Below are 57,671 nucleotides of genomic sequence, written 5' to 3'. Positions count from 1 at the left end.
GCCTCGCTGCCGACATGGAGCGGCGAGAAGACGAAGAAGTCGGCATTGCGACCGCGCCGGTTGGCGAAGTCCGAGCCCTGGATGTTCAGCGCGGTGTTGATGAGGTGATAGGGCGCCCCCAGTTTCGGCGCGGCCGGTTGATCGCCCGGCACGGCGCCGTCATTAGCAACCGCGTAGAGCTCACTCAACTTCATGCGGTCGAGCGGCTTGAAATCACGCCCCTGGTCGAGGCTCGCCTCGGTACGCGCGATATTGCCGTCCGCCGATCGGTCTGGGTCGAACAGAAAGGCCTTGCTCAGCCGATCCCGGTACAGCCGGTGCAGCGAATTCGCGTTGGGCGTCAAGGACCAGGAGATCGCAAACAGCAGCAGGCCGACGAGCGCATACAGGATCACCACGGGCAGGCTGTGCGAATACCCCGAGCCTCCATCCGTCCAATGGAATTGTCTTGCGACATTGAGCGCGGCAAATCTGAGCCAGGCCGGCACGTGAGATACCGGCGTCAGCCATTCCATCGTCGCCGCCGGTGCGGCGGGCTGTGGCCTGATCTCGGCAGAGAACGTGCCCGCACCCGCGTCGAATGCGATCTTGCCGGCCAGATTGCCCGATGCGGGCACGGTCGATTTGTTGGCGGCAAGGCAGCTCCTCTGCCCGATGTTGGCGAGAGGCGCCTGGCATTTCTCGATCGGGTCATTGGCGATGCCCCAATAGGACAAATAGAGATAGGCGACCCAGATGATCAGCGGCAGCGCGAGGCCCGCGATCCACAGCACGACCTTGGCGGCGATCGCGAGCACCAGCGAGCCCCATTGCGAGGATACGCTGTTGCCCTTGAGGAATTCGGCGAATTGCTGCCTGAAGGCCATGACGAACACGCCGATCGGCGCGGCGATTGCAGCGAGGGACTTGATCCAGGTGACCGCGACGCCACCGACCGGGCTGCCGATCGCATCGCCGTCGACGACATCGAACATCTGCGAGAGCATGAACGGCTGGAACTCGAAGAACGCGATCACGGCAAGCAGCACCAGGAAGGTCGCGCCGGCGGTCGGCCAATGCGAACGAAACTCCTGACGCTTTTCGGGGCTCGCAAGTGATTGCTTGAGCGCCCAGACGAAGAACAAGCCGACGCCGATGATCGCGGTCGCAAGCGTCAGCGCGAAATGCTTGATTTGCAGGACGCGCGCGAAGTCGCAGGCGATGCCGAGCAGGAACGCGATGCTCGCGGCATAGGTGAGGAAGACGGTCGGGCCGATGCCGCGCTCGGCGCGCGCGAGCAGATAGGCAATTCCACCGCAGGCGAGCAGCACCAGCGCGACGATCGTGCCGATCGCCGCGAAGCCGAAGCGGTCCGCGATCCAGCCGAAATGGTGCAGCTCACACTGCGGCAGAGCGCCGTCGGCGAGATCGACACCGAAGAAATTCGCAACCGTCAGGCAACTTCGCAGCGGCGTCGACCAGATCGTGACGGCGGCGAGCAGCAGCACGACGGGTAATGTCAGCCCGATATTGGCGATCAGGCCGCGCGCCACGATCGCGATCCCGGTCAGGAGGTCGCGGAAGCCGGCCGGGATCAGATAGTTGGAGTAATTCCTGATATGGCCGACCGACGGCGTATCGCTGATCTCACTGGCGGTCGCCGTGCCGCCAGCCGGCCGCTGGCCGAACACGAAACGCCCCGTCACCGTCATGGTCGTGCTGAGCGAGGTGCCGATATAACCGCCGCCCGACACGGTGGAGAGATAGTCGATCCGCCCGATCAGATCGTGGTGGTTCAACGCCTGGAGCACGCCGAGACACATGGCCGAGGAGCGGATGCCGCCGCCCGACAGAGCGAGCCCGACGACGTCGAGCATCTGGCAGGCTTCGACACCGCCTGGATCGATCTGCCGCGTCTTCCCGCGGCGCGTGTTGATCGCCTCGATCTCGTCGCGAACGATCTGCTGATGCTTCTCGCACCAGGGCGTTTCTTCCTCGAAGGCTGCGGCGTTCCGCGCTGCTTCAGGTCGCGGGACCTGTCCCTGATCGGGCATGTGCGCCTCCCCAGCGGCAAATCACGATCAACAATCAAGAGTTGAAAAACATAACAAAGTATCTACGAGGTTAGTCTCGCCGCGAGCCCGAACGTTCAATACCGGCGAGCAGGATCTCGAGGCCGGTCTCGAATGTCGCGCGGAAATGCGCCGGCTGGAAATAGGGCGCAGCCGCTGCGAGATGCTTGAATTGCGCGGCGATGGTCTCGCCCGGAACCGGTTCCGCGGATGAAGGACCGCGTGCGTAGCCCGCCGTCTCATCCAGCGCCGCGCCCGTGAGGTAATAGCCGAGTTCACGAAAATAGATCGCCGCCTCGCGATCGGAAAAGCCGGCCTCGCGCAGGATGCCGATGATGCCGTCGATATAGGCGACGCCGGCGGGCGTGTTGAGCCGATGCACCGCGAAGAACGGAAAGAACGCCGGGTGCCTGAGCGCCATGGCTCGGAAGCCGTGAGCGGCCCGGCGCAGGCGCTCGCGCCAGTCCCATTGCGGCTCCATCACCACGCGCGCGTCCGCGAGCATCATGTCGATGAGCGCATCCATCAGATGCGCCTTGCTGGGAAAGTGATGATAGATGCTCATCGCCTCGCAGCCGAGCTCCTCGCCGAGCCGGCGCGTCGAGAACTTGGCCAGCCCCTCGCGGTCGACCAGCGTCATCGCGGCGGCCGCAATCCGCTCGCGCGACAGCCCCCTTCCCCCTTCACCTGGAACCCGACGCTTCCGCGGGGCGGGCGAGGTTTTCCGGCCCGCTTTGGCTTTTCTGCTCATGACATCCGAATCGAAAACACTTGCAACCTTACACCGCAAGGCGGTATCGTGGAACTAACTTACACCGTAAGGTTGGAGCGAAAGCGATGACCGCGATTGATCTGTTTGGCCTGCTGGTGCCGGCGACCTATATCGCGATGCTCGCCATCGAGCGCCTGATCCCGGCGCGACAGTTTCCGGACATTCCCTACTGGCGGCTCAGGGGTTTCTGCTTCCTGACGGTGCAGGGCCTGCTGGCCACCCTGACCCCGTTGCTGATCCCGGAGGCCTGGCTGGACCGGCACAGGCTGATGGACCTCACCGGCCTCGGCGTCGTCGGCGGTGCAGTGCTCGGCTATTTTGTGCTGTCACTCGTCAATTACGGCTGGCACCGTAGCGCGCATACGTTTCCCGTGATGTGGCGGCTGTTCCACCAGATCCATCACAGCCCGCAACGCATGGACATGTCCGGCGCGGCGCTGTTCCATCCGCTGGAGACGATCGCATTCTTTGCGATCGCGTCGGTGGTGACGACGCTGGTCCTCGGGCTCGATCCGATCGCAGCGGCTGCGACCGGCTACATTGCCGCCTTCTACGGCTACTTCCAGCACATGAACGTGCGGACGCCGCAATGGCTCGGCTTCATCATCCAACGGCCGGAAGCGCATTGCGTCCATCATCAGCGCGACGTGCATGCCTTCAATTACGGCGACTTGCCGATCTGGGATCTCTTGTTCGGCACCTTTCGCAATCCGGCGAGTTTCGCGGGCGCGGTCGGCTTCGACGCGCCGGCAACCAACCGGCTTGGTGCGATGCTGGGCTTCGTCGACGTGAACGAACCCGCGGCCGGGCAGAACAACCTCGGCCGCGGCCCCAACGCAAGCAGCTGACGCGAATGGTCGGCGCGCTCAGCCCATCGCCTCGAGCTCGTCGATCATGCCGGCGATGACCGCAAGACCTCCATCCCAGAACTTTGGGTCCTTGGCATCGAGCCCGAACGGCCGCAGCAGCTCGGAATAATGCTTGGTGCCGCCGGCGGCGAGCATGTCGAGATAGCGTTCGGCAAAGCCCTCGGCCGCGTTCTCGTACACGGCATAGAGCGAGTTCACGAGGCAATCGCCGAAGGCATAGGCATAGACGTAGAACGGCGAATGGATGAAGTGCGGGATATACATCCAGTAGTTCTCGTAGCCCGCCTTGATTTCGATCGCCGGACCGAGGCTTTCGCCCTGCACCGAAAGCCAGATCTCGCCGAGCCGTGTCGCGGTGAGCTCGCCGTTCTTGCGCTCGGTGTGGACCGCGCGCTCGAAGGAGTAGAACGCGATCTGCCGCACCACGGTGTTGATCATGTCCTCGACCTTGCCGGCCAGCAGCGCCTGGCGCTGCTTGGCGCTCTTGGTCTGCGCCAACAGCCGCCGGAAGGTCAGCATCTCGCCGAACACGCTTGCGGTCTCCGCCAGCGTCAGCGGCGTCGGCGCCATCAGCGCGCCGTTCCTCGCTGCCAGCACCTGATGCACGCCATGGCCGAGCTCGTGGGCGAGCGTCATCACGTCGCGCGGCTTGCCCTGGTAGTTCATGAGCACGTAAGGGTGCGCGGACGGCGTCGTCGGATGCGAGAACGCACCCGGCGCCTTGCCCGGCCGCACCGGCGCGTCGATCCAGCGATCGGTGAAGAAGCGCTCGGCGATATCAGCCATTTTGGGCGAGAAGCCACGATAGGCCGTCAGCACCATGCTGCGCGCGTCCGGCCAGCCGATGGTATCGGTCGCCGCAAAAGGCAGCGGCGCGTTGCGATCCCAATAAGCGAGCCGCTTCTTGCCGAACCACTTCGCCTTCAGCGCGTAATAGCGATGCGACAGCTTTGGATAGGCCGCGCGGACCGAGGCGACCAGCGCATCCACCACCTCGCGCTCGACGCGGTTGTTGAGATGCCGGGAATCCGCGACGTCCTTGAAGCCGCGCCAGCGGTCGGAGATGTCCTTGTCCTTGGCAAGCGTGTTGGTGATCAGCGCAAAGGTACGCTCATTGGCCTTGAAGGTTTTTGCCAGCGCTTCCGCCGCGCTCTTGCGCTTTGAGCCGTCGCGGTCCTGCAACAGATTGAGCGTCGGCTCGATCGCGAGCTCCTTGGATCCGACCTTGAAACGCAATCCGGAGATGGTCTGGTCGAACAGCCGGTTGAAGGCGGAATAGCCGGTCTGCGCCTTTTCCAGGAACAGCTGCTCGAGCTTGTCGTCGAGCTGATACGGCTTCTCCTTGCGCAGGTCCTCGATCCACGGGCGGTAGTGCGCGAGCTCGGGGGCTTGCATCGCGCGGTTCAAAATATCGTCATCGACGCGATTGAGCTCGAGCGCAAAGAACAGAAGATGCGTGGACGCTGCCGTCAACCGCTCGGAGACATCGCCGTAAAACTTTGAAATCGCAGGGTCCACGCTGTCACCGGCATGGACGAGGCCGGCATAGGAGCCGAGGCGGCCGGCGAGATCGTCGATCGCCTCATAGCGTCGCACGGCTTCCGCGAGCAATTTTCCGCCATCTTCGTTTGCTGTCCCTGTCGCGAGCTTGCCCTTGTAGTCGGTCTCGAAGGCGACGCAGTCGGCATCCATCCTTTCGAGATCGCGTGCCACTTCCGGCGCATCGATCCCGGAATAGAGATCGGCGAGGTTCCACTCGGGAAGCTTGCCGGTCTTGCTCGCGGGCTTCGCGAGTGACGTTTTGGAGGACTTTGCCTTGGGTACGGATTTGGCTGCAGATTTCTTGGCGGCGGATTTCTTGACGGCAGATGTTTTGGCGGCAGGCTTGCGGAGAGCGTTCTTGGAGCGCGAAGTCATTGTGTGGGAAACCTGTGTTCAACAATCGCGACGGCGGGCGGGGGCATCAAGGTTTAAGAGTGCGTTAATCGGCTTCGGCCAGAGTGACCCGATTCGAGACAGATAGTAGTAGCGTGCGGGGAGCACCATGGCTGCCAGTATTTTGATCGCCGACGACGACGCCGTAGCCCGCCGGCTGGTCGAGAACATGGTGCAGAAATGCGGCTATGAGACGGTCGTCGTGGACTCCGGCGACGCCGCGATCGCCGCGCTCACGGCCCCGGACGCGCCGGCCATCGACGCCGTGATCCTCGATCTCGTGATGCCCGGCCTCGACGGTATGGGCGTGCTGGCAAAAATCCGCGAAGCGGGCCTCAGCGTGCCCGTCATCGTGCAGACCGCCCATGGCGGCATCGACAATGTGATCTCGGCGATGCGCGCAGGCGCGGCCGATTTCGTGGTCAAGCCGGTCGGTGTGGAGCGGCTCCAGGTCTCGCTTCGCAATGCTCTCAACGCCTCCGCGCTCAAGGGCGAATTGCAGCGCATCCGGCACAGCCGCGAGGGGCGGCTGACCTTCTCCGACATCATCACCCGCGCCGAGGCCATGGCGCCGGTCATGCGCGCCGCGCAGAAGGCCGCGAACTCCGCCATTCCCGTGCTGATCGAAGGCGATTCAGGCGTCGGCAAAGAGATGTTCGCGCGCGCCATCCATGGCAGCGGCGAGCGCAAGACAAAGCCCTTCGTCGCGGTCAATTGCGGCGCGATCCCCGACAACCTCGTCGAGTCCATTCTGTTCGGCCATGAAAAGGGTGCCTTCACCGGCGCCACCGAGCGGCACATGGGCAAGTTCGTCGAGGCCCATGGCGGCACGCTGTTTCTGGACGAGGTCAGCGAGCTGCCGCTGACCGCGCAGGTCAAGCTGCTGCGCGCGCTCCAGGAAGGCGCAGTGGAGGCCGTCGGCGGCCGCAAGCCCGTCAAGGTCGACGTCCGCATCGTCTCGGCAACCAACCGCAAGCTGCTGGAGCGCGTGAAGCAGGGGCACTTCCGGGAAGACCTGTTCTATCGCCTGCACGTCCTGCCGCTGACGATCCCCTCGCTCCGGGCCCGGCGCGAGGACATCCCGCATCTGCTCCGGCATTTCCTGGCGCGCTTTGCCGCCGAGGAGAACCGCCAGATCACCGGCATCAGTGGCGAGGCCATGGCTCATCTCGCCCAGCTCGACTGGCCCGGCAACATCCGCCAGCTCGAGAACGCGGTCTACCGTGCGGTGGTGATGAGCGACGGCGACCAGCTCGGCCTCAATGATTTCCCCCTGCTCGCCTCGCAGCCACAACCCGTCAACGAAATTCCGACCGCGCCGCTGATGCTCGAGCCGGCGGCGACCCCGTCGGTGGTATCGGGTAACGAAATACCGATCGCTCCACTCCCCGCCGCGGGAACTCTGGCCATGCTGACCCCGACCGGCGATGTCCGTCCTCTCGACGACATGGAGAACGAGATCATCCGCTTCGCGATCTCGCACTATCGCGGCCAAATGTCCGAGGTGGCCCGCCGCCTCAAAATCGGCCGGTCCACCCTCTACCGCAAACTCGACGAAGCCGGGGTTCCCGGGCATGGCGGGAAAAGCGGCGAGGAGACGCACTGAGCCTCATGCGAACGGAGGTTCGCGAGACGAGGCCAGACCGGCTGTAAGCCGTTCGCATGACGACAGAATTCGACCGCGCCTTGAACCGTGACTTGGAAGTGACAGACACAGGGAAAAGCGCGCGGGGCAAGCGCACAATCCGTTGCCAAGAGGCCTCCTTGAAGTCAGTTTGGCGTGAGTTGTCCCGGTTAGCGCTGGCTGCAAAATCGGGGCCTGTATATCGTCTGCGTCAGAATCGTTGCGTGCAGGCGTGCAACTTTCGAGAGGCCGGCGCGATTTAGCCGAAGCTCATTAGGCGATAACGAAGCTGTTCCATGAGGGACAGTTCACCCGAGGGGTGCGACACAATGCGGAACTGTTTGAACCACCGTGCAGGCTTCGACCGTGTCTTGATGACGGTCGCGGCAACCTTCCTCACGGTGTCGGCCAGCTCAGCCCTGGCGCAGGATCAGGCGCGCAGCAGCGCCGCCGAGCTCGCGATCGAAGCCGCGATCCCGCGTCCCGAGCCGGCCAACGTCCCGCCCCCGACCGCAGCCGATATCAAGCTCGACACTACCGCAACGGTGCAGGACTCCGCCAAGGTGTCGGCGCAGGAGCCCGTCAAGGCTGACGCCGCACCGGCCCCGAACAAGGTCGAGACCAAGCCTTCCGACGTCGCCACCACGCCTGCCACCGAGACGCCGAAGAGCGAAACGGCCAAGACCGAGCCTGCCAAGACCGAGCCTGCCAAGACCGAACCTGCCAAGACCGAGCCCGCCAAGGCCGATACAGCGACGGCGACGCCCGCCGCGCCTGCGGCCCCCGCTGCGGCTCCGGCCGCCGAGCCGGTGAAGGCCGCGAGCAACGTTCCCGCCGCGGACCAGCCGGTCGCCGACAAGCTCAAGGACATGATCGGCGCCAAGACGTCGCGCTATTTCGACCGCAAGAACGAGCGCGCGGCGATCGAGAAATTTTACGGCGCACGCGACTTCGCGCCGGTCTGGACCCAGGGCGGCAGCCTGACCGCCGCGGCCAAGGGCGTCATCGCCCGGCTGAAGGACGCGGCTTCCGACGGCCTCAACCCCGCCGACTATGCGGTGCCGGATTTCGCCAGCGCCACCACACCCGATGCGCTCGCCGATGCCGAGCTGAAGCTCACCGCCAGCATGTTCGACTATGCGCGCCAGGCCCAGAGCGGCCGCATGCATTGGTCGCAGGTCTCTGGAGACATCCTCTATCCGGAGCATCCGGTCGACCCGAACGAAGTGCTCGCCAAGATCACCACCGCGACCGACGCCTCCGCTGCGCTCGACAGCTACAATCCGCCGCACAAGCTCTACAAGGAGCTGAAGGCCAAGCTCGCGGAGCTGCGCGGTCAGGGCAACGGCCCGGTGATCGAGATCGCCGACGGCCCGTCGCTCAAATACACCCCGGCGACCAAGAAGCAGGCTGAGATCGTGGTGGAAGATCCGCGCGTGCCGCAGCTCCGCGCCAAGCTCGGCCTTGCCGAGAACGCCAGCGACACCCGCTATGACGCAGCGGTCGCCGACGCCGTGCGAAAATTCCAGAGCGGCGCCGAGATGAAGGCGACCGGCATCCTCGACGACAAGACGGTCAAGGCGCTCAACACCCCGAAGCGCGACAAGCAGATCGACGTGGTGCTGGTCAACATGGAGCGCTGGCGCTGGCTGCCGCGCGACCTCGGTGCGCCCGCGCTGGGCGATGCCTATGTCATCCTCAACATTCCCGACTACACGCTGAAGGTGATGCAGCGCGGCCAGCAGGTCTGGACCACCCGCGTCGTCACCGGCAAGCCGGGCACGCATGCGACCCCGCTGCTGACCGAGACGATGAAGTACATCACGGTCAACCCGACCTGGAACGTGCCGCCGTCGATCGTCTACAACGAATACCTGCCGGCGCTGCAGCAGGATCCGACCGTGCTCCAGCGCATGGGCCTCAAGCTCGAACAGAACCGTGACGGCTCGGTGCACATCTCGCAGCCGCCCGGCGAGGCCAACGCGCTCGGCCGCATCCGCTTCAACTTCCCGAACAAGTTCCTGGTCTATCAGCACGACACGCCGGACAAGAACCTGTTCGCCAGGGAAGATCGCGCCTTCAGCCATGGCTGCATGCGCGTGCAAAATCCGGATCAATATGCGTCCGTGCTGCTCAACATCGCCATGCCGAACGATAAGTACACGCCTGAGCGCGTGCGCAGCATGTACGGCAAGAGCGAGATCGACCTGAAATTCCCGACTCCGATCCCGGTCAACATCACCTATCAGACCGCCTTCGTGGACGACGCCGGCAAGCTGCAATTCCGCAAGGACGTCTATGGCCGCGACGCGACCATGATCAACATCCTGAAGAACAACCGCGGCAAGGATCTCGAGGCCGTCGTTGCGCACTCGCAGCCGAGCTATTCGCGCCCGGCAACGACCCTGCCCTCGGGCGTTGCGGTAGCCAACAATGGCGGCGGCTTCGGCTCGTCCGGTCCGAACTTCTTCGAACGGCTGTTCGGGGCGCCCACCCCGCCGCCGGCCCCGGTCGGCCGCCGGCCGCAACAGCAGCGGGTGTTCACCCGTTAAGCCTCAAGCGGCCCGCTTTGCGAATTCTGAAACAAAATCAACGGCCCCGTCCCCTGGATGGGGCCGTTTAACGTTAACCATTGTCTACCTGGGCCCGGGCAGCGGGCGTTTTTTTGCCACAGTCAACCGGTTAGGATTGTATTCTGACTTGGTTTGGGGGCGGGAAGGTCAACCTCGAATTAACCTTCTCGCTTTAAGAAAGCGTTCATCCTCTTTCGCGCGCTAACGGGGTTGGCGGGAGAGTCCATTTTGAACGCTGGTCGACTGGGTGGGCTCATACGTGCTGACTGGTCTCGCACGCCAATTCGCTGTGCTGTCGTTGTCCCATGCGGGAGTGAAGGTCGGATCCAGGATCGGCCTCGCTGCCGCATTGCTGCTGGCTGCCGCCGGCTCGGTTCATAACGCCGCCGCGCTGAACGAGACCAAGACGCTTTCCTTCCACCACACCCATTCCGGCGAAGACCTCATCGTCACCTTCAAGCGCGATGGCCGCTACGACGAGGGGGCGCTGAAGCAGCTCAACCACTTCCTGCGCGACTGGCGCACCCAGGACGAGACGGTCATGGACCGTCGCCTCTTCGACATCCTCTGGGAAGTCTATCGCGACGTCGACGGCAAGCAGCCGATCCAGATCATCTCCTCCTACCGCTCCCCCGCCACCAACGCCATGCTTCGCCGCCGCTCCTCCGGGGTGGCGCGCTTCAGCCAGCACATGCTGGGACATGCGATGGACTTCTACATTCCGGGCGTGGCGCTGGAGCAGATCCGCTTCGCCGGCCTGCGCCTGCAGCGCGGCGGCGTCGGCTTCTATCCGACCTCGGGCTCGCCCTTCGTGCACCTGGACACCGGCAGCATCCGGCATTGGCCGCGCATGACGCATGACCAGCTCGCCCGCGTCTTCCCGGACGGCAAGACGGTGCATCTGCCGACCGACGGCGTGCCGCTGAAGGGCTATGAGGTCGCCAAGGCCGAGATCGAGCGACGCGGCAGCGGCGACGATGCCGGCAGCAAGCCGAATTTCTTTGCCGCGCTGTTCAAGGGCAAGTCGGCCGCGCCGGCCGCCAGCAGCGACGAGGATGACGAGGGCGCGCCTGCGCCTGCCGCGAAGCCGGCGGCGCCGACCGTCGTCGCAGCCGCAGCCAAGCCCGCCGAACCGGTACCGACGCCCCGTGCCAAGCCGCAGATCGCCAATACGATCCAGCTCGCCTCGGCCGATGCTCAGCTCGTCGCGCCGCCCAAGCCGAAGCCCGCGCCGGTGGCTGACAAGCCCGCGGCCGGCAGCAAGCCGGAGACCCCGGCCGACATCATCAATGCCCGCGGCTTCTGGGATGACGTCCCCGCCACACCGCAGCAGGCGACGCCGGCGCAAATCGCGGCGCTGAAGGCCCGCCAGGCCCTTGCCGCCGCCACCGATCCGCAACCAACCGCCAGCGTGTCCAACGCGGCGCTCCAGGCGCTGGCTTTCGCGCCGGCCGCCTCCCCGGTCGACCGGGCCAATGTCGTCGCCGCCTCGGCGCCGATCCCGCGGTCCGCCCGCCCCCGCAACGTCGCCCAGGCGACCGAGATCAACACGGTGGTCGGCAAGAGCATCGACGGGATGGTCGCGACCGCGACCCGCCTCTCCGCCGCGAAGGGCGAGAGCGTCTGGCTCAAGATCGTGATGCTGTCGCCGAGCGCCAGCCGCGCGATGTCGGTCACGCTGATGGGCGAGCTCGATACCGCGGCGCTGCGTGGCTATTTCGTCAAGCCGCACAGCGTGGTCGCGATGGGCTTTGCCGATGACCCGATGCAAGGCCTGTCCTGCGACAGTTTCTCGGGCAGTGCGACCGCAAAGCTCCAGACAACGTCGTTCGTCGTCCGCACCGCCGCGCTGCGCTGATAGACGCGGCTATCTCCCAGTATTCAGTCTCGTAGCCCGTACCGCGGCTTCTTCCCCCGCCGGTCGAGATGGTACGTCAGCGCCAGCGACAGGCAGATCGATAGCTCCAGCTTCGGCAGCTTGCCCGTCACCGGCAACAGCAATGCCCGGGTCTGCCGGTATTCAAACTGATCGGGAAAGCGCTCGCGAAAATCGTCGACCAACGTCGTCTTGCAGTTGAAGAGAATGGCGGCGTGGTTGGAATCCTTCAGACGTCCAAGCCGGATCGTCGAACCGCTGCCTGTCTCGGCGGTCAGATAGGCCGGCTCGCCCCATTTCAGGGTCTCGGTGAGCCGGCCGGCCTCCTCGTGTGCCGCAGCCGTCGCGAAGACCAGCGAACGCACCTGGAGCAGCCGCTTGCCGATCGGCGCGGGTAGCGCACCGAGGGCACGGCTCACCTCGCGCGGCAGCGGCGGCGCGGTCACGGCGGTCTCCGTTCACAGACCAAGTGCAACATCGCCGGTTGTAGCCCGGATGGAGCGGAAGCGTAATCCGGGGAAGCTTCCCTGCAGCAAGAACCCGGACTTCGCTGCGCTTGATCCGGGTTACGGCGGCAATGCCTGAGGCGCGGCGCCTCAGATCATCCCCAGCGCCTGCATGTAGGTATCGAGAATCGTCTCGGCCTCGGCGCGCTCGTTGGGGTCCTGCTTGCGCAGGCGCACGATGGTGCGCAGCGCCTTGACGTCATAGCCGTTGCCCTTGCTCTCGGCGTAGACGTCGCGAATGTCGTCGGAGATCGCCTTCTTCTCTTCCTCCAGCCGCTCGATGCGCTCGATGATGGATTTGAGCTGGTCCTTGGCAAATTTCGTCGCGGGCTCGTCGTCGCGGACGGCGGCGGTGGTGGCCATCTTGGTACTCCAAATGGAACTGGCAAAACGAGGTGACGCCGGCATCCTCACCGCGCGTGCTGGCTAGAACCCTTAGGGTTGGCGCCGACTGCGTTCAAGGCAGCATCTTGCTCGTCCACAGCGCGCCCACACCTTCCTGAGGCGGGGCGAAGAAAGCTGTTGTGTGATGCGACTCAGGGCCGGCGCGAACTCAATGCCCGTGGTCGTGGGGATGAACCTTCTTCATCGTCTCGATCTGCTCGGGCGTCGCCGTGCCCTGGTACTTCACTTTCCAGGTCTCATAGGGCATGCCGTAGACCGCCTCCCGGCTCTCGTCCTTGCTCAGGGCCGCGCCTTGCGCGTCGGCGGCTTCCTTGAGCCAGTTGGACAGGCAGTTGCGGCAGAAGCCCGCCAGGTTCATCAGATCGATGTTCTGGACATCGGTCCGGGTCTTCAGATGTTCGACCAGACGCCGAAAAGCGGCCGCCTCGAGCTCGGTTCTGGTCTTGTCGTCGATTGCCATGGTTGTATCCCTCGGTATCCCCTTGGAGTCTCCTTGGGCCTGACCCGTCGGGGTCACCCTTACGGGATCAGGTGGGCTCTGTCACAGATTTTGCCATATCCCGGCGCAAACCGGCCCAAGCCGGCGTTGCCCCCTCCGGGGTGGTTCCCGGGCCTACGCCAAATCGTCAATGATCTGGTATAGCTACCGCGACAATGATTGCCGAATCTCCCCGCCCCCCGCTTCGCCTGCTCGCCCGGTTGGTCCCGGTGCTGGTGATCGCCTGGCTGTGCCTCTTCAGCAGCCCGGCTTCTGCCGATTTCCGGCTCTGCAACAACACTTCGAGCCGGGTCGGCATTGCGCTCGGCTACAAGGACGCCGAGGGCTGGACCACCGAAGGCTGGTGGAACATCTCCTCGCGGTCCTGCGAGACCCTGCTGCGGGGAACGCTGGTCGCCCGATACTATTACATCTACGCGATCGACTACGATCGCGGCGGGGAATGGTCGGGGCAGGCCTTCATGTGCTCGCGCGACAAGGAGTTCACCATCCGCGGCACCGAGGACTGCCTCGCACGCGGCTACGACCGGACCGGCTATTTCGAGGTCGACACCGGCGAGCAGCGGGCATGGACGGTGCAGCTGACCGACGCCAACGAGCAGCCGGCGCAACAGCGCGTGCCTGGCCTGCCGGGTCCGGTTGGTCCGGGCGGAGTTCCGGGTTTGCCCAATGGCCCGCCCGGTGGTACGCCCCCCGCCGCGCCTGGCCTCCCGCCAGCCGCCGCCCCGCCCCCGTCTGGAAGTAAGCCATGAGGCGTCTTCGCCGTATCAAGATTCTCGCGACCCTGGGACCCGCCTCTTCAGACCTCGCGATGATCCGCCGCCTGTTCGAGGCCGGCGCCGACCTGTTTCGCATCAACATGAGCCACACCTCGCATGACAAGATGCGGGAGCTGGTGGCGACGATCCGCAATGTCGAGTCGAGCTACGGCCGGCCGATCGGCATCCTGGTCGACCTCCAGGGCCCGAAGCTCCGGCTCGGCGCCTTCGCCGAGGGCTCGGTCCAACTCCAGAACGGCCAGACCTTCACGCTTGATTCCGACAAGGCGCCCGGCGATGCCACGCGCGTCCATCTTCCGCATCCGGAGATCCTGGCCGCGCTGCGGCCCGGCCACGCGCTGCTGCTCGACGACGGCAAGGTGCGCCTGATCGCCGAGGAGACCTCGAAGGAGCACGCGGTGACGCGTGTCGTGGTCGGCGGCAAGATGAGCGACCGCAAGGGCGTCAGCCTGCCCGACACCGACCTGCCGGTCTCCGCCATGACGCCGAAGGACCGCGCCGACCTCGAGGCCGCGCTGGTCACCGGCGTCGACTGGATCGCGCTGTCCTTCGTGCAGCGCGCCGACGACGTGCTCGAAGCCAAGAAGATGATCCGCGGCCGCGCCGCCGTCATGGCCAAGATCGAGAAGCCGCAGGCGATCGACCGCCTTGCCGACATCATCGAGGCCTCCGACGCGCTGATGGTGGCGCGCGGCGACCTCGGCGTCGAGCTGCCGCTGGAGCGCGTGCCGAGCCTGCAGAAGCAAATGACGCGGATGGCGCGCCGCGCCGGCAAGCCGGTGGTGATCGCGACGCAGATGCTGGAATCGATGATCCAGTCGCCGGTGCCGACGCGCGCCGAAGTCTCCGACGTCGCCACCGCCGTCTATGAGGGCGCCGACGCCATCATGCTGTCGGCGGAATCGGCGGCCGGCAAATTCCCGGTCGAGGCGGTCTCGACCATGAACCGCATCGGCGAGGAGGTCGAGCGCGACCCGATTTATCGTTCCGTGCTCACCGCGCAGCGTCCGGCGCCGGAAGCCACCGCGGGCGATGCCATCGCGGACGCCGCGCGGCAGATCGCCGAGACCTTGGACCTGCCCGCCTTGATCTGCTGGACCTCATCGGGCTCGACCGCCGTGCGCGTGGCGCGCGAGCGGCCGAAGCCGCCGATCGTGGCGATCACGCCCAACATCACCGCAGGACGGCGGCTTGCCGTCGTCTGGGGCGTGCATTGCGTGGTGGCTGAAGATGCCCGCGACCAGGACGACATGGTGAGCCGAGCGGGCCAGATCGCGTTCCGCGACGGCTTCGTCCGCGCCGGCCAGCGCGTGCTCATCGTCGCCGGCGTTCCGCTCGGCATTCCCGGCACCACCAACATGGTGCGCATCGCGTCCGTCGGCCCCGAGGGCGACGCGGACATGTAGGCCCGCTGGCGCGGCCAAAACCAAAATCTCGAAAACAACCCCATGCACAGTAGCCGGCATCTTCGGAGAACGTGCGCGGGTTTTGTGAAAAGGTGTGCTCAGGCAATGACCTGAGCGGGGTCAGGGCGCCACCGCCGTCGCGCGGCGATTTTACGCCCCCACCAGCGCCTTCGTCGTCGGCAGCAGTGTCTGCTGCACCACCAGACCACGGGCGCGGGCGTCCATGACGCCGACGGCGCGCAGCGCCAGCAGCGTCACGGTCTGCACCGCATCGCGCATCTTGACGGGATCATCGAGATTGTCGGGCGCGAGCGGGCCGACCAGGGCCTCGTGCAGCGCGCCGAGCAGAGCGGTGGCGGCGAGCGCGGTGTCCTGCGCCGGCAGGTGGCCGGCACGCACCGCAGCGTCGATCCGGGCGGCAATCTCGCCGGCAATCTCGCGCCGGCTAGCGAGCCTGGAGGCGCTGACATCGACATCGACAGGCTCGGCCAGGATGCCCCAGGCCAACCGGCGCTGCGACAGCGTATGGACCGCCACCGTCGTCACGGCGGCCGCCAGCGCCGAGGACGGCCCCGGCGCGGCATCGGCAGCCCGGCGGATCGCCGCGAGCTCGTCGCGGGAGACCTCTGCAATGAGTTCGGAGATCAGCTCGGCCTTGGAGGGGAAGTAACGGTAGACCGTTCCAGCCGCGACATTCGCCCGGACCGCGACCGGGGCGATCTGCACCGCCGCCATCCCGCCTTCCGCCGCAGCCTCCCGCGCCGCCGCGAGAATCGCGCTGCGCCGCGCCGCAAGGCGCTTAACCACTTGATGCGTCCGCCGATAAACCATGGCGCGCTTCCTGTCTCACACGCCTGCCGCACGCCCTGCGGCCGAACGCTTCGTCACGTCAAAAGATGCAAATCGCCCCGCAAGGACTGAACAACTATTCAGGGTAGATGACAAGATGGGAAATGCGTGGCGCGCCACGGCGGCCGGACTGGAGCGTCACCCCTGGTCGTGAAGGCCTCGCCACGAGCTGCCCAAGGGGACTGGCGAGGTTGCTGGGCTCCAGGAGCGAGCTGCTATTGCGCGATGTCCGCCTGGAAAGACCGCCGCTCGATCTCAGCCCCTTTTCGGCGAAGGACAAAGGTTGCCGTATAGGTGCCGGGCGGCCAGACGGAGCCTCCGCGCTTCCTTCCGGCCGAGATGAAATATTGGGCCTGGTCCCGCGGCAGCTTCGGTGCGCGGTACTCCGCGATGACTTGCCCCTGAGGTGACCTCAACTCGATGGCCTGCTCGTCTTCCGCCTGAAGTCCGATTGCGCGAACATACGCAACGAGAGCGGCAGAATGAGAGCCGGGCGGAGATTGCTTCACCTCTCCGGTCTCGATCTCGTCCATGGTCATCGCTCGATCAGCGAAGCCGACGTTGATGATCTCGGTCGGCCGATAGTTCGAAACGGACTCCAGCGCGGGCTGCCACAGCGAACGACCGCCGCTGCACTCGCCTTTCGCCCCTTCGGCAAAGGGATCCACGACGACCCCGTCATGCCTCACCGTGAAATGCAGGTGTGGAAACTCGGTGTTTCCGGACAGACCCACCAGCCCAAGTGCCTGCCCGGAGCTTACCCTGTCACCAGGTTTAACTCTGACACTTCCTTTGACCATGTGGCAGTACTGCGTGCTCCAGCCATTTCCATGTTCGACGACCGCGCCGTTGCCGCATTCCTTGCCGGCTATTGCGGCTTTGCCGACGACCTTGACCGATACGTCATCCATGCCGTCGCGCGTGTGGGCAACGCGCCCGGGGGCGGCGGCAACGACTTCGACGCCACTTCTCTGAACGTCCAGATCGGGCAGCCGGATGTCGGTGCCATCGTGACCGTCATAGGTTCGGTGACCGCATCGAAAGTCCGAGATCTTGTCGGAGGCATCATGGTCGACGTAGTTCTGGATGAAACAGGTCGTTCCCAGGCTGCAAGCCACCGGCCAAGCGAAAAGCTGCAGCTCGGAGCCGCGAGCCACCGACGCGCAAGTGATGACCGAGCAGACCACCAATACAGACACAAGCGCTCTCATCCGATCCGTCCGCTCTGACGCAGGGGCGCGCGACAAAGTGTAGTCTGGAAGCGAGACTTTCATTCCTGATGTCCCAAGAACCTTGGCCAACATCGGTACACTGTGAAGCCAACAGTACCGGGAAGGATCACCCACGAAGGCGACGATCCATCCCTATCAGCCGGATTTGTGCCGCTCAAGCCAAGCCCGCATCTCTCGTGCGATGAAAACGAATCCCAAGCAGCCTATCAGAATGAACAGCAGATGAAGCCCAAACAAGCCGACGAAGTTGAATGGATGGTCGGCAAACGTGATCAGCTGATGGTGACTGCGCTCGCCTCTGCTACGAAAATTCGCCCAGAGCGTTCCGGCAGAGTGCCACTGGCTCAGCCTGTAGACGCTATGCACCCCCGCTATAATCGCTATTACGGCACCGACGAACGGCATGGGGACGTGCAATCTGACCTTCACGGGTCTCACTTGGTGTTTGGCTCCTGGGCCTCGAGGAGCAGGTCATCGCAGAGCATCGTCGGAACGAGGCCTCTTCGTCCGCGCCCCACGTTCGTATCGGCGCCGCTGAAGATCGATATCATTGCGCGAAGTTTGCGCGCCCGCCAAGCCGTCAAATTCATCGTGTTCAGAATCGTTCAGCACTCGGCATCTCATCGTCTTCCCCAATTTTGCCCAGAGGTTCGCGAAGGAACCGGCTTCAAAATGGTGGCAAATTGCCGCAAGCAAAACGAGCGCGATCTCATTCGCTGTCTCACTGCGGTCATTGGCAAACGAAATCGATCGCGATTGAACAGCGATCGAATGAGCATCTTCAAATGCTTGGACTTGCAGGTTCCAAATTTGATTTGAATCTTCTCTGCTTCACGTGTCAGCGCGCCACATCCTCGGAAAAGCGCGAGGTTGCGTGCCGCTTCTTTACATCTCGAAGTTCTCATGTAGGGTCCGCAACCGGACGTTGATGTCGGCCCGCGCGCAGTGTGCAGGCGGCATCGATGTTCGGGGACCGTGGTCGTGACTGGCGTTCGGAATACCTTCAGAGACTCTCTGCGCGGCGCAGGTTCATTGCGTGCTCACCAAGGCCACCCGGCCAATTTATCGCCAGGTAATGTCGAGAGTTTAAACTGCTCTTCGCTGCTGCGAGGCCGCGGGCGATGCTCTCATGCGCGAACGGAGTGTGCGACATGAAGTGGCTCGCAGGCCTCCCTCTCGCGCTCATTCTGCTTCTCATGCTGACGCCGGATCCCGCAGCAGCCGCTGAGCCATTTTCCGTGCGGTGTGAGGGGGGCATTCCCGTCCGCCCCTACTTTGCGACGTTCGACGTCGATGCCAAAGCCGTCGTTTTTGAAACGCCGCCGATCAACGTCGAGACGTATTTCGGTATCAATGCACATTCGGGAGAGATCATTTCCACGAATGATGGAAAGATCGAATTCGTGCTGCGCGTCCGTCCCGGACGGCTCGACCTGGTCTTTGATCGCAATCAAAAGACGATGAGCTGGCCGGGACTTGAAGACCCCACCTTCCGGCCGACATTGACGCATCAGTGCACCGTCCTCCCGCCAAGGAGCATTTTGAGCTTCCGGGTTCGCGACCCAATTCAGCATCCGATCTCCGTCCGCTGTGAGGACGCAGGAGACATGTACTTCACGATGGATGCAGCTTCGAAACAAGCACTCTTCGAGCGCGGCAAGGAGGGAAGAGGGTTTCGCGGCGAGGTCACCGCTGCGGGCCAGGATGAGATCACGCTGTCGATGAATTTCGATGTCCCTCGCCGGGTCGTCTGGAGCAGAAGCCGCCAGACCGTCACGATCGAAGGCATCGAGGGCGATGCGTCGAGACCTCGCACCGTCATGCAATGTCAGGAAATCCCGCCTCGAACAATGATGGAATTTCACAGAGACCCACAGCGGTAAGCGCCTCACCACGACGGGAACGATCCGCTTCAATCAACCGAGAAGACGAGCAACTGGCCGAGCGTGACTCGGCCAGCCGATGAATGCTGCCACCACAAGAGACCTGGGAGAGAACATCATGGAATACTACACCGTAACGCCGCCGGAGCCTTCGAAAGTCACCGAGGCACTTGGGGAATTCCTGGACGGTGCTCTCGATCCTCTCCTGCAAACCGACGCGGGCTCATTGCCGATCAAGTTTCTCTACAAATATTTCGGTCCGGGCAGCACCGCCAATGAGATCAACAAGGTGATCACCAGGGAGGACGGCTTCTTCTACCTGGACGGGGTCAAGATCATCGCGGACACCGGACCCAAAGCTGAAATCGCCGAAGCCTTGACGCTGGCGCTGAGAGCGGTGGCGCTCGGCATATTGGGCGGGGCGTCGCTTCCGATTGCCCTTGAAGTTGCGGTGGCTGGTGGTGCCGCGGCACTTGCATCATGGGTCTACGAGGCGTTTGCCGAGCCGGTAGCCGATCGGATCTACGAAATATTCGGCGTCGCATCGACGAGGCTCGAAATTACGGACGGCTCCGGCCAGAGCGTGTCCGGCGTGGTCTACCGCAATGGTCTTGCAGCGGAAGGCAAGTCGGCCATCGACGCGGCCCTGAGCCTTCTCAATTTTTCGGCCGGCAAGTTCAACGTCAATTCTCGTGTCGCGGTCTACATCAACGGCAACGAGAACATCGGATATGACGTCCTCGCTGGAGACTATCTTGCCCAAATCGCCGGCGCGATGGGAGACGCGGCGACCAAGATTTCAAACGGGACAGGGGTCGACGCCAATGGCACGCCAGCAAAAAACTCCGATCTTCTGACTCCGTATCTGTCAGGCGCGGACTTCACGATCATGCAGACCGGCGCAAAGCTTGGCTTGCAAATGTACAGCAAGGACAGCTTCGGCAATGGCGAGGTCGAGTATTTTCTGAAGCAAGAGATCTCCGTTAGCGGCGACTTGCACGGCCTGAACCTTCAAGCCGCGAAGATCGCGGTCTTCGGCAGCAACGGAGTTGACAATCTCGACTTGTGGGCCGCCACCGGGAAGGTCTATGCCTATGGCGGGATGGGATCGGACACCATTCGCGGCGGCAGCGGCGGCGACGTTTTGTGGGGCGACAGCCCGGCCGGTTCGAGCAATGGAGAAGTCGACTTCATCCACGGTGGCGGCGGCAACGATCAGATATTCGGCGGCGCTGGCGGCGATCAGCTCTTCGGCGACGATGGCGCGGATTACATCGAGGGCGGAGCCGGTGACGACACGATCGATGGCGGCACCGAGATGGACGAGATCTGGGGCGGCATCGGCGCCGACATCATCCACGGCGGCGATGGAAAGGACGTCATCAGGGGAGGATCCAGCGTCCCCGGCGAGAACGATACCAACGTCGTCAACAAGCTCTATGGCGATGCCGGGAACGACGAGATCTACGGTGCCGAGGGCAATGATCAGCTGTTCGGCGGGGCCGACGAAGACAAGCTGTCGGGCGGTGCTGGCAACGACAAGCTGTTCGGCGGGGCGGGCAACGATCGGTTGACCGGAGGCGCCGGCGGCGATCAGTTCTACCTCGGATGGGGCGACATCGTCCTGGACAGTGACGCCGCAGACAAACTCTTCTTCGGATGGGACTCCTCCGAAGACGAAGCCGATTACGGCGAGATCACTCAGCCCGAGCTAACGCATACCTTTGTTGAATATGCCGACCTGAAGGGCAATTATCTCGAAGGATACAACCATTTCTACTTCGGACAGGGAGGTGATGCCGGTACGTTCATCAACACCGGTCACAGCCTGGTCATCCTGAACGGATCGGACGCCAATCCGGACTACATCCTCGCCAAGAACTATCAGACCGGAGATTTCGGCCTGGACGTCTATGATCCCGCGAAATTCGCCTCGAAGGCCAAGCAGCACTATGAGGAGAACAGGAATGGCTGGTCGTCGGAACGATTTATCCTGACGCCATATCTGGAGTCTCTGCGGATAGCGTTGGGCCTGGAAGCGCAAGCCAACCAAGCCAACAAGGCGGGACGCTCTGAACTCTTCCAGGTTCTGGAGACACTTACCGAGGTCGCCGGTACGGCGGATATCGATTTTCTGCAAGGCACCGCCGGGAATGACGAGATCACCGGCGGTGGCGAGATGGATCTGCTGCTTGGTGGCGCGGGCTCCGACATCTACCGCTACGCACGCGGAGATGGCGACGACTACGTCATGGACTACGACGGCGCGTCCGACGATGTCGATGTTCTCGCATTCACCGATCTCAATGCCTCGGATATCGAGATCAGCGGCGGCGGGTCCGATCTCTTTATCAGCGTGCTCGGAACGCAACCCTCGACCATCACGATCACCAATCAATTCGCGGAGGCCGGGCTGGAGGGGATCGAGGAGATCCAATTCGCCGACGGAACGACGTGGACCCGCGAACACATCCTTGAAGCAATGCGAACCGTTCGTGGCACGGACGGCAACGACGAGCTCTACACCAAGGCCCAGCAGATCAATGGCGAGTGGCAGCCAACTGTCTTCGTCGGAGGGCACGGAAACGACCACCTTTACGGAGGCGAGTACGGCGACATCTACGTTTACGCCAAGGGCGATGGCAACGATACGATCGAGGATTTCGGAGACAACAGCGGCACCTTGCGCCTGTCCGATCTCAATCCGGCCGACATCGGCGTCAGCAGCCTGCCGGACCATTCGATTCTGATCACGGTTTACGAGACCGGCGAGACGATCACGGTGAAGCCCTATTCGGACCAGAGCATGGGATTCGACCAGATCGTGTTCGCAAACGGAACGATCTGGGGACGCGACGACATCCTTGCCGCCGTCCATGCCCCAAAGGGCGCGACGCTATCGAGCGACCAGGTGGCGGAAAATGCGAACAACGGGACCGTCATCGGGACCGTCGCCGGTGTCGATCCGGACACGGACGCAGTGCTGACCTACAGCCTGACGAATGACGCTGGCGGACGGTTTGCGATCGATTCAGCCACGGGGCAGATCACGGTGGCCAATGGCGCCCTGCTCGACTACGAAAGCGCGACGTCGCACGCCGTGATCGTACGCGTGACGGACCAGACCGGGTTGACGTTCGACAAATCGTTCACCATCGAAGTCACCGACGTCAGCGAATCCGTCAACCACGCACCGACCGACGCGACCCTGGCCGGCGGCTCGGTAGCCGAAAATGCGGCGAGCGGCACCATCGTCGGAACCGTAGCCGGCGTCGATCCCGATGCCGGAGCCGTCCTGACCTATTCGCTGACGGACAACGCCAGCGGACGCTTCGCGATCGACGCAGCAACCGGCCAGATCACCGTGGCCGATGGTTCGCTGCTCGACTATGAGGCAACGACGTCCCACGCCATTACTGTTCATGTCGTGGATCAGGGCGGATTGTCCTTCGACAAGACCTTCACGATTGCCGTGACCGACGTCAACGAAGCGGGTAACCAGGCTCCGAGCGATGCGACCTTGAGCGGCGGCACGATTGCCGAAAACTCCGGCAACGGCGCGGTCGTCGGAACCGTTGCCGGCGTCGATCCGGACAACGGCGCCGTCTTGACCTATTCCCTGACCGACGACGCCGGAGGACGCTTCGCCATCAATGCGACCTCCGGCCAGATCACGGTCGCCGACGGTGCGCTGCTCGATTACGAAACCGCAACGTCGCACAGCGTGACGGTCCGGGTCACGGACCAGGGCGGCCTGACCTACGACGAGGTGTTCGTACTCGCTGTCACCGACGTCGCGGGCGCGACCCTGAACGGCACCTCGGCGGCCAACACCCTGACCGGCACGGAAGAAAACGACGTCCTCAACGGACTTGACGGCAATGATGTTCTGAACGGCCTCGGCGGCAACGACACGCTCGACGGAGGTACGGGCAACGACACCATGACCGGCGGCGCCGGGAACGACGTCTACATCGTCGACGCGGCCGGCGACGTCGTGAACGAGACGGCCAACGAGGGGATCGACGAGATTCGCACCTCGCTGTCGAGCTATGCGCTCGGCGCGAACGTCGAGAATGTGACGGCCACGACGTCTACGGCGCTGACCGCCAGCGGCAACGCCCTCGACAACGTCATCAAGGGCAACAGCGGCAACGACGTCCTGTTCGGCGGTGACGGCAACGATACGTTGCTGGGTGGAGCCGGCGACGACGTTCTGCAGGGCGGCGCCGGCAACGACATCTTCGACGGCCAAGGCGGCCAGAACTGGATCACGACCGGCAGCGGCCAGGACACGCTGATCCTCAACGGCGCCAGCGGATATTTGCAGGTCGACGACTTCAGCGACGGTAACGACAAGATCAACATGCGCGGCACCGGTGTCACGGCGCAGAATGCCGCGCAGAACGTCACCCTGACCGAATATGCGGAAGGCGGCGTTCTGGTGGAATTCGGGACCTCGCAGATCTGGTTCGAGAGCATCATGCCGGGCCAGATCACGTTCGACGACTTCATCTTCGACACTGCCGGCGGCGGAGACAATCATGCTCCGACCAACGCGACCTTGAGCGGAGGTTCGATTGCGGAGAATTCGACCAATGGGACCGTTGTCGGAACGGTGACGGGCGTAGATCCCGACGCCGGAGCCGTGCTGAGCTATTCACTCACGGACAATGCCGGCGGCCGCTTTGCGATCAATGCCGCGACCGGCCAGATCACGGTCGCGAACGGAACGTTGCTCGATTACGAGACTGCTACCTCGCACGATGTCGCGGTTCGTATCGTCGATCAGGGCGGGCTGAGCTTCGACAAGGTCTTCACGCTGACGGTGACGGACGTCGCAGGCACCACACAGAGCGGGACGTCGGCGGCCGACACGCTGATTGGCACGAACGAGGGCGATGCGCTCAACGGGCTCGGCGGCAACGACACCCTGAACGGTCTGGGCGGCAATGACGTTCTGGACGGAGGAGCCGGGAACGACACCATGAACGGCGGCACCGGAAACGACATCTATATCGTCGATTCCAGCAATGACGTCGTCACCGAGAGTACCAATGAAGGCATCGACGAGGTGCAGACCTCACTCTCGTCCTATACGCTCGGCGACAACTTCGAGAATCTCACGGGGACGAACAGCGGCGGCTTCACCGCGGCCGGCAACGCGCTCGACAACATCATCACCGGGAGCAGCGGTAACGACGTGCTGTTCGGGGAGGACGGCAACGATGTCCTGCGCGGCGGCGCCGGTGATGACGTCATGCAAGGTGGCGCGGGCAACGACACCTTCCAGGGACAGGGCGGCGTCAAGTGGATCACAACCGGCGACGGCGCCGACGTCCTGGTGTTCAACGCCGGCAGCGGCGCGTTCCAGGTCGATGATTTCACCGACGGGAGCGACAGGATCGACATGCGCGGCACCGGCGTCACCGCGGAGAACGCGGCGGAAAGCGTCACCCTGACCGAATATGCGGAGGGCGGCGTGCTCGTCCAATTCGGATCCTCCGAGATCTGGCTGGCGAATGTCATGCCGGGTCAGATCACGTTCGCGGACGACTTCATCCTGAGTTGACCGCCGCATCGGCCGTGCTCTGCATGTGGGCGCCGTGGCCGGTGCGCGGCCTCCGCGGCATCTCGGCCGCGCTCAACCTGCTGATGATCGTTGGCGACGCCGGTGATCGGCGCGCATGACATCATCGACGTCGCTGCCGGTATCGCGCTCGCCGAGGCCTCGATCTGAGTCGCGACATTCTACCTCGACCGGACTGGCAAGCATCGCCCAAGAAACTTGAGAGGTCGACCTGACAAGCCGGCCCAAAGAAAAGAGCCCCGTCGAGGACGGGGCTCCCGGAAATCTCTAGATCGTCCGCTCTTACTTGAGGCTGGACGAGATCGAGGTGAACTTGGTGTTCAGCGTGGTGCCGAGGTTGTTGACGACGGTGATGATCGCCAGCGCGATGCCGGCGGCGATCAGGCCGTATTCAATGGCGGTGGCGCCGGATTCATCCTTCACGAAACGCGCAACGAGGTTCTTCATAGAGTGCTCCAAATGAGTACACGAGGCTACAACTGATCTGGTCTTTTCGGCTTCCCAGCGCCGCCCGACCATGGAACCGAACGTAGAGGCAAAGAATTGCGCCGCAGTTAATTCGACTGCGTAAAGACCGAGCGGTTTGTGCGTATTCGGCGATGGTAAATCGAAATCTAAAACAATCCGTTAAATTGTCGGGACATGAAGGCGGCCTGAGGCTGCTGGTTTACCCGAAGTTATGACCGCCGTGGTCCAATGCCGCCCGCTCGAACCGAAGCGCACGGGATGAATCGTTCATCGCGCTTCGGGTGAGAACAACAGAATGACGAGGCGGCATGTCCCTTTCCTTTGCCAACAGCATCGCGGTGCAGAGCCGCGCGAGGGCTCTGGTGCCGCTATGCGTCGGTGCCGGCGCCTACCTGTTCTACCTCTTTGTCGGCGACACGCTGCTTTCTGACTCCGATTCGTTCTGGCAGATCAAGATCGGGCAATGGATCCTCGACCACGGCGCCATGCCCACGATCGACTTCTATTCCTTCACGCGAACGGGCGCCCCGTGGATCTCGACGTCCTGGCTGTCGCAAGTGCTGTTCGCCTGGTCCCACGCGCAATGGGGCTGGGCGGGTCCGGTCATCATCACCGCGATCGGGATCGCGCTCACGGTCGCCATCTTCGTCTATCTGCTCGACGCGCAGATCGAAGCCCCGCGCGCCGTGCTGTTCGCGATGCTGGCGCTGCTGCTGTCGATCCACCACGTGCTGGCGCGGCCGCATATCCTGGCGCTGCCCGTCATGGTGGCGTGGGTGGGCCTGTTGATGGCGGCTGCCGACCGCAGGAGCGCGCCATCCTGGTATTGGCTGCCGCTGATGGCGCTCTGGGCCAATCTGCATGGCGGCTTCGTGCTGGGACTCGCGCTGATCGGCCCGATCTCGCTGGAGGCGGTCGAGCATGCCGAGAAAGGACGACGGCTCCAGCTCTTCACGCGCTGGGTGCTGTTCGGCATCGCCGCGCTGATCGCGAGCTGCTGCACGCCCTATGGCTGGCGCACGCTTCAAGGCGCGACCAACATTCTCGGCCTCGGCGAATTGCTCTCGCTGATCTTCGAATGGATGCCGGCGAACTTCGCCACGTTCAACGCGTTCGAAGGCGCCCTGCTCGGCCTGATCGCATTCGGCTATTATCGCGGTCTCGTGCTGTCGGCGCCGCGGATCTTCCTGATCCTGTTCCTGACCTGGAGCGCGCTGACCCATGTCAGAAGCATCGAGGCCTTTGCATTCCTGGTGCCGCTGGTGCTGGCAAAGCCGCTCGGCCAGATGTTCCCGCGCGCTCCAGCCGACGCCACCGGCGCGGACCGATGGCCGGCCCGCTACGTCACCATCACAGGCGCGCTGATGATCGTGGCGGCAAGCTGGACCTCGACGGTGCTCTACATGGGACACCACCGCTTCACCTTCACGATGGCGCAGACGCCGGTTGCGGCCGTCGACCTGCTCGAGAAGCTCAAGCCGCAGCGCATCTTCAACGCCTATCAGTTCGGCGGCTATCTGATCTCGCGCGACATTCCCGTCTTCGTCGACGGCCGCGCCGAGCTCTACGGCGAGAAATTCGTCATGGACTTCTTCAAGGCGACCGAGGGCAAGAAGCCCGAATTGCTGCCGCGCCTGCTGGATGAGTACAAGATCGATGCGACGCTCCTGGTCGCCGATGCGCCGGGCCCGCAGATCCTCGACCAGCTCAAGGGCTGGAAGCGGATCTACGCGGACGACATCGCCGTGATCCACGTGCGAGACCCCGCAGACGGCGCGACCGCGGCGCCGTCGAAGTGAGGAGCTGCTTCACGGGCTCGAAAACGAGAGACATGCTTCTAGAGGTGACGCCGGCGCGAGCTGGCACACCGCGCCGAGACCTCAGCGACCCCATGACATGGCTCCTTCCAGCAAGCCGCCCCTGACAATTCCGGCTCATCCCGGCTCGGAGCGAACCGTCGCGATCATCGTTCTCGCGGTGCTGGCGGCGGTCTCCCTTCTGCCGGTGCTGCTGACCCCCATTCCCGCGATGGTCGATTATCCCAACCATCTCGCCCGCATGTACATTCTGAGCCAGAACGGCGCCCCCGATGCCAATCCGCATTACGAAGTGGCGTGGGCATTCTATCCCAATCTCGGAATGGATCTGCTGGTCCCGCAATTGGCGCGGCTGACGGGCGTCGAGACTGCCACGCGGCTGTTTCTGCTGCTGAGCCAATTGCTGATCATAGGCGGCGCGCTTCTGCTCGAATGGGTCCGGAAGGGACGGGTCCATCTCGCCGGCTTCGCTGCGCTGGCCTTTCTCTACTGTCTGCCGTTCAGCTGGGGCTTCGTGAATTTCGAGTTCGGGCTGGGCCTCGCACTGTTCGGCATCGCGGTCTATCTGATGCTGGCCGACGGCCCCTGGCCGCTGCGCTTCGCCGCCAATCTGCTCTTCGTCACCGCGCTATATGTGGCGCATTTCTTTTCGCTCGGCATTTACGGCGCGACGCTTGGCCTTTTCGAGCTGTCGCGTATCCGCGGCCGGCAGATGTCGTACCCCGTCGCGGCCGCGCGGCTTGGCGCGCTGGCTCTCCCGGCACTTGCGCTGTTTGCGATCATGCATGTCACGGCAGGCTCGATCGGAAGCGAGGGCACGAGCTGGTTCCCCGGATTCAAGCCGGTCTGGCCGCTCCGCATCATGAACGGCTACAATCTGACGGTCGCGGCCGCGACAGGGCTGGCGCTGATGATCGCGTTGCTGCTCGCCGCACGGCGCGGCGTCCTCAGGCTCGAGCCGGCCGGGATCTGGCTCGCGACCGGCTTTGCGCTGCTCTATCTGGTCATTCCCTCAAAATTGTTCGGAACCTCGTTCGTCGATCTTCGCGTGATTCCCGCTGCGGCTCTGATCCTGCCGGCCTTCTGCTCGCTGTCGCTGCCGAACCGGGCCTGGAGAATGGCAGCGCTCGCTGGGATCAGCGGCATCATACTGCTCAATCTCGCCGTCGTCCTTTCGGTCTGGCTGCCTTACCGCGCCGACTATGCGGCCATCATCGCCTCGTTCCAGAAGATCGATCGCGGCTCGCGCGTTCTCGTCGGAAGCATAGGCGACAATGGCGATCCGCCCTTCGCCGACCTCACCTCCTATCCGATGTATTATGCGCCGACGCTGGCCGTGCACTATGCCAACGCATTCGTGCCCAACCTGTTCACGGAAACGGGCAAGCAACCCGTGCGGCCACGTGAGGCCGTGCGCAATATTGCCATTCCCTATGGAGGTCCGGTGCCGTCGGACCTGCTTGCCGCGATCGCGACGGGCCGGCCGCCGGCAGACGCGCCGCCGTTTGTCCGCACCTGGTACCGGGACTTCGACTTCCTCTATGTGCTGGGATCGCCGGCCGCAAATCCGCTGCCGGATCTGCTGGAGGTGCTGGAGACCTCGGAGCGATTTGTCCTCTACAGGATCCGCCGCAAGCCCTAGACCGAAGCCGCGGCCGCCCGAGAGTGGTTAACCACCATCCCGATCCTCCCTCCCCGCGATGCCCGGGGCCGTAGACACTTAATGGTTGCGGCAAGGCGACCTTAACCACCGGCTCCTAGACTTCCGCCCCTGCAACCCAGCCGGAATCCCTCGCATGGCGGCCAATTCCAGATCGATCCGCTACAGCCTCGTCATCCCCGTGTTCAACGAGGAAGCCGTGCTGCCGGTCCTCCTGCGCCGGCTCGACCAGGTCATGTCCCGGCTCGACGGGCCGGCGGAAGCGATCTTCGTCGACGACGGCAGCCGCGATTCCAGCTCGATCGTGCTGCGGGCGCTCGCCGCGCGCGACGCGCGCTTTCGCTACATCGGTCTGTCGCGAAATTTCGGCCATCAGATCGCCATCACCGCCGGCATGGACGCCGCGCAAGGTGACGCGATCATCGTCATGGATGCCGACCTGCAGGACCCGCCCGAAGTGATCGAGCAATTGATCGCGAAATGGAAGGAAGGCAACGACATCGTCCACGCCCGCCGCCTGTCGCGTGAGGGCGAAAGCCGCTTCAAGCGTGCGACCGCGCATCTGTTCTACCGGCTGCTCGGAAAGATGTCCTCCGTCGGCATCCCCGCCGATGTCGGCGACTTCCGCCTGATCGATCGCAAGGTGCTCGACGCTCTCATGCAGATGCCGGAGCAGGATCGCTTCGTGCGCGGCATGATCGCCTGGCTCGGCTTCCGGCAGGCCGAAGTCGCCTTCCATCGCCTCGAGCGCGCCGCGGGCGAAACCAAATACCCGCTGTTCAAGATGGTGCGCCTCGCGGTGAACGCCGCACTCGGCTTTTCCGACCTGCCCTTGCGGCTTGCGATCTGGTGCGGATTGACGGTCTCCGGTCTGGCGCTGCTCTACGGCGGCTGGGTGGTCCTGTTGTGGCTCGGCAAGGACAGTCATCTCGTGACCGGCTGGTCCTCGACGATCGTCGTCGTGTCGCTGCTGTGTGGCATCAACATGCTGATGACGGGCATCGTGGGGCTCTATGTCGGCCGCATCCATGCCGAGGTGAAGCGCCGCCCGCTCTACGTGGTGCAGACGCGCGTCGGTTTCGGTCGCGACGAGGCGGCGGCGACACCGGCGATCCACGCCGTCAACGAGTGACCCTGCGCATGACCGAACTCTTCGACGGCTACCACGACAACTACCGGGACGTGGTCCAATCCTCGATCGACTTCTCGGGCTTGCCGCATGATTTCTTCATGCGGGCGAAGGCCGATCTGCTGAGCGATCTGATCGCGCAGCGGCTGGGCACGGAAAGGCCCGACATGCTCGACGTCGGCTGCGGCGTCGGCAGCCTTCACCCGCTGCTGCACGGCATGGTCGGCCGCCTGAGCGGCATCGACGTGTCCTCGGCCAGCCTGGCGCAGGCTCGCGCCCACAACCGCGAGGTCGACTACCGCGAGTTTGACGGCCGCACGTTTCCGTTTGCCGATGGCAGCTTCGACCTGGTCACGGCCATCTGCGTGATGCACCATATCGTGCCGGCCGAATGGGCGCAGTTCGTCGCCGAGATGCGCCGGGTGACGCGCCCCGGCGGGCTTGTCTGCGTGATCGAGCACAATCCGTACAACCCGCTGACGCGGCTCGCCGTCGCGCGCTGTGAGTTCGATCGGGATGCCGTCTTGCTCGGTGCCGGCACGACGCGGAAACTGATGGCCGCGGGCGGCCTGCGCGAGATCGGCGCGCGGCATTTCCTGCTGCTCCCCTGGGACAGCAAACCGGCGCGGAGGCTCGAGGGGGCCCTGAGCAGCATGTGGCTCGGCGGCCAATACGCCGCCTTCGGCACCGCTTGAGTTATCTTTGCGGCGTATCTCGCCGCTTGTGCACGACCGCCACATCGTCGCTATAGACGCGCTGCCATGCGGGCAGCCGGTCGAGCATCGCAACTGCCGGTGTGCGCGGTGAGAGCATCGTCGCGCCGATGTCGTATTCGTCGAGCAGCTTGAGGAGATCTCCGAGGTCGATCAGCGCCAGCGCACGATTGTAGCGGTCGATGAACGGCCCCCCGTACAATTCGCCACGACCGTCGATGAAGGTGGGAATGCCGGCATAGATCAAATAGCCGCCGAACGAATAATCGTTGAGCACGCGCCCCGCTTTGGCGAGGTCGGTTTGGGCGATGGCGGCCGTCGGGGTGATGTTGGGCGCCGGCCGGATGTCGCGCGCCAGGGCCAGTCCGCTGATCGCCGCCAAGGCTGCAACCGCGGCCAGGCTCAAGCCGCGCGAGGAGCCGTCGCCATCGATCCGGCTCGGCCCGCCGAACGTCCGGCCCAGCGGGGCCGCCAGATAGAGCGGCGCCAGCATGGCCAGCAGATCCGCATTGCGGATCTGCGCCAGCGCGAAATGGAGCAGGCCGATCACCACGAGGGCCCGCACCACCGGCAGCGTCACGCCGCGCGACAGTGCGAAGATGCCCCCCAGCAGCAGCAACTCGAAGCCGCCGACATGACTGAAATCCTGCGGCCGCCATTCCCCGATCCAGGCGAGGGCGGAGCCGAGGCCGAGCGTCTTCAGCGGCATCAGCAGCGGTTCCGGCCCGTGCGGCGTCAGGCAGGACGCTGCGAGGGCAAGCGCCGAGAATGGCAGCCAGCGCAGCAGCACGCGCGGCCATTCGCTCCGCTCTTCACGCAGCAGCGCCTCGAGCACCGCCGGGCCGATCAGCCCGAGCGCCAGCACCACGCTGCCGTGCAGATTGGTCCACAGCACCAAGAGCGGCAGCGCCCAATAGGGCGGAGGCCCGCCGCGGTCCATGCAACGGACCAGCGCCGCCGCCCAGGTCACCATCAGCGGCAGCACGAGGACATGGGGCCGCGCCAGCATGTGCGGCGCCAGCAGGACGACGGCCGCGATCACCATCAGCAGCGTCAGGGTCGGCGAGAGCTCGCGCAGCAGGAAGAACGTGAACAGGCCGAAGGCGAGCGCGATCGCCGCGGCCGCGATGGCGACGACGCCCGGCCAGCCGGCAAATGCGTAGACGGCGGCATAGATGACCTCCGACAGCCATTCGAAAGTGATCCAGGGCGCGCCATGCATCGAAAAGGAGAACGGATCGCTCGTCGGCAGGGTGCCGTGCGCGATGATCCAGCGTCCAACCTCGATGTGAGAATAGCTGTCGGGATCACCGAGCAGTCGCGGCCCGGCGAGCAGCAGCAGAGCATAGATGCAGAGCCCCACCGCCCAGGGGAGCACTGCACGAGCCGAAAACGGTTGAACCGCGCTGTGGACGACCTGCTCAGTCATGGCGGGCCAAAGTAGGACGCAAGCGTTAAGGTCGTCTTTAATGTTTCGCGCATTTGCCGCGAGGCGAGTCCAGGGGCGCCGCGCCGGGCACCCTGCCTGCGAAACGCCAGCCAACAAAAAACGCGGCGTTTCCGCCGCGTTTTTCAATCTCGTCCGTCGCTCGCGATCACGCCTGCGGCTGCGGCTCCAGGCCGGGATCCGCATCGGGCCGCGGGCGCGGCGACTTGCCGGCCGGGGGCACTGCGGAGGCGCGCGGCGTGGTGGGCTCGAGCACGGACTCGCGGTTCGGCTTCTTGCCCTTGAGCAAGTCGACGATCTCGTCGCCGGAGAGCGTCTCGAACTCGAGCAGGCCCTTGGCCAGCGCTTCGAGATCGGCATGCTTCTCGGTGAGGATGCGGGTCGCTTCCTTGTAGCCTTCCTCGACCAGACGGCGGATCTCGGAGTCGATCTTCTGCACGGTCGCCTCAGAGGCGTTCTGCGTGCGCGAGACCGACATGCCCAGGAACACCTCGTCCTGGTTCTCGCCGTAGGACACCGTGCCGAGCTCTTCCGACAGGCCCCAGCGCGTCACCATCATGCGGGCAAGGCGCGTGGCCTGCTCGATGTCGGAGGCCGCACCCGAGGTCACTTTCTCGCGGCCGAAGATCAGCTCTTCGGCGACGCGGCCACCCATCATGATGGCGAGGCGCGAGGTCATCTGCTCCAGAGACATCGACAGCTTGTCGCGCTCGGGGAGCTGCATGACCATGCCGAGCGCGCGGCCGCGCGGAATGATGGTCGCCTTATGGATCGGATCGGTCGCGGGCACGTTGAGGCCGACGATGGCGTGGCCGCCCTCGTGATAGGCCGTCAAGAGCTTCTCTTCCTCGGTCATGACGAGCGACTTGCGCTCGGCGCCCATCATCACCTTGTCCTTGGCCTCTTCGAACTCGGCCTGGGTCACCATCCGCTTGTTGCGGCGGGCGGCGGTCAAAGCGGCTTCGTTGACGAGGTTCATCAGGTCGGCGCCGGAGAAGCCCGGGGTGCCGCGCGCGATGGTCTTGAGGTTGATATCGGGCGCCAGCGGCACCTTGCGGACATGAACCTTGAGGATCTGCTCGCGGCCGACGACGTCGGGATTGGGCACCACGACCTGGCGGTCGAAGCGGCCCGGACGCAGCAGCGCGGGATCGAGCACGTCGGGGCGGTTGGTCGCGGCGATCAGGATCACGCCCTCGTTCGCCTCGAAGCCGTCCATCTCGACCAGCAGCTGGTTCAGCGTCTGCTCGCGTTCGTCATTGCCGCCGCCGAGACCGGCGCCGCGGTGACGACCGACCGCGTCGATTTCGTCGATGAAGATGATGCAGGGCGCGTTCTTCTTGGCCTGCTCGAACATGTCACGCACACGAGAGGCGCCGACGCCGACGAACATCTCGACGAAGTCGGAACCCGAAATCGTGAAGAACGGCACGTTGGCTTCGCCCGCGACCGCACGCGCGATCAGGGTCTTACCGGTGCCGGGAGGGCCGACCAGCAGCACGCCGCGCGGAATGCGGCCGCCGAGGCGCTGGAATTTGCCGGGGTCGCGCAAGAACTCCACGATCTCCTGCAGGTCCTGCTTGGCTTCGTCCACGCCGGCGACGTCTTCGAAGGTGACGCGGCCATGCGCTTCGGTCAGCATCTTTGCACGCGACTTGCCGAAGCCCATCGCCTTGCCGGCGCCGCCCTGCATCTGCCGCGACAGGAAGATCCAGACGCCGATCAGCGCGATGAAGGGCAGCCAGGAGACCAGCAGCGAGACGAACCAGGGCACGTTGTCGCCCGGCGGCTTCGCGGTGATCTGGACCTTGCTGTCATAGAGGCGCTTCACCAGCGTCGGATCGTTCGGCGCATAGGTCTGGAAGCTGGAGCCGTTGGTGAAGGTGCCGTGGATGTCCGGCCCCTGGATCACGACGTCGCGCACATTGCCGCGGTCAACCTCGCTCAGGAGCTGGGAGAAGGCGATGTCCTGCGAGGAGGCCCGCTGACCCGGATTCTGGAAGAGCGTGAACAACGCCAACAGCAACAAAACAATGATAACCCAGAGGGCGAAGTTGCGCAGATTGGCGTTCATCGATCTTCCTTCGTGGTCGCGCGGATCGCGGCCTGGTCCTTCAGGAGTTACCTTCAGGTGTTACTTGGGCAAGCTAGAGAAAATCCCCAAGGAATCCTCTCGGTTAGACGCATACAATTTAGGTGCCGCCCGGGTCGCTGCCAAGGGAATGAGATGGGACTATTTAGCCCATCTTAGAGCGATTCCCGCTGAAATAATGGCGCCTGGGGCTGGGTTTTTCCGGCCTGGTTAAGGTGTCCTGACGGCGCCGGGCCGAAATGGCTGGTGTCATGATCCGCCCTCGTCCCGAGCTTGTCCGCCCTTGCGGCGCCTGGCCGGCGCCGGTGCGATCTGGATACGCCCGCCGGCAAGGCTGATCAAGGCTCCCGCAAGAGTCTGCTTCAAGGCAGGGCGACGACCGGGGCGAGCGCGGAGACTAGCCGCAATGGCCTGATCCAGCACGGACATCAGGGTTTCGACCTTGCCGAGTTCCGCAGGCCCTTCATGCCCGAGCGCGTTGATGGCCCGCAGCAGGAGCCGCAGCCGGACCTCCTCCGGCAGGGCCGCGAAGGCCGAAGCCTCGAAGCTTCGAGCGCCCGCCTGCGACGCATCGCCGCGATCCCGCAAACGGAGGAAGCGCTCGGCGCCGTCGGCCAGCACCTCGACCGCCGCATTGGCCCGCGCCAGCCGCGTCGCGAGCCGTGCCAGATTTCTGCTATCGCCACCCTCGGCCGCGAGAAGCGGCAGCAGCGCGCGCAGCCGTGGCCGGGTGAAGGCGGTGTCGCGGTTGGTGGGGTCGTCGGCAAAGTCGACTTTCGCCCGCCTCAAGGTCGCGATCAGCTGCGCCTTCGCCACGTCGAGCAGCGGACGCGCCAGCATGATCCCGTCGCGCTCGCTGAGCGGAGCCATGGCCGACAGCCCCGCAAGTCCGCTGCCGCGGAACAGGCGCATCAACAGGGTCTCGGCCTGGTCGTCGCGGGTATGGGCGGTCAGCACGTGGCTGGCGCCGACGGCACGCGCGGCCTCTGCGAGCAGGCGGTAGCGGGCTTCGCGTGCGGCGGCCGGCAGCCCCGTCCTCGGCTTGGCGCCGCGCCAGCGCAGGGTCCGGTGCGGCAATCCGAGCTCAGTGGCGAGCCGCTCGACCTCGCGCGCCTCGCGCGCCGCCTCGCGCCGCAGGCCATGATCGATCGTGACGACAGTGAGACGCGGTGCGCGCGCAAGGCTGCGCTGCCAGCGCGCCATCAGCCACATCAGCGCGACCGAGTCCGGCCCGCCGGAGACGGCGAGCACTAAAGCGGGCGCATTCTTCAGGCCGGCGAAGAGTCGGCTCGCCTCGCGTGTCGAGATCGGAGAATTGTCATCGTCTGACATGACGCTGCCCAGCAATCGCCAGCGGATGGCTGCAATGTTTAGCGCAGCTCCATCCGCATTGTCAGGCCCCCGGACGTCAGCACTTCACCCGTTTCTGCTCGCGGTCGACCGCGGCTTTGACGCCGGCGGAGGCGCGCGGATATTTGCGGCCGACCTCGCCGAAGGCGGCGCAGGCGGCTTCCTTTTCCTTCAGCGCGGCGAGCGACTGTCCAAGCCGCAGCAGCGCATCCGGGGCCTTGGCCGATTTCTCGTATTTGGTTGTGACGGCGAGGAAAGCCTCCGCGGAGTCGCGATATTGCTGGCGCTGGAAGTAGCTCTCGCCGAGCCAGTATTGCGCGTCCCCGAGCAGCGGATCGCTCGGATATTTCTGCGTGAAGTTCTTCATGGTCTGCTCGGCGAGCGCATAGTCCTTGCGCTGCATGTAGCCGATGCCGAGGTCGAACTCGTCGCGCGGCGTCGCCGAGGGCGGCAGCGTCGTCAGGGCCGGAGCGCCGGCAGGCGCCGGATAGCCGGATTGGGCCGGCGGATAGCCGGGCTGCGCCGCCGGGGGCGCCGCCTGTTGCTGATAACGGGGGGCGGTGTTGGCGAGATCGAGCGGCTCGCCGGCGCCGCGGCCGCCGGGCGCTCCGGACGGCATCGGCTGCGCGCCGCCGCCGAGCGCGCGCGGCGCACCCGGCGCGTTCGGGTTCTGGTTCGGATCGAAGGCATCGCCGCGGCGGCGCGTGCCGGGGGCGCCCGGCGCCGGCTGCTCCTGAACGATCGGAGCGGGAGACGCTATCTGCGGCTGCTCGTAATTCGGCTGCACGGCCTGCGGCTGCTGGCGATAGCCGGGCGCGACCTGACCTGGTCCGATCTGGGCGGGCGGCATCGCCGCGACGTTGGGCGCCTGTCCGGGCCCGCCTTGCGCGCCGCCCTCGAGCGCCCGCAGCCGCTCTTCGAGCTGGCGATTGCGGTATTGCAGCTCCTCGTTCTGGCCGGTGAGCTGGCGCAGCTGGTTCTCCAGCCGCTCGATCCGCATCTCGGGATCATCATCGGTCTGGGCGAAGACGGGCGTGAACAAGGGGAGCAGCGCGGCGATGGCCACGGTGCCGGTAAAGACCTTAAATCTGGATGACATCTTGCCCTGACGACGAAAGCGAAATGGCCTGCGACGGAACATGTGACGCGCCACACATTGAAGGGGAGTACGCCAAAAATGTGTCTGGTACCACGGGGATTCTGTCACAGAATGCTGAAACGAAACCGGCGCCCGAGAGGGCGCCGGCATAATCGGTCTGTGAAGATGAACGGGGCCTGACCGAACGTCAGGAGCTCGCGTTCAGCACGGTGACGGCGCGACGGTTCTGCGACCAGCAGGAGATGTCGTTACAGACGGCGACCGGCCGCTCCTTGCCGTAGGAGATCGTGCGCATGCGATTCGCATCGATGCCGCGCGAGGCGAGGAACGAGCGGACCGACTGGGCGCGGCGGGCGCCGAGCGCGATGTTGTATTCGCGCGTGCCGCGCTCGTCGGCATGACCTTCGATGGTGAAGGAGTAGCGCGGATAGGTCTGGAGCCACTGCGCCTGCTTCTCCAGGGTCACGATCGCCTGCGGGGTCAGATCGGTCTGGTCGCTTTCGAAGAACACGCGGTCGCCCACGTTCACCACGAAGTCCTGCTGGCTGCCCGGCGTCGCCGCATTGGCCATCGCATCCGTCGCAGCATTCTTGTTGGCGCAGGCCCCCATCGACAGGGCGACGGCGAGCACCGCGGCCAGCTTCAATCCCTGGAGGATACGCATAGGATGTTTCATTCCGGAGCCTCCACGCTCACGTTCGTCCACTGCTGTCCGGTCTACAGGGGGTTGGTTAAGCGAACGTTCCGTCAACCTTGACGGAACCTTGCCTCGGCCGATCAAATGCCCCCAACCGGCGAAAAGCACCCATCATGGTTAATGGGTTGTAAATGTGGCGCGAGGGTGAAGGCAAGCCGTGGAAGCCGGCAAAAACACCGGTTTCGGCCGGAATTTTGGGCCGGGCTCCCGGCAAAACCGCCGCCATGGAGCCGGTTGGAAAAGGGATTGGCGCCGGACCTCAGGCTTGCGCCGTACTCGCGACCAGCACCGGGCGGGGCGCCGCGGTGCGGACGCTCCCGCGGTCGAACAGCATCCGCCGCTCGAAGGCGCTCGAACGCATGATCGGAAAGCGCGTCAGGACCCGCTCTCGCAGGCTCCGGAAATCAGACGCCATCAAGGCGACCTTCTTCAACACGTTCGGAAACGAGCGCGGTTCCGTGATCGCCTCGTGCAGGAAGACCCGGCGGTAGAACGCTTGATGTTCCGCCCGGACCTGCGCAAGTCCGGTATCGGCATTGAAATGCTCGCACGCCAGGTAAGCGAGGCGCAGCGTGACGTAGGGCAGCTCGGGGAACCGCCGGGCCTGCTCCGGGTCGGCAACAAAACGCGCCGGATCGACGAAAACCTCACCGCGATCGAGACGCGGGTGAAGCACGTCTCCGAACAACTCGGTCGCATAGGACATGCGCTGGTCCGACGTCAGGATGTGCAGGCGGACGGAGCTGCAGAGTTCGCCATCGACGTGAATTCCGAACGTCCATGCGTTCGGCGCGTCGTCATAGCGGTCGCTGACGCGACGCGACTCCGACGGCAGGATCAATCCGCCCTGCAGATAGGCCCGATAGCGCATCTCATAGAGGCGGTCCTTGTCTTCCGGAGTTTCGATCAGCCGGTAGTCGACCCGATCAAAAATCCCTGCCCCCCGCATGAAAAGCGGAGCGCGCGGCTCGGCCGGGGATTCCATCTGACACTCCACACACGTCAACAACTTCCGCGAGTTCTAAAACATTAACGCCTCCTTAACCGAATTGCAAAGGCTTGAATCGATTACAGTTAACCCCCCGTGCGACTACGGAGACCCTGTAACGAGCTGAAATGACGGGAAATCTCGAGAACCGAAGTCAGGCGAAGGAGCGCGACGAGATCGCAACGACCTGACCGTCGAGCATGCGCCGACCATGCGAGGCATTGAGCAACTGGCGCACCCGCACCGCGGGCACCGGCCGGCTGAACAGATAACCCTGTCCCTCGGTCACCGTCCCGTCGGCGCTGATCAGCTCGAGCTGCTCGTTGGTCTCGATGCCCTCGACCACGACCGCCATGCCGAGGTCGGCCGACAGTCTCGCCACGCCGCGCAACAGCATCAGCGGCCGGTCCGTGTCGATGCCTTCCAGGAAGGAGCGGTCGATCTTCACCTTATGCATCGGGAAATTGTGCAGATAGCTGAGGCTGGAATAGCCGGTGCCGAAATCGTCGAGCGAGATGCGCACGCCGAGCGCGTGCAATTGCGACAGGATGTCGTGGGTGAGCTGGGTGTTGCGCAGCAGCGAGGACTCGGTGATCTCGATCTCCAGCCGATGCGCCGGCAGACCCGACACTTCGAGTGCATAACGGATCTCACTCAACACGTCGCGCTGGTGGAATTGCTGCGGCGAGAAGTTGACGGCGACGCTGACGTTCTCCGGCCACTTCATGCATTCCATGCAGGCGCGGCGCAGGATCCAGCGGCCGAGATCGACGATCAGGCCCATGTCCTCGGCGACCGGGATGATGTCGACCGGCGAGACCGTGCCGCGCACCGGATGATTCCAGCGCAGCAGCGCCTCGCAGGTGGTGATCTTGCCGGACTTCAGGTTGACCAGCGGCTGGTAGAACAGCTCGAATTCCTCGTTGGCGAGCGCCTTGCGCAGGTCCAGCTCGAGGATGCGGCGCGCCTCGACGGTCGCCGCCATCTCGTCGCGGAAGAAGCAGAAGGTGCCGCGGCCGTCCGCCTTGGCGCGATACAGCGCCATGTCGGCGTTCTTGAGCAGCGTGTCGGCGCTGGCGCCCTCCGGCGAGGTCAGCGCGATGCCGACGCTGGCGCCGATCTCGACCAGGTGATTGTCGATGCGGTAGCGCTCGCTCAGCCGTTCGACGATGCGGCGGGCAAGCGCGGCGGCGTCTTCGGGCGAAGAGATGTTCTGCTGGAACACGACGAACTCATCGCCGCCGAAGCGGGCGACGAAATCCTCCGGGCGCAGCATCTCGCGCAGACGGTTCGCGACGGCGCACAGCAGCTGGTCGCCGCAGGGATGACCGAGCGTGTCGTTGACCTGCTTGAACTGGTCGAGGTCGACGAACAACAGCGCCGAAAGCCGCTCGGAATGATGCGAAGCTGCCAGCAGCCGTTCGATCTCGTCGCGGAAGCTGACGCGGTTGGGCAGCGCCGTGAGTTCGTCATAGCGGGCGAGATGGCTGATCTTCGCCTCGGCACTCTTGCGTTCGGTAATGTCCTCGAGCAGGACGACTGCACCTCCGTCCGACATCGGCTGAATGGTCCATGACAGCGTACGCCCGCGTGCGGAGTCCGGGTCCGGGGTCACGATCTCCTTGTTCCGGAGCTCGCGAATGCCCTGCAGGATCAGGTCCCCATTCTCCTTCGAGAGAGTCCCGGCCTCGACGCAAGCCGCGATGATCTCCGGCGCGCTGGCGCCATCCTGCACGAAATCGCTCGGCAGGTTCATCATCGCGCCGAAACGATGGTTCACGACGGCGAGCCGACCGTCGACGTGGAACATGCACAGGCCGTGCGGCATGTTGTTCAGCGCGGTGTCGAATTGGCCGGCGAGCGCTGCTTCGCGCTCACGCGCGACCAGCGCGCGCATGAATATCCTGTGCAAATTGGCCGAGATTCCCATCAGTGAGAACAGGAAGGCAGCGCTGACCACCGACATCGCCACGTAGAACGGCGTTCCCCGCAGCGCCAGGGCGATCACGATCGGGACGAAGACGAGGCTGACCTGCAGCTGGAATATCCATTGGCGGCCATAGGCCCTGCCCGCGCCGCCCGCCGCGATGCCGGTCGTAACCGACAGGGCGATCATATGGGCAACGGCGTCGTCGCTGGCCAACAGGGTGGTCGAGCACCACGTCCCGATCGCTGCCGCCTGGATCATCGCGCCGATCTGATAGCGCTTCTGCCAGCGCGCCGCTTCCGCGGCCGTCAACGTCGCCTTGCGCTTCTGATACAGATGTAGATCGAACGCGCGGATGACGCCGGCGAGGGCCAGAAGTCCGACGCAGGCCCAGATCAAAGGCTCCGCGGTCTTCAAGGCCGTCAGCGCCGCCCCGATCGAGACGAACACCAGCCCAGCCAGCAGCGGTCGGGGAGCTTCGAACAAGGAATCGATCAACGCCGCCGAAATCGTCGGCGAGGCCTGTCCAGGTGCTCCGCTTTGGCTTGCGAACTGCATTGGTGTTTGTACGCGCGTCCTGTTTGGCGCGTACTTTTACCCAGCCCAGATGAAGCCTTTCTGAGGGAACATCGTTAAAGTCGAGTTGTTTTTCGGTATCGACGAACCGATTTCTGCTTAAATATCAAGCAGCTAGGCAAGGCTTGCCGAGCGCAAGGTGAAGAAAGGATTGCTTTCCTCACCGAATGCGAAAAAATCCGCGCGCCTTTTCGAAAACATCGCGCGTTTCCAACGCGCGGATCTATTGGCCCGCCGTCGAGGACAACAGCGGCGACCATGCCGGGTCGGAGGCGAAGCCCGGCGTCGGCACCTTGAGCTCGTTGCGACCGGAGATGTCGACGCTGTAGAGCGACGGTCCGCCATTGCCGCCGGGATCGCGGAAGAACATCAGCACGCGGCCGTTCGGCGAGAAGGTCGGGCCTTCGTTGTGGAAGCCGGAGGTGAGCAGCCGCTCGCCGGAGCCGTCAGGCTTCATGACGCCGATCGAGAACTGCCCGCCGCCCTGCCGGGTGAAGGCGATGTAATCGCCCTTCGGCGACCACACCGGCGTCGAATAGCTGGCGTTGGTGTCGTCCTTGGAGAACGAGATGCGCTGCGCCTGTCCGCCGCCCGCCGCCATCACATAGATCTGCGACCGGCCGCCGCGATCGGACTCGAAGCAGATGCGGGTGCCGTCGGGCGAATAGGACGGCGAGGTATCGATCGCCGGCGTGTCGGTGAGACGCGTGGTCGAGCGCGAGCGCAGATCCATCACGAACAGATTGGAATTGCCGCCCTGTTGCAGGCTCATGATGACGCGCTGGCCGTCCGGCGAGAAGCGCGGCGCAAAGGTCATGCCCGGGAAGTTGCCGACGATCTCGCGCTGGCCGGTCTCGATGTTGAAGAGATAGACCTTCGGATCGCCCTGGCCGAACTCCATATAGGTGATCTCTTGCGAGTTCGGCGAGAAGCGCGGCGTCAGCACGAGGTCGGCGCCGCGGGTCAGATAGCGCACATTGGCGCCGTCCTGGTCCATCATCGCGAGCCGCTTGACGCGTCGCTCCTTCGGCCCGCTCTCGTCCACGAACACCACGCGGCTGTCGAAATAGCCCTTCTCGCCGGTCATCCGCTCATAGATCTGGTCGGAGATGATGTGGGCGATGCGGCGCCAATATTCCGGCGAGGTGAAATATTGCTGTCCGGCGAGCTGCTGGCCGGAGACCACGTCCCACAGGCGGAATTCGGCCTTCAGCCGGCCGTCGGGCTGGCGCGTCATGCGGCCTGTGACGAGGGCCTGCGCGTTGAGCGTCTTCCAGTTCTGGAATTGCGGCGCGACGTCCATGTTGTTGATGCGCTCGATGAAGGCGGCCTGGTCGATCGGCGCGAACAGGCCCGAGCGCTTCAGATTGTTGGTGATGACCTGCGTGACGCCATTGCCGACGTCGCCGTCGGACGGCGAGCCCGGCAGGAAATTGGTGATCGCGATCGGGATCGGCTGGAATTCGGTCGGGTCGATACGAATTCGGCCCTGCGCGAAGGCCTGCCCGCTCCCGAGCATCGCGAGCGTCGATCCGGTCAGGGTCATGAAGCGGCGGCGGTTCATCGATCGGACGTCATTCATTGCAAAATTCTTTTGTTCGGATGTCACAACATATCTTTCAGGCCGAAAGTCATGGGAATGAGCTTCCAGCTCTCGTACTGCTGCTTCGGCATGAACGAGTAGACCTGACACTGCACGATGGCGCGCTTGGCGCTCTCCGCCACCGCCTGGGCGATCGACCGCGACGGTCCCCTCACCGCGACCACGATGGGTTCGGACGCCAGCGATCCGTCGATCTTCATGGGAATGTCGATGTCGGCTTCGTACTGGTCGGCATCCTGTCCGTTATAGGTCGGCGTGAAGCAGCGCTTGACCGCGCCCTGGAACGCACCGCGCCAGGTCGCAATGTTGTTGGCAGCAGTCCCGGTCGCCGCGCCCAGCGAGGCCGACGCATTCAGCGCCGAGCCGGTCTGCTCGTGCCGGGTCGCGGCGCGCTTGTCGAGGTCGCGCTGGATCTGCGCGGGATCGAAGCTGCGCTCCTTGGGCTTGGGCTGCTGCTGCGGCTGCACCGCCGCGACCTTCTGCTCCACGGGCTTCGGCGGCGGCTTCTTGGTCTCCTGTTTCTTCATGAGCTCGGCGAGCGGATCTTCCTTGGCCGGATCAGGCTTCTTTTCCGGCGGCTTCGGTTCTTCCTTCGGCTTCGCCTCGGCCACGGGCTTCGGCGGCTCGGGCTTCTTCTCCACCGGCTTCTCGACCGGCTTCGGCGGCGGCTCCGGCTGCGAATTGGTCTTGATCAGCTCTTTCTTCTCGGTGACCTTGCCGACGGCGTCTTCCTCCGGCTTCGCCTCCGCGATCTTCTCGACCTTGGGCTTCGGCTCTTCCTTCTTGCCGGTCTTCTGCCCGGCCATCATCTTGGCGAGCTGATCGGTGGAGATGATGTCGATCGGGAGCGACTCTTCGGGCGCGATGTAGGCCTTGCTGCTGAAGGTGACGAGCCCCCAACCCAGCACGAGGACGTGGAGGGCAATCGACGCAACGAGTGTCTTGTCGACGTTCACCTTCACTGCCTTAAGACCCCTGATCCGCTTCCGTGACGAGGGCGAGCTTCTTGAACCCGGCGCCGGACAACTGGCCCATCACCTTGGCCACCGTGCCGTAATCCGCCTTCTTGTCGGCGCGCAGATAGATGCGCTCCTCCAGCCCGCCGCGCGCATCGGTGATCGCCTTCAGCTTCGGGATCAGTTCGTTGATCGCGATCTCGGTGTCGTTGATGAACACCTTGCCCTTGATGTCGACCGACATCTGGATCGGCTTCTGGTCGTTGTTCTCGAGGCTCTTGGCATTGGTCTGGGGCAGGTCGAGCGGCACGCCGACCGTCAGCATCGGCGCCGACACCATGAAGATGATGAGCAGCACCAGCATCACGTCCACCATCGGCGTGACGTTGATCTCGGCCACGACGGGCTTGCGCCGGCCGCGGCGACCGCCGCCTCCGGACGAACTCGCAACGTTCATGCCCATGGTCTGGTGCCCAAGTTGCCCTTCACACTATACACCCCGCGGTCAGCCCCGCTCGTCGATCTGACGCGACAGGATGGCGGAAAATTCATCGGCGAAGCCTTCCAGCCGCTGGGCCTGCCGGTTCACCTCGGACGTGAACTTATTGTAGAAGATAGTGGCAGGAATGGCGGCGATAAGGCCGACCGCGGTCGCAAACAGCGCCTCCGCGATACCCGGCGCGACCACTGCCAAAGAGGTATTTTTCGACGCCGCGATCGACTGGAAGCTCGACATGATGCCCCAGACGGTGCCGAACAGGCCGACGAAGGGGCCTGCGGAGCCGACGGTCGCGAGCACCAGCAGGCGGCGCTCCAGCCGTTCGACCTCGCGCGCGATCGAGACGTTCATGACCTTGTCGATGCGCATCTGCAGACCCGCGACCGAGCGGGCATGGCTCTCGAACGACCGCTTCCACTCGCGCATCGCCGCCACGAAGCAGGCCGCCATCGAATGCGTCGGCTTGGCCGAAAGGGTGCGATAGAGCTCCTCGATCGATTCGCCGGACCAGAACGCCTGCTCGAAACGGTCCATCGAGCGGCGGGTGCGGGCAAACAGGAAGATCTTGTCGATCGCGATGGCCCAGACCCAGACCGAGCAGGACAGAAGTCCCAGCATCACCGCTTTCACGATCCAGTGAGCCTGCCAGAACAGCGCGATCAGCGACACGTCCGCGGAAGCGGCAACCGGAAGGGCTGACTGAGCCACGTCGGCCGGATTCATAAGCAGTATCCTCTCAAGGCGATCGTTTACCCGATGTGCCGGCCAGCAAATGGCTACCGGTTCCCCAATGGCCGCGCTAGCACCGGCGCGGCCGGCAAGCCCGCTCAAAGCCTTTGTCTTTTGGGGTGCAGGGGCTCGTCCAAAGCCGGCCGTCTGCATTCCCTGCCAAGATGTCAAAACTATGGGCCTTTGGCCCCGGGCCTTGACGGTCCCTGGCTTCGGGCTTTGGGCGCGATTGTCCGTCCTTACCAGAGCCCGCCGTTGGTTAATGCGGGGTTACCAGAGGTGAATTTGGCTGCGGGAAAGGTAGGCAGCGCAGGCGGTTGGGGGTGTTTGGAGGGCGGGGTACCGGAGTTCCAGGCCGTCCCGATCGCATTGGCCTGGAAACCACGCCCCACCCGGAAAAATCATCCCCAAAATCACGTTCCGCGAAGTCTCGCCGTGATCATCCCCCCCCAAGGCGACCGCCGCCATGGCGCCTCAGGCCGCCGAGGCGGGCTCGGGGCAGTTGGTCAGTCGCGCAGGATTTCCAACTGCGGTGCAGCCATTGGGGACGTCGGCGATCACGACCGTGTCGGCGCCGATCCTGGCGAAATCGCCGATCCGGATATCGCCCAGAATAGTCGCCCCGGCGCCGATGAAGACGCCGCTGCCGATGCGCGGTGAGCGCGTCGGCAGCTCATTGCCGCGGCCGATGCTGACATTCTGAAGGATGGTGACCTCGTCGCCGATCCCCACATTGGCGCCGATCACGATGCCCGTGGCGTGGTCGAGATAGACTGACGAGCCGATGCTGGCCGCCGGATGGATGCTGACCTGCAGGACGTTCGACGCCTCGTTCTGAAACAACAGCGCGGCATCGCGCTGGTCATGATGCCAGAGCCAGTTCGAGACGCGCCAGGCCTGCAGCGCGACATAGCCCTTGAAATGCAGCAGAGGCGCCAACGGGCCGGCGATGGCGGGATCGCTGCGCACGATGGCCTGCAAGTCGCGGCCAGCCGCTTCAATCAATTCCGGCGCATCGCGAAAGGCATCGCGGGAAAAGCCCGTGAAGCGCGCCTGTTCGGCGGCGGTGCCGCCAAGCCTGTGCCCGATGAGATCGGCCAACGCCGCCGCAAGGCCGTCATGGGCGAGAACGGCCTCGGCAAGCGACCTGCCGAAGATTGGATCGGATGCGACTGCACGCTGCGCCTCGTCGCGTATGTTCTGCCAGAGGCGATCGTTCGTCGCGGTCACGGCTGCCGTCATCGCCGCCTTCCATGCTGTGGTGTTTCCTTCACCTTGCAAATATAGGCCACGGGCGGCCGGCACGCCACGCATCATGCCGCAGCTCCCCGTGAGGCTACGAGCTTGCGCGCCGGGTATCCGCAACCATATATAACCCCGATAGTCCCGCAAGTTTTCGGCCGACGCTGCTTTGGCCGGGATGTCCATGCAAAGCAGCTCGTTCAAGCCCCCGCGGTGGTCCGCCATCCGCGGGTTTTTCGTACCCGGCCGCTCTCAGCGTCGCGGAGACGAAATCCCGGATTCCGCTACTCGAGGTTACGCCAAGACATGTTGCCCAACGCGCGCATCGACGACCGCCACGACGACGTCATGTATCCCTCCGCCATACCGTTCGTGCTGGTCCATCTCGGCTGCCTTGCGGCGATCTGGTCGGGTGTCACCTGGCAGGCCGTTGCCATCTGCATCTCGCTGTACGTCGTGCGCATGTTCGGCATCGGTGCCGGCTACCACCGCTATTTCTCGCATCGGGCGTTTGCCACCGGCCGCGTGTTTCAATTCATCCTGGCCTGTCTTGCGCAAAGCACCGCGCAGAAGAGCGTGTTGTGGTGGGCGGCCAAGCATCGGCATCACCATCTGCATTCCGACACCGAGCTGGACGTGCATTCGCCGCGTCAGCGCGGCTTCCTGTACAGCCATCTCGGCTGGATCTTCTACCGCGAGCACGACGCGACCGACCTCGTGAAGGTCGGCGACCTCACGGTCTATCCCGAGCTGATGTGGCTGCACCGGCTGGAGCTGCTGCCGGCCTTCGTGCTTGCAGCGCTCTGCTTCCTGATGGCGGGATGGCCGGGTCTGATCGTCGGCTTCCTGTGGAGCACGGTGCTGGTCTATCACGCGACCTTCTGCATCAACTCCCTCGCCCATGTGCATGGACGCAAGCGCTACGTGACGGGCGATGATTCCCGCAACTATTGGCTGCTGGCGTTGCTCACCTTGGGCGAGGGCTGGCACAACAATCACCACGCCTATCAGAGCAGCGTGCGACAGGGCTTCTACTGGTGGGAGATCGACGTCACCTATTACATGCTGAAAGCGTTGTCCTGGTTCGGCATCGTCTGGAACATGAAGGCGCCGCCCGAACAGGTGCTGCGCAACGAGCAGCCGCTCGGCGCCCGCGTCATCAACCGGGCAGCCCGCGAGCTTGCCGGGCGGTTCGATGCACACGCCCTGGCACAGGCGATCTCGTCGGCGCTGCACCGGGCCGATCCGACCCAGCTGCAATTGCCGACGCTGCACGACATTCTCAATCGCGCGCATGAGGGCGTCGACGCACTGACCCATCTGCATCTGCCGAAGATACCGACCCGCGACGAATTTCTCGCCGAAGCCAAGGCGATCTTCGCGCGAACGCGATCCCTCAACGAGATCGTGGACCACGCCTATGAACACTTCCTGGCTTCGGTTCGCGCGCAGCTCGTGACGGTGCGCTGAACGTTTCAGGTCGACGCGGATCGGTGCCGGTCATGCTAATGGGCGCGTGCCTCGCACGCGCCGGCAGCTGAAAGCACCGCGCCGATCCCAAAGCGCGATGAGATCCGGATGAATCATCATCGCGCTTTCGGTCGTTGTTTGCGCATGATCGCTCCGGAAAACCGCTTCGCACTTTTCCGGATCATGTCTTAGAGTTCGATCTTCAACCGCTTTGCCGTTTGAGGCCCGACCTGGCCGTCGACAACGAGTCCTTTGGTCGCCTGAAACGCCGCAACCGCCGCGACCGTCAGTTCGTTGTATTCACCGTTGATCGGCCCCGGATTAAACCCCAGCTCCTTCAAGGCGCGCTGAATATCGCGAACCACGGACGCCTTCATGCCCGGGCGCCCGAGCGCATAGAGCTGGGTCGGCTCGGCCACATCGAGATCTTCACCCGCCTCCCCGTAAGTGAAGTTTGGAATCAGGACGCCCGTATCCCAGTTCCGGCCCGTTACTTTGCCGCGACGAACGCCATAGGCCGTGCCCATCGCCTCCACGGTGCCGCCCTTGCCGTCGCACACGACGATGTGCCCCATCATGCCTGGCCCGGGCGGGTAGCGAAGCAGAATGCCTCCGACCGTTGCCGCGGCCTGCTTCCACGGAATGCGCTTTCCGAGCTTCTGTGAATCGCTCTTCCAGGCGCCGGTATAAGCCTCGACCGTTGCAGGATCGCCGCTGTCGTCAACGCAGCCGTATAGTTTTTCGCCGACCTGATACACCAGCCAGGACATGAACTCCGCACAGTCCCACGGACCGTGCCAGTTCTTGTTGTTCTTGGGAACGCAGACGTTGACGTATTTCTCGCCAATGCGGGTCTCGGCCAGCTTCAGCATCTTTTCGCCGTCGGTCATGCTCATTTCCTTTGCGTGATGAAACTCGCTAGAATTCGGCCCTCAATCTCCAGACATCCATCTGCGAAGCTCCGACGGAATGCGCGATCATTGTTGAGATATTGATCGACCTCATCGGGTTGGTTGCGCTGTGATTGCCGACGCCGAAAATCTCGAGAAGGCGCGCTGCGGTCTTGTATCTGAGGCTCTTGAACAGGACCGTACCGCGACCCGTCTCGTACAGGGCTTAGGCGACGAAGTGCGCCATTCAGTCAAATATCATCGCATGAAACGGCCCGAGACTACGCACGGCACCCTGTGGTTGCAAGAGGAGATTGGATTTCGGAGTAGGTCGCATCGCCGCACAGAGGCGACGTCCGGCCATCGACGACCGGTTGCAGACACGATCAATTGCACTTCCGCGCGCGGACGCTCGAAGCGGATCCCCAAAAACCAAACCGCCCGCCTGCGGGTTGCGCAGACGGGCGGCTCGGGGCCATCAGGATTTTGGGGGCATGCGCCTGAAGGCTTTGAGAGGCATCAGGCTCGAAGGTCAGCCCTGCTGCTGATCGGTCGGCGGCGGGGTCGGACGCGTCTTGTGCTGCGCCATGAACTGGTCGAACTCTTCCTTGTCCTTGGCGTGACGCAGACGGTCGAGGAAGTTCTTGAACTCGACCTGCTCCTCCTCGAGCCGCTGCAGCGTTTCAGAGCGGTACTCGTCGAAGGCGCGGTTGCCGGAGGACGGCGGGCCGAAGCCAAAGCCGAAGCCGCGGCGCTCCATGCGACCGCGCATGCGGTCCATCTTGTACTGCATCCGCTCCATCTTGTTCTGCCAGCGATCCTGGTGGCTCCAGCACGACATTCTTCTGCTCCCGAGTGTGAAAAAGAGAAGGGCAAGTCCGATCGGCCACCAGATGATGAAGCCGAGAATGGTCACGGCGATCCAGCCGGGATGCCAGGGCGTATCGAGCATGCGGGGACGCTCGTACTGCTGGTATTGGTCCGAAGGGCCGCGCCAGCGATTGACGTCAGCGGTGTAGGCCATTTCCCATCTCCATCACGGCACCAGCGCCGTTGTGAATGTAAATAACATTTACATAGCTAGACGATCCCGCGATTTTGTCAAGCTGGCCGCCAGACACGCCCGCGTGATTATTTGCGCAATCTTATTTCGGCTTGCCCCAGGGGCCGCCCGGCGGCACGCCCGAACCGGAGGACGCCTCCGGTGGCACAGGCGGCGGCTCGGCGCCTTTCGCCGGCGGACGGCGGTCCGTCGGGAAACCGAGACCGCGCAGATAGATCAGCACCTCCGCCTCGAGCAGCTCATCCGGCGACATCGGCAGCTTTCGCCGCGCGGCATCGCCACGCGAGAACAGCGAGGCCACGCCGTGCGCCATCGACCAGATGTGCAGCGCCATCATCATCGCCGGCGGACGCGGCGTGCCAGGCGGCGACAGTGCCGCAAGCCGCTCGGCGGCGGCGCGAATGATGTTGAAAGCGCGCTCGCTCGCGGCCTGCAGCGCCGGATTGGCGTCGACCGGCACGCCGGATTCGAACATCGCGTTGTAGAAGGCGGGCTCCTCGCGGGCGAAGGCGAGATAGGCCTTGCCGACACGCTCGAACGCAGTGACCGTGTCAGGGCGCCCGTCGTCCCAGGCCGCAGTCAGGCGTGCCTCGAACTGCTCGAAGCCGCGCTGCGCAATCGAGGACAGCAGCTCGTCGCGGTCGCGGAAGTGCCGGTAAGGCGCCGCCGCGCTGACGCCGGCCATGCGTGCCGCATCGGCGAAGGTAAAGCCGGCCGCGCCCTTCTCGGCGATCAGCCCGAGAGCGGCCTGCAGAAGTGCTTCCTTCAGATTGCCGTGATGATAGCCGCGCTCGGCGCGGCGCTGCTCCTTGCGCCAGCTCATGTGAACGATCTTTACATGAGCCGGCGGCGAAGGTCACTAGCCGGAATCGGGCGTGATTAACCCCATATTCTCCGCGGTCATTCCGAGGCGGCTCATCAAACCGCCGCCCGGAAGGACGACACGGAGACTTACATCTGTGGAATCGGCAGCACGGGCATGACCTCGATCGCTTCGCCCGGGAAGATCGCAAAATGCGGATGGTTCTCGAACAGTTTTGCGGCTTCCTCCTGCGAGGCGGCCCGCACCACCGTGAAGCCGGTCAGGGCATTGCTGATCTCGGTGATGCCGCTTCCGTCGATCCTGCGGGTCTTGCCGAGCGGGCCGCCCAGCTCGACGATGACATCCCGGTGCTTCTCGACCCAGCCGTGCCAGGCGGCCATGCCCTCCCGCTCCCTTGCCTTCCGTTCGGCCTCTGGCATCGCATGCCAGGCCTTCATCTTTTCGCCGCTCGTGCTGCCAAGATAGACGGCGAGGAATTTGTGCTCGGTGCTCATCGGTTCTCTCCTTTGGTGATACGTAGACGGCCGCGAGCTCATCGCGGTCATTCTGGCTAGAGCGTTTTCGAGCGAAGTGGACACCGGTTCGCGTGAAGAAAACGCGTCAAAACAAGAATCTAGAGCTTCGGTTCTGATTCAATCAGAACCGAAGCTCTAGGCGCGCTTCTTCAGACTGGCGACACGGGTCGGGCGGGGCGTGCCGCTCTTGACCTGCGCGGCATGCTTCGGCGCGGCAGGCGCCGCATGCGCAGTGTGCGGCTTGGCCGTCTTGTCGCGTGCGAGCTTGCCCTTGGCCCCCTTGGCTGCATGCGGCGTCTCCGCCGCCATCGCCAGCCGCGTCGCGGCCCGCCGCGACAGCGTCGTCGACAGCAGCACATCGACCGAGCCTTCCGGAATCGCAAACAGCGCGCGGCCGGGCACGGGCAGGGTGGATGCGATATCCATCTGTCCCTTGGTCCGGCGTGGCAGCAGCGGCTGATGCTCGGTCTGCGCATTGAGGTCGGCGAGCGAGGGTGCCGGAAGTGTCCTGGTCTGCGTGAACACGAAGTTCGGGACACGCGGCCAGCGCGCGATCGGCACGGTCTCGGTCGGCGGATGCAGCAGCCACTCGACCTGTGTGGTCGGCGTCGCCGGCCGGTCGGCGGTCGCCGGTACCACATGCACGATGCGGTAGCCGCGTGCCTTGAGGTCGCGGATGATCTTCGGCAACGCCGCGACCGTCCGCGCCTGGATGTCGTGCAGCAGCAAGATGCCCTTGCCCTTGGCCTCCAGCCGCTGGATCGCAAGCTGGTAGACGCGGTCGGACGACACATGGCGCCAGTCGTCGGCCGGGAAATCGGCGCTCCAGACCTGGATGCCGCGCGAGATCAGATAGTTCTCGACGCCCTCGGCGCGCATCAGGCCGGGGATGCGGAAGAACGGCGCCAGCTTGGACGGATCGGTCATCGCGGCCGAAGTCCACTCGATGCCACCGTTGATCTCGGGCTCGAATTTCTCGACCGGCATCCGGTCGAAGGTCAGCGGATGGTTCATGCTGTGGGTGCCGACGGTGTGTCCCGCCGCCACCAGCTTGCGCACGCCTTCCGGGTTCGCCTTGGCCTGGCTGCCGATGATGAAGAAGGTCGCCTTGATGCACTCGTCGTCGAGTATCTTGAGGACCTGGTTGGAATATTTCGGCAGCGGACCGTCGTCGAAGGTGAGGACCACTTCATGGTCCTTCAGCGGCAGCGTCTCGCGGTACTGCATGGTGCCGATCCGCGGGTGCTCGTGCGGATCGACCACGAGGGTGCGGGAGGTCCCGAGCGCGTCGGGATGGCCGGGACAGTCGGCCGCGAGCGCTGCCGGCGCTCCCAGGGCCGAACATCCGAGGAAACCACCGAGGCAAAGGACGATCCACGATCGCGTCCGCAAAACAACGCTACTTCCGATCATGAACCCGGTCTGCCCTCATATGCGATTGCCGCCATAGTAGGTCGGAGACATCGGGAAACGGTTCAGGCGCCAAAAGCCCTTCCCGATACAAACTCCCCGTCCATTTGCAGGGCGTAGCATGAACAGAGTGTTAATAGGTCCCAGATCACCCCATTTTGCGCCGGCGTGACATTCCGGCATCAGCGCCCGTCGGCGTTCTTCTGTGACGTGCCCAACGGTACGATGTGGACGATCCGGTAGCCGTTCTCCCGCAAATATCGCAGGAAGGCCGGCATCATTGCGGCCGTGCGCGCCTTGTTGTCGTGGAAGAGGATGATGCCCTTGCCGCTCGCGGCGAGGCGCTCGGTGACGAGTTTCAATTGCTGCTCCGGCGTCATCTCCTCCCAGTCGCTGGCCCATAGATCGGCCCCGAACACCACGATGCCGCGCGACTGGAGCAGGTCGAGCTGCGCTTGTGTCGACTCGAAATAGGGGAAGCGGAAGAACGGCGTCGAGGGCGTCGTCGTCGAGGTTCCGCGCAGCGCCATCTCGTCTGCGGCAATGCCCCGGTCGATGTCGGCCATGGCCTTCTCGAACGAAATATGCCCCATGAGCGGATGCGAGTAGGAGTGATGGCCGACGGTGTGGCCCTCGCGGGCGATGCGTTTGACCATGTCGGGATGCTCGGAGGCGTGCTGGCCGATCAGGAAGAAGGTTGCTCGCACGCATTCCTGCGCCAGCGCGGCCAGCACCTTCGACGTCGTCGGCGGGGTCGGTCCGTCGTCGAAGGTCAGTACGACCTCGTGATCGGCCAGCGGCAGCGTCTGCGGAAAGCTCTTCAGGCCGACGCGTGGATGGCTCTTGGGATCGACGCTGAGGACGCGCGAGGTGCCGAGCGCGTCCTTGCGCGGGCACTCGGCGGCCTCCGCCGCGGCGCTGCCGATGACGGTCGCGGCGAGCACGCCCGCCATGGTCGAGGTCCACCTCAGTCGCGGCATCTTTGTCATTGCGCTCGGCTTTGCCTTGTGGGTATTGCCTGAACAATCAGCTCACACCACCCGTTCCAACCTGTCAAACGGCGAGGCGCGCCATGGATGAACATATGGACGTTGCCCGATCCGCCGCGGATTCGGTACTCGACCACGTGCCGATGCGCAATGAAGACGGCGAAATTCGTCATGAATTCGTCGAGGAGATCGCCCGTGCGATCGAGGCCGGCGACAGCGCATCGCTGCGCGCCTGCGTCGCCGAGCTGCACGAGGCCGATCTCGGCGATCTCATCGGCGCCCTGGAGCCCGACGACCGCGTCCGCCTGGTCGAGCTGACCGGGGCCGATTTCGACTTCTCCGCGCTGAACGAGGTCGACGAGGGCGTCCGCGAGGAGATCCTGGACGAGCTGCCGCCGGAGACGGTCGCCGAGGGCGTCCGCGAGCTCGAATCCGACGACGCGGTCGAGCTGCTGGAAACCCTCGACGAGGCCGAGCAGGAGGAGATCCTCGAAAAGCTGCCGCTCAAGGAGCGCGTCGCGCTCGAGCGCAGCCTGCTGTATCCCGAGAATTCGGCCGGCCGGCGGATGCAGACCGAGTTCATCGCGGTACCCCAGGATTTCACCGTGGGGCAGGCGATCGACTATATGCGCGAGACGCCGGATCTGCCGGACCGCTTCTACGAGATCTACGTCGTCGACAAGGATCAGCATTGGCAGGGCGCGGTCTCGCTCGATGTCCTGCTCCGCGCCCGCCGCCCGGTGCCGCTCACTGAATTGACCGACGAGGACCGCCGCCGCGTCTCCGTCCTGGAGGACCAGGAGGAAGTCGCGCGCATGTTCGGCAAGTACAACCTGGTCGCGGCACCGGTGCTCGACACCCAGGACCGCCTCGTCGGCGTCATCACCGTCGACGACGTCGTCGACGTCATCGAGGAGGAGGCGGACGAGGATCTCAAGGCGCTCGGCGGCGTCACCAGCGACGAGGAGCTCTCCGACACCGTCTTCACCATTGCGCGCGCGCGGTTCAACTGGCTGCTGGTCAATCTCGCCACCGCCTTCCTGGCCTCCTCGGTGCTCGGCCTGTTCGAGGGCCAGCTGGAGAAGATGGTCGCGCTCGCCGTGCTGGCGCCGATCGTCGCGAGCCAGGGCGGCAATGCCGCCACCCAGACCATGACGGTGGCGGTGCGGGCGCTGGCGACCCGCGAGCTCGGCTCGTCCAACGCCTGGCGCGTGGTGATGCGCGAGGCGCTGGTCGGTCTCGTCAACGGTCTCGCCTTCGCGGTGATCACGGGGATCGCGGCGGTGGCCTGGTTCAAGATACCCGGCCTCGGCATCGTCATCGGGCTGGCGATCATCTGCAACCTCGTCGCAGGCGCGCTTGGCGGCATCCTGATCCCGATGGCGCTCGAACGCGTCAGGGCCGACCCGGCGGTGGCGTCGGGAACGTTCGTGACCACGGTGACCGACGTCGTCGGCTTCTTCTCTTTCCTCGGCATCGCGACGCTGTGGTTCGGGCTGAGGTAGCGGGCGGTGTGGGCTCGGGCTCTCTCCACGTCATTGCGAGAAGCTCTTGCGACGGAGCAATCCAGAGTGCCGCCGTGGAGGGATCCTCGATTGCTTCCGCCTTCGCCAAGGCTTCGGCGGACAAGTCGCTGCGCTCGCAATGATGATGGTAGGCAGCGCGGGCGCCCTCACTCTCGTGTCCCGGGCGCGCTGCGGCGCGGAGCGCTGCTGCGCAGAACCGGGACCCAGAAGGCGGCGTACTCCGCGGCGAGATGGGCCCCGGCTCTGCAGCGCATCACTTCGTGCTGCGCAGCGTCCGGGGCACGAGACCATCTTTAATCCGAACTTAAGCGACCTGCCGCATCATCGCCCGCGCTTGGGGGAATGGGCATGCGTGTGCGATTAAAGGCGGACGGACGGATCGTCGAGGTACGGGACGGGCAGGAGTTTCCGGTCCAACCGTCACCGGAGCAGCCCGCGATCGCAAACCCGCCGGCCGAGGCTGGCTCGCTCGCCGTGCGCGATCTGCGCCGCCGCGCCTGCCTGACCCAGATGGAGTTTGCCGCCAAGCTCGGCGTTCCCGTCGAGACCATCCGCAACTGGGAGCAGGGCAAGCGTGCTCCGCGAGGTCCGGCCCGCGCGCTGCTCGCGGTGATCGCGCACGCCCCGGACACGGTATTCCAGGCGCTCGCCAAAGCCTGACGGCAGCCCTGGCGCACACCTCCCGTTAGTCTTGCGCCGAATATCCGGCCGGATCGCCGCTGCGTCCGTTGGCAGTGTCGCGGGCGGGGTCCATAATGACGTCAGGGGCTGCCGCAACGGAAGAGGAGTCCTCATGCTGTTCGTCGAGGCCAATGGCGCAAGAATTCCGGCGATCGGGCTCGGGACCTGGGAGCTGAGCGGAAGGCCCGCCGCGCGCGTGGTCGAGCAGGCGCTGCGGCTCGGCTACCGCCACATCGATACCGCGCAGGTCTACGACAATGAGCGCGAGATCGGCGACGGCCTGCGCTCCTCGGGCGTGCGCCGCGACGACGTGTTCCTCACCACCAAGGTCTGGACCAACCATTTCGCGCCCCACGATCTCGAGCGCTCGGTCAAGGAGAGCCTGGCTCGCCTGCGGCTTCCGAGCGTCGATCTGTTGCTGCTGCACTGGCCCAACCCGCACGTGCCGCTGGCGGAAACGCTGGGCGCGTTGTCGCATGCGAAGACGATGGGGCTGACCCGCCACATCGGCGTCTCCAATTTCACGGTGGCGTTGCTCGAGCAGGCGGTGGCGCTGTCGCCGGAGCCGCTCGTCTGCAACCAGGTCGAATATCACCCTTATCTCGACCAGACGAAGGTGAGGGCGGCCTGCGACCAGCACGGCCTTGCGCTCGTCGCCTACAGCCCGATCGCCAAGGGGCGCATCAAGACCGACCAGACGCTGGCCGAGATCGGGCGCACCCACCACAAGTCGCCGGCCCAGATCTGCCTGCGCTGGCTGGTGCAACAGAATGTTGCTGCGATCCCGCGCACCTCGCGCATCGAGCGGCTGTCCGAAAACATCGAGATCTTCGATTTCGAGCTGTCGGCGGACGAGATGAGCCAGATCGCCGCGCTCGCCAATCCGAAGGGCCGTCTGACCGATTTCGGCTTCGCCCCGAAATGGGATTGAGGGGAGACCGCGGTATGCTAACAGCAGGGCGGAAATCCAAGATCGAACGATGGAACTGCGGACCTTCATACGGACGGACATTGCGGCGTCGGCGCTCGCGCATCTGACGCTGGTGGCGCTGATCATCGTGATCAGCGAAGTCCATCCGTTTCGCACCCAGCAGCCGGAGACTGTGACGGTCGATATCGTCACGCCGGAGCAGGTGAAGCAGGAGGTGGCCAAGGCGGAGGAGAAAGCTCAGGAGGAGGCGAAGGAGAAACCGCCGGAGCCCGAGCTGAAGCTGCCGAAGCTGGATTTCACCGACAAGGCACCGGAGGCGTCGAAGTCTGCGGCCAAGCAGCAGGCGCCGTCACCGCAGCCTTCTCCCGAACCGCAACGGCCCGCGCAGCAACAGCCCCAGCCGCAACCCCCGCCGAAGCCGCGCGAGGCCAACGCACAGCCGCAACAGCCTCCACCACAACAACCTCCACCGCAACAGCCGCCGCCGGAACCCCAGCCTCAGGCGATGCCGCAACCGCCGCAGCCGCAGGCACAGCAACCGCCGCCACAGTCCGCGCCGCCGCCAGCCTATCAGGCGCCGCAGCCTGACGTCACCGTCAAGTATGGCGTCATGCTCGGCCTGCCGCCGGAATTGCCGGCGCCGCTGCCGAAAGACGCCCCCAAGGACGATGGCGGCGACGCCAAGGATTCGATCGCAGCCAAGCTGCCGGCCGAGATCGTCGCCGAGCTGCGCCGTCATTTGCGGGGCTGTGCGAAATTGCCGGCGGGCCTCAGCCCGACCGACAACGTTCACATCAAGCTGCGCACGGTGTTCGCGACCGACGGCACGCTGGCGCGCGAGCCGATCCTGATCGAGGCCCCGCCGTCCGCCAAGGGCGTGGCCCTCGTGAAGTCCGCCATGAGCGCGATCCAGGGCTGCCAGCCTTACAAGATGCTGCCGCCCAATCTGTACGAGGAATGGAAGGTGATGGACCTGCCGTTCAGTCCGCGGGATTTCGGAGGCTAGCTCTCCTGGTCGGGGTAGCCCGGATGGAGCGAAGCGCAATCCGGGGTCGCTCGCACGGCATCTCGCACCGTCCCGGATTGCGCTGCGCTCCATCCGGGCTACGGCGCCGTGCCTGTGTCGCCCTCTGTCAATCCGCTGCCGCAAAAATATTCCGCTTTACCGAAATTCGGTTTTGTCGTATGTGTCGCTCATCCCGGCTCACCAAGAGGGGCGACTTGTGGTCGTCTTGTTCGCGAGCCGGGCTTGCGGTGGACGCGGCAGCGTCGGCACGAGAGGTGCGGGCAGGGCGGGTAGTCCCTGTGAGCCCGTAACCGCGTGCGGACGACGGCGCTGCTAGGTTTCGTCTCGTCTGTAAGTTTCCGGCTTCGTCGACAGGGCCGGGAATACTGCGGCGACATGGCGGGCCGTGCGTACGGCAAAACCGTGTGGTCCTGGCCGTCGTTGCCACGGTCAAGTCGTTCGAAGATGTGCGCGAGCCCAACCGGGTGGACGGCATCGTCAATTCGAGCGGTGAGGGAGGCCAAAA

General features: G+C 64.5%; 45 protein-coding genes (1 of these 45 only partly in view). 18 read left to right on the top strand and 27 right to left on the bottom strand.

What is annotated here, in order from left to right; all coding sequences use genetic code 11:
* Together TSA1_RS29755 and TSA1_RS29750 are read right to left on the bottom strand one after the other, a co-directional pair.
* On the bottom strand, nt 1-2,033 hold the 5' portion of the coding sequence (locus TSA1_RS29755) for a patatin-like phospholipase domain-containing protein (protein ID WP_100179435.1). It extends 937 nt beyond the left edge of the window; the window shows 2,033 of its 2,970 coding nt (coding positions 1-2,033); the start codon lies at nt 2,031-2,033; its stop codon lies off the left edge, out of view.
* Between the two features lie 70 nt (nt 2,034-2,103).
* Complete coding sequence (locus TSA1_RS29750) at nt 2,104-2,802, bottom strand: TetR/AcrR family transcriptional regulator (protein ID WP_100179434.1); 699 nt, start codon at nt 2,800-2,802, stop codon at nt 2,104-2,106.
* Between the two features lie 86 nt (nt 2,803-2,888).
* On the opposite strand from TSA1_RS29750, the gene TSA1_RS29745 reads away from it, so the two are divergent.
* Nucleotides 2,889-3,671, top strand: coding sequence for a sterol desaturase family protein (locus tag TSA1_RS29745; RefSeq protein ID WP_100179433.1), 783 nt, complete (start codon nt 2,889-2,891; stop codon nt 3,669-3,671).
* 18 nt (nt 3,672-3,689) lie between these two features.
* Here the strand turns inward: TSA1_RS29745 and TSA1_RS29740 are convergent, their stop codons facing one another.
* Complete coding sequence (locus tag TSA1_RS29740) at nt 3,690-5,609, bottom strand: M3 family oligoendopeptidase (RefSeq protein WP_100179432.1); 1,920 nt, start codon at nt 5,607-5,609, stop codon at nt 3,690-3,692.
* A gap of 127 nt (nt 5,610-5,736) precedes the next feature.
* On the opposite strand from TSA1_RS29740, the gene TSA1_RS29735 reads away from it, so the two are divergent.
* From TSA1_RS29735 to TSA1_RS29725, 3 genes are all read left to right on the top strand, one after another.
* Complete coding sequence (locus tag TSA1_RS29735) at nt 5,737-7,233, top strand: sigma-54-dependent transcriptional regulator (protein ID WP_100179431.1); 1,497 nt, start codon at nt 5,737-5,739, stop codon at nt 7,231-7,233.
* Nucleotides 7,234-7,580: 347 nt separating this feature from the next.
* Nucleotides 7,581-9,803: a L,D-transpeptidase family protein gene (locus TSA1_RS29730; protein ID WP_100179430.1), complete on the top strand. Its 2,223-nt coding sequence runs from the start codon at nt 7,581-7,583 to the stop codon at nt 9,801-9,803.
* Between the two features lie 268 nt (nt 9,804-10,071).
* Nucleotides 10,072-11,682, top strand: coding sequence for a peptidoglycan L,D-endopeptidase MepK (locus tag TSA1_RS29725; protein WP_100179429.1), 1,611 nt, complete (start codon nt 10,072-10,074; stop codon nt 11,680-11,682).
* Nucleotides 11,683-11,705: 23 nt separating this feature from the next.
* Here TSA1_RS29725 and TSA1_RS29720 read toward each other — a convergent pair whose 3' ends face one another.
* From TSA1_RS29720 to TSA1_RS29710, 3 genes are all read right to left on the bottom strand, one after another.
* A complete protein-coding gene (locus TSA1_RS29720; protein ID WP_100179428.1) occupies nt 11,706-12,146 on the bottom strand; it encodes a DUF1801 domain-containing protein in 441 nt (146 codons plus the stop codon).
* Nucleotides 12,147-12,296: 150 nt separating this feature from the next.
* Nucleotides 12,297-12,569 carry a DUF2312 domain-containing protein gene (locus tag TSA1_RS29715; RefSeq protein WP_100179427.1) on the bottom strand — a complete coding sequence of 91 codons (273 nt, stop codon included), beginning with the start codon at nt 12,567-12,569 and terminating at the stop codon, nt 12,297-12,299.
* A gap of 190 nt (nt 12,570-12,759) precedes the next feature.
* Nucleotides 12,760-13,071: a DUF1244 domain-containing protein gene (locus TSA1_RS29710; protein ID WP_100179426.1), complete on the bottom strand. Its 312-nt coding sequence runs from the start codon at nt 13,069-13,071 to the stop codon at nt 12,760-12,762.
* A gap of 194 nt (nt 13,072-13,265) precedes the next feature.
* Here TSA1_RS29710 and TSA1_RS29705 point away from each other — a divergent pair, with 194 nt between their 5' ends.
* Together TSA1_RS29705 and pyk are read left to right on the top strand one after the other, a co-directional pair.
* Nucleotides 13,266-13,862 (top strand): DUF1036 domain-containing protein, encoded by a 597-nt coding sequence (locus TSA1_RS29705; RefSeq protein WP_100179425.1) that lies wholly within the window; start codon nt 13,266-13,268, stop codon nt 13,860-13,862.
* Nucleotides 13,859-15,295: a pyruvate kinase gene (gene pyk, locus TSA1_RS29700; RefSeq protein ID WP_100179424.1), complete on the top strand. Its 1,437-nt coding sequence runs from the start codon at nt 13,859-13,861 to the stop codon at nt 15,293-15,295. The genes TSA1_RS29705 and pyk overlap by 4 nt, the downstream gene beginning before the upstream one ends.
* A 150-nt stretch (nt 15,296-15,445) precedes the next feature.
* On the opposite strand, the gene TSA1_RS29695 is transcribed toward pyk, so the two are convergent.
* The gene (locus TSA1_RS29695; protein ID WP_100179423.1) at nt 15,446-16,126 is read right to left on the bottom strand and encodes a TetR/AcrR family transcriptional regulator; all 681 of its coding nucleotides are present in this window, start codon (nt 16,124-16,126) and stop codon (nt 15,446-15,448) included.
* 233 nt (nt 16,127-16,359) lie between these two features.
* Nucleotides 16,360-17,355, bottom strand: coding sequence for a M23 family metallopeptidase (locus tag TSA1_RS29690; RefSeq protein WP_100179422.1), 996 nt, complete (start codon nt 17,353-17,355; stop codon nt 16,360-16,362).
* A 102-nt stretch (nt 17,356-17,457) separates the two neighbouring features.
* Here TSA1_RS29690 and TSA1_RS39060 point away from each other — a divergent pair, with 102 nt between their 5' ends.
* The 3 genes from TSA1_RS39060 (at nt 17,458) to TSA1_RS29675 (ending at nt 24,831) form a co-directional block, all read left to right on the top strand.
* On the top strand, nt 17,458-18,195 hold the full coding sequence (locus tag TSA1_RS39060; protein WP_145984392.1) for a hypothetical protein: 738 nt from the start codon (nt 17,458-17,460) through the stop codon (nt 18,193-18,195).
* A 332-nt stretch (nt 18,196-18,527) separates the two neighbouring features.
* Complete coding sequence (locus TSA1_RS29680) at nt 18,528-19,259, top strand: hypothetical protein (protein ID WP_145984391.1); 732 nt, start codon at nt 18,528-18,530, stop codon at nt 19,257-19,259.
* A 118-nt stretch (nt 19,260-19,377) separates the two neighbouring features.
* The gene (locus TSA1_RS29675; protein WP_100179419.1) at nt 19,378-24,831 is read left to right on the top strand and encodes a beta strand repeat-containing protein; all 5,454 of its coding nucleotides are present in this window, start codon (nt 19,378-19,380) and stop codon (nt 24,829-24,831) included.
* Nucleotides 24,832-25,131: 300 nt separating this feature from the next.
* Here TSA1_RS29675 and TSA1_RS29670 read toward each other — a convergent pair whose 3' ends face one another.
* Nucleotides 25,132-25,296, bottom strand: coding sequence for a Flp family type IVb pilin (locus tag TSA1_RS29670; RefSeq protein WP_097659833.1), 165 nt, complete (start codon nt 25,294-25,296; stop codon nt 25,132-25,134).
* Nucleotides 25,297-25,625: 329 nt separating this feature from the next.
* Here TSA1_RS29670 and TSA1_RS29665 point away from each other — a divergent pair, with 329 nt between their 5' ends.
* The 4 genes from TSA1_RS29665 to TSA1_RS29650 all read left to right on the top strand — a co-directional run bounded on the left by TSA1_RS29665 (nt 25,626) and on the right by TSA1_RS29650 (nt 30,618).
* Complete coding sequence (locus tag TSA1_RS29665) at nt 25,626-27,116, top strand: hypothetical protein (protein WP_100179418.1); 1,491 nt, start codon at nt 25,626-25,628, stop codon at nt 27,114-27,116.
* A 97-nt stretch (nt 27,117-27,213) separates the two neighbouring features.
* On the top strand, nt 27,214-28,776 hold the full coding sequence (locus TSA1_RS29660) for a hypothetical protein (RefSeq protein WP_100179417.1): 1,563 nt from the start codon (nt 27,214-27,216) through the stop codon (nt 28,774-28,776).
* Between the two features lie 154 nt (nt 28,777-28,930).
* The gene (locus tag TSA1_RS29655) at nt 28,931-29,926 is read left to right on the top strand and encodes a glycosyltransferase family 2 protein (protein ID WP_100179416.1); all 996 of its coding nucleotides are present in this window, start codon (nt 28,931-28,933) and stop codon (nt 29,924-29,926) included.
* Between the two features lie 8 nt (nt 29,927-29,934).
* Nucleotides 29,935-30,618 carry a class I SAM-dependent methyltransferase gene (locus TSA1_RS29650; protein ID WP_174719126.1) on the top strand — a complete coding sequence of 228 codons (684 nt, stop codon included), beginning with the start codon at nt 29,935-29,937 and terminating at the stop codon, nt 30,616-30,618.
* 1 nt (nt 30,619) lies between these two features.
* On the opposite strand, the gene TSA1_RS29645 is transcribed toward TSA1_RS29650, so the two are convergent.
* The 12 genes from TSA1_RS29645 to TSA1_RS29590 form a co-directional block, all read right to left on the bottom strand.
* Entirely contained in the window at nt 30,620-32,065 is a 1,446-nt protein-coding gene (locus tag TSA1_RS29645) for a hypothetical protein (RefSeq protein WP_100179414.1), read from the bottom strand.
* Between the two features lie 166 nt (nt 32,066-32,231).
* The gene (gene ftsH, locus TSA1_RS29640; protein WP_097659839.1) at nt 32,232-34,157 is read right to left on the bottom strand and encodes an ATP-dependent zinc metalloprotease FtsH; all 1,926 of its coding nucleotides are present in this window, start codon (nt 34,155-34,157) and stop codon (nt 32,232-32,234) included.
* A gap of 267 nt (nt 34,158-34,424) precedes the next feature.
* The gene (gene tilS, locus TSA1_RS29635) at nt 34,425-35,507 is read right to left on the bottom strand and encodes a tRNA lysidine(34) synthetase TilS (protein WP_100181411.1); all 1,083 of its coding nucleotides are present in this window, start codon (nt 35,505-35,507) and stop codon (nt 34,425-34,427) included.
* A gap of 76 nt (nt 35,508-35,583) precedes the next feature.
* Nucleotides 35,584-36,624 (bottom strand): tol-pal system protein YbgF, encoded by a 1,041-nt coding sequence (gene ybgF / locus TSA1_RS29630; protein WP_174719125.1) that lies wholly within the window; start codon nt 36,622-36,624, stop codon nt 35,584-35,586.
* Nucleotides 36,625-36,811: 187 nt separating this feature from the next.
* Nucleotides 36,812-37,300 carry a peptidoglycan-associated lipoprotein Pal gene (gene pal, locus TSA1_RS29625; RefSeq protein WP_097659842.1) on the bottom strand — a complete coding sequence of 163 codons (489 nt, stop codon included), beginning with the start codon at nt 37,298-37,300 and terminating at the stop codon, nt 36,812-36,814.
* 280 nt (nt 37,301-37,580) lie between these two features.
* On the bottom strand, nt 37,581-38,306 hold the full coding sequence (locus tag TSA1_RS29620; protein ID WP_100179412.1) for an N-acyl amino acid synthase FeeM domain-containing protein: 726 nt from the start codon (nt 38,304-38,306) through the stop codon (nt 37,581-37,583).
* Between the two features lie 157 nt (nt 38,307-38,463).
* Nucleotides 38,464-40,794, bottom strand: coding sequence for a putative bifunctional diguanylate cyclase/phosphodiesterase (locus TSA1_RS29615; protein WP_100179411.1), 2,331 nt, complete (start codon nt 40,792-40,794; stop codon nt 38,464-38,466).
* 241 nt (nt 40,795-41,035) lie between these two features.
* Complete coding sequence (gene tolB / locus TSA1_RS29610; protein ID WP_174719347.1) at nt 41,036-42,376, bottom strand: Tol-Pal system beta propeller repeat protein TolB; 1,341 nt, start codon at nt 42,374-42,376, stop codon at nt 41,036-41,038.
* Between the two features lie 41 nt (nt 42,377-42,417).
* Entirely contained in the window at nt 42,418-43,377 is a 960-nt protein-coding gene (locus TSA1_RS29605; protein ID WP_100179409.1) for a protein TolA, read from the bottom strand.
* Nucleotides 43,378-43,381: 4 nt separating this feature from the next.
* Nucleotides 43,382-43,834: a protein TolR gene (tolR, locus tag TSA1_RS29600; RefSeq protein WP_100179408.1), complete on the bottom strand. Its 453-nt coding sequence runs from the start codon at nt 43,832-43,834 to the stop codon at nt 43,382-43,384.
* 42 nt (nt 43,835-43,876) lie between these two features.
* The gene (gene tolQ / locus TSA1_RS29595) at nt 43,877-44,593 is read right to left on the bottom strand and encodes a protein TolQ (protein ID WP_018641591.1); all 717 of its coding nucleotides are present in this window, start codon (nt 44,591-44,593) and stop codon (nt 43,877-43,879) included.
* A 480-nt stretch (nt 44,594-45,073) separates the two neighbouring features.
* Nucleotides 45,074-45,841, bottom strand: coding sequence for a serine acetyltransferase domain-containing protein (locus tag TSA1_RS29590; protein ID WP_100179407.1), 768 nt, complete (start codon nt 45,839-45,841; stop codon nt 45,074-45,076).
* A 306-nt stretch (nt 45,842-46,147) separates the two neighbouring features.
* On the opposite strand from TSA1_RS29590, the gene TSA1_RS29585 reads away from it, so the two are divergent.
* The gene (locus tag TSA1_RS29585) at nt 46,148-47,311 is read left to right on the top strand and encodes an acyl-CoA desaturase (RefSeq protein WP_100179406.1); all 1,164 of its coding nucleotides are present in this window, start codon (nt 46,148-46,150) and stop codon (nt 47,309-47,311) included.
* Nucleotides 47,312-47,499: 188 nt separating this feature from the next.
* Here TSA1_RS29585 and TSA1_RS29580 read toward each other — a convergent pair whose 3' ends face one another.
* The 6 genes from TSA1_RS29580 to TSA1_RS29555 form a co-directional block, all read right to left on the bottom strand.
* Nucleotides 47,500-48,201 (bottom strand): peptidoglycan-binding domain-containing protein, encoded by a 702-nt coding sequence (locus TSA1_RS29580; protein ID WP_161497277.1) that lies wholly within the window; start codon nt 48,199-48,201, stop codon nt 47,500-47,502.
* A gap of 532 nt (nt 48,202-48,733) precedes the next feature.
* Complete coding sequence (locus tag TSA1_RS29575; protein WP_100179404.1) at nt 48,734-49,225, bottom strand: DUF2852 domain-containing protein; 492 nt, start codon at nt 49,223-49,225, stop codon at nt 48,734-48,736.
* 121 nt (nt 49,226-49,346) lie between these two features.
* Nucleotides 49,347-50,087: a TetR/AcrR family transcriptional regulator gene (locus tag TSA1_RS29570; RefSeq protein ID WP_100179403.1), complete on the bottom strand. Its 741-nt coding sequence runs from the start codon at nt 50,085-50,087 to the stop codon at nt 49,347-49,349.
* A 128-nt stretch (nt 50,088-50,215) separates the two neighbouring features.
* Nucleotides 50,216-50,581 (bottom strand): YciI family protein, encoded by a 366-nt coding sequence (locus tag TSA1_RS29565; protein ID WP_100179402.1) that lies wholly within the window; start codon nt 50,579-50,581, stop codon nt 50,216-50,218.
* Nucleotides 50,582-50,737: 156 nt separating this feature from the next.
* Nucleotides 50,738-52,015 carry a polysaccharide deacetylase family protein gene (locus tag TSA1_RS29560; RefSeq protein WP_100179401.1) on the bottom strand — a complete coding sequence of 426 codons (1,278 nt, stop codon included), beginning with the start codon at nt 52,013-52,015 and terminating at the stop codon, nt 50,738-50,740.
* Between the two features lie 179 nt (nt 52,016-52,194).
* Nucleotides 52,195-53,001 (bottom strand): polysaccharide deacetylase family protein, encoded by an 807-nt coding sequence (locus tag TSA1_RS29555; protein WP_100179400.1) that lies wholly within the window; start codon nt 52,999-53,001, stop codon nt 52,195-52,197.
* Between the two features lie 83 nt (nt 53,002-53,084).
* On the opposite strand from TSA1_RS29555, the gene mgtE reads away from it, so the two are divergent.
* The 4 genes from mgtE (at nt 53,085) to TSA1_RS39050 (ending at nt 57,145) form a co-directional block, all read left to right on the top strand.
* Nucleotides 53,085-54,506, top strand: a complete 1,422-nt coding sequence (gene mgtE / locus TSA1_RS29550; protein ID WP_100179399.1) for a magnesium transporter — start codon at nt 53,085-53,087, stop codon at nt 54,504-54,506.
* A gap of 363 nt (nt 54,507-54,869) precedes the next feature.
* Complete coding sequence (locus TSA1_RS29545) at nt 54,870-55,187, top strand: helix-turn-helix domain-containing protein (RefSeq protein WP_100179398.1); 318 nt, start codon at nt 54,870-54,872, stop codon at nt 55,185-55,187.
* Nucleotides 55,188-55,320: 133 nt separating this feature from the next.
* Nucleotides 55,321-56,139, top strand: coding sequence for an aldo/keto reductase (locus TSA1_RS29540; protein WP_100179397.1), 819 nt, complete (start codon nt 55,321-55,323; stop codon nt 56,137-56,139).
* Between the two features lie 49 nt (nt 56,140-56,188).
* Nucleotides 56,189-57,145 carry a hypothetical protein gene (locus TSA1_RS39050; RefSeq protein ID WP_145984389.1) on the top strand — a complete coding sequence of 319 codons (957 nt, stop codon included), beginning with the start codon at nt 56,189-56,191 and terminating at the stop codon, nt 57,143-57,145.
* The last annotated feature ends 526 nt before the right edge of the window (nt 57,146-57,671 follow it).

Origin of the sequence: Bradyrhizobium nitroreducens, assembly GCF_002776695.1 — a bacterium.
GTDB classification, from domain to species: domain Bacteria; phylum Pseudomonadota; class Alphaproteobacteria; order Rhizobiales; family Xanthobacteraceae; genus Bradyrhizobium; species Bradyrhizobium nitroreducens.
This window is presented reverse-complemented; position numbering and strand designations above follow the sequence as displayed.

What these genes read in the sequence shown, in the direction of transcription:
- TSA1_RS29575 (WP_100179404.1), bottom strand. Translation starts at nt 49,225, where the DNA reads ATGGCCTACACCGCTGACGTCAATCGCTGGCGCGGCCCTTCGGACCAA.
- TSA1_RS29650 (WP_174719126.1), top strand. Translation starts at nt 29,935, where the DNA reads ATGACCGAACTCTTCGACGGCTACCACGACAACTACCGGGACGTGGTC.
- TSA1_RS29620 (WP_100179412.1), bottom strand. Translation starts at nt 38,306, where the DNA reads ATGGAATCCCCGGCCGAGCCGCGCGCTCCGCTTTTCATGCGGGGGGCA.
- TSA1_RS29690 (WP_100179422.1), bottom strand. Translation starts at nt 17,355, where the DNA reads ATGAGAGCGCTTGTGTCTGTATTGGTGGTCTGCTCGGTCATCACTTGC.
- TSA1_RS29615 (WP_100179411.1), bottom strand. Translation starts at nt 40,794, where the DNA reads ATGCAGTTCGCAAGCCAAAGCGGAGCACCTGGACAGGCCTCGCCGACG.
- ftsH (WP_097659839.1), bottom strand. Translation starts at nt 34,157, where the DNA reads ATGAACGCCAATCTGCGCAACTTCGCCCTCTGGGTTATCATTGTTTTG.
- TSA1_RS29565 (WP_100179402.1), bottom strand. Translation starts at nt 50,581, where the DNA reads ATGAGCACCGAGCACAAATTCCTCGCCGTCTATCTTGGCAGCACGAGC.
- TSA1_RS29740 (WP_100179432.1), bottom strand. Translation starts at nt 5,609, where the DNA reads ATGACTTCGCGCTCCAAGAACGCTCTCCGCAAGCCTGCCGCCAAAACA.
- TSA1_RS29570 (WP_100179403.1), bottom strand. Translation starts at nt 50,087, where the DNA reads ATGAGCTGGCGCAAGGAGCAGCGCCGCGCCGAGCGCGGCTATCATCAC.
- TSA1_RS29540 (WP_100179397.1), top strand. Translation starts at nt 55,321, where the DNA reads ATGCTGTTCGTCGAGGCCAATGGCGCAAGAATTCCGGCGATCGGGCTC.
- TSA1_RS29680 (WP_145984391.1), top strand. Translation starts at nt 18,528, where the DNA reads ATGAAGTGGCTCGCAGGCCTCCCTCTCGCGCTCATTCTGCTTCTCATG.
- mgtE (WP_100179399.1), top strand. Translation starts at nt 53,085, where the DNA reads ATGGATGAACATATGGACGTTGCCCGATCCGCCGCGGATTCGGTACTC.
- TSA1_RS29660 (WP_100179417.1), top strand. Translation starts at nt 27,214, where the DNA reads ATGGCTCCTTCCAGCAAGCCGCCCCTGACAATTCCGGCTCATCCCGGC.
- TSA1_RS29670 (WP_097659833.1), bottom strand. Translation starts at nt 25,296, where the DNA reads ATGAAGAACCTCGTTGCGCGTTTCGTGAAGGATGAATCCGGCGCCACC.
- tolB (WP_174719347.1), bottom strand. Translation starts at nt 42,376, where the DNA reads ATGAACCGCCGCCGCTTCATGACCCTGACCGGATCGACGCTCGCGATG.
- TSA1_RS29750 (WP_100179434.1), bottom strand. Translation starts at nt 2,802, where the DNA reads ATGAGCAGAAAAGCCAAAGCGGGCCGGAAAACCTCGCCCGCCCCGCGG.
- TSA1_RS29665 (WP_100179418.1), top strand. Translation starts at nt 25,626, where the DNA reads ATGTCCCTTTCCTTTGCCAACAGCATCGCGGTGCAGAGCCGCGCGAGG.
- TSA1_RS29715 (WP_100179427.1), bottom strand. Translation starts at nt 12,569, where the DNA reads ATGGCCACCACCGCCGCCGTCCGCGACGACGAGCCCGCGACGAAATTT.
- TSA1_RS29655 (WP_100179416.1), top strand. Translation starts at nt 28,931, where the DNA reads ATGGCGGCCAATTCCAGATCGATCCGCTACAGCCTCGTCATCCCCGTG.
- tilS (WP_100181411.1), bottom strand. Translation starts at nt 35,507, where the DNA reads ATGTCAGACGATGACAATTCTCCGATCTCGACACGCGAGGCGAGCCGA.
- TSA1_RS29695 (WP_100179423.1), bottom strand. Translation starts at nt 16,126, where the DNA reads ATGGTTTATCGGCGGACGCATCAAGTGGTTAAGCGCCTTGCGGCGCGG.
- TSA1_RS29560 (WP_100179401.1), bottom strand. Translation starts at nt 52,015, where the DNA reads ATGATCGGAAGTAGCGTTGTTTTGCGGACGCGATCGTGGATCGTCCTT.
- TSA1_RS29645 (WP_100179414.1), bottom strand. Translation starts at nt 32,065, where the DNA reads ATGACTGAGCAGGTCGTCCACAGCGCGGTTCAACCGTTTTCGGCTCGT.
- pyk (WP_100179424.1), top strand. Translation starts at nt 13,859, where the DNA reads ATGAGGCGTCTTCGCCGTATCAAGATTCTCGCGACCCTGGGACCCGCC.
- tolR (WP_100179408.1), bottom strand. Translation starts at nt 43,834, where the DNA reads ATGGGCATGAACGTTGCGAGTTCGTCCGGAGGCGGCGGTCGCCGCGGC.
- TSA1_RS29590 (WP_100179407.1), bottom strand. Translation starts at nt 45,841, where the DNA reads ATGACGGCAGCCGTGACCGCGACGAACGATCGCCTCTGGCAGAACATA.
- TSA1_RS29710 (WP_100179426.1), bottom strand. Translation starts at nt 13,071, where the DNA reads ATGGCAATCGACGACAAGACCAGAACCGAGCTCGAGGCGGCCGCTTTT.
- pal (WP_097659842.1), bottom strand. Translation starts at nt 37,300, where the DNA reads ATGAAACATCCTATGCGTATCCTCCAGGGATTGAAGCTGGCCGCGGTG.
- TSA1_RS29730 (WP_100179430.1), top strand. Translation starts at nt 7,581, where the DNA reads ATGCGGAACTGTTTGAACCACCGTGCAGGCTTCGACCGTGTCTTGATG.
- TSA1_RS29705 (WP_100179425.1), top strand. Translation starts at nt 13,266, where the DNA reads ATGATTGCCGAATCTCCCCGCCCCCCGCTTCGCCTGCTCGCCCGGTTG.
- TSA1_RS29585 (WP_100179406.1), top strand. Translation starts at nt 46,148, where the DNA reads ATGTTGCCCAACGCGCGCATCGACGACCGCCACGACGACGTCATGTAT.
- TSA1_RS29735 (WP_100179431.1), top strand. Translation starts at nt 5,737, where the DNA reads ATGGCTGCCAGTATTTTGATCGCCGACGACGACGCCGTAGCCCGCCGG.
- TSA1_RS29545 (WP_100179398.1), top strand. Translation starts at nt 54,870, where the DNA reads ATGGGCATGCGTGTGCGATTAAAGGCGGACGGACGGATCGTCGAGGTA.
- TSA1_RS29580 (WP_161497277.1), bottom strand. Translation starts at nt 48,201, where the DNA reads ATGACCGACGGCGAAAAGATGCTGAAGCTGGCCGAGACCCGCATTGGC.
- tolQ (WP_018641591.1), bottom strand. Translation starts at nt 44,593, where the DNA reads ATGAATCCGGCCGACGTGGCTCAGTCAGCCCTTCCGGTTGCCGCTTCC.
- TSA1_RS29675 (WP_100179419.1), top strand. Translation starts at nt 19,378, where the DNA reads ATGGAATACTACACCGTAACGCCGCCGGAGCCTTCGAAAGTCACCGAG.
- TSA1_RS29745 (WP_100179433.1), top strand. Translation starts at nt 2,889, where the DNA reads ATGACCGCGATTGATCTGTTTGGCCTGCTGGTGCCGGCGACCTATATC.
- TSA1_RS29555 (WP_100179400.1), bottom strand. Translation starts at nt 53,001, where the DNA reads ATGACAAAGATGCCGCGACTGAGGTGGACCTCGACCATGGCGGGCGTG.
- ybgF (WP_174719125.1), bottom strand. Translation starts at nt 36,624, where the DNA reads ATGTCATCCAGATTTAAGGTCTTTACCGGCACCGTGGCCATCGCCGCG.
- TSA1_RS39050 (WP_145984389.1), top strand. Translation starts at nt 56,189, where the DNA reads ATGGAACTGCGGACCTTCATACGGACGGACATTGCGGCGTCGGCGCTC.